Source organism: Mycolicibacterium nivoides, assembly GCF_003855255.1.
In the GTDB taxonomy this organism is placed as follows: Bacteria; Actinomycetota; Actinomycetes; order Mycobacteriales; family Mycobacteriaceae; genus Mycobacterium; species Mycobacterium nivoides.
Window position 1 is genome coordinate 6,590,068 of record NZ_CP034072.1, and the last position, 57,671, is coordinate 6,647,738.

Below are 57,671 nucleotides of genomic sequence, written 5' to 3' on the forward strand. Positions count from 1 at the left end.
TGATCGGCGCCTGGTGTTTCGCCGACCACTACGGTCCCCACGATGTCCGAACCGCCGGCAGAGGCATGGATGTGCCGCCCCATCCCCACACCGGATTACAAACGGTGAGTTGGCTTTTCGAAGGCCTGATCGAACACCGGGACAGCGCCGGGGTCCATGCCATGATCCGGCCGGGTGAGCTCAACCTGATGACCGCCGGTGCCGGGATCTGCCACTCGGAGGTCTCGACGGCGGAAACGACGATCCTGCACGGCGTGCAACTGTGGGTGGCCCTGCCCGACGCCGCCCGCGACACCGGCCGCGACTTCGCGCACTACGCGCCGCCGCCCCGGATCCTCGACGGCGCCACACTGCGGGTGTTCCTCGGTCAGCTGGCCGGCTCGAAGTCCCCGGTGCCCACCTTCACGCCGCTGCTGGGCGCGCAGATCGACCTGGATCCGGGTGCGGCGCTGACATTGGATGTCGACCCGGGCTTCGAACACGGGGTCCTGCTCGACCAGGGTGTGATCGAGGTATGCGGCACCACTCTGGCAGTCGCCGACCTGGCCTACCAGGCGCCGGGGTCCGCACAACTGCGGTTGGTCAACCGCGGCGACGGGCCGGCCCGGGTGATCCTGCTCGGCGGGCCGCCGTTCACCGAGGAACTGGTGATGTGGTGGAACTTCGTCGGTCGCAGCCACGACGACATCGCGACCTACCGCGAACTGTGGCAGGCAGGCGATGTCCGGTTCGGCGATGTGCAGGGTTACACCGGCCGCGTCGCGCGGTTGCCTGCGCCGCCCTTGCCCAATGGCCGGCTCAAGCCGCGCCCGCGCCCGTCGAGCTAGGCGTTCAAATACTCTGCGGTGCTGCCGCCCACCGGCATCTCGGGAAGCCCGAGCTTGCGGTGGTCCCAGCTGCGCTGACGGCTGGGCACCACCCGCACGGCGATGCGGTTGTTCATCATCTGATCGACGAACGGGCGCATCTCCTCGGTGTAGGGCCCGGTGTAGCGCTCCCACACGCTGATGCCCACGCGCAGAATCGTTTCCGGGTCGTCGACGATCTCGGCGGTGCCGTCGATCGACACGCCGCGCAGGGTGTTGTACGTGTCGCCGTCCTCGATCATCACAGTGATCGTGGGGTCGCGGCGCAGGTTGACCGCCTTCTGCGACTTGGCCTTGGTCTCGAACCAGATCTCACCGTCGAGCACCGCGTACCACATCGCGACCAGGTGAGGTCGGCCGCTGGGCAGCACCGTGGCCATCGTCGCGGTCCGACTGCGTTCGATGAATTCGGCGATCTCATCGTCGTTCATGACGATCTTCGTGCGCTCGTTCTTGCCCACCTGTCACCTCTCCACTCGGTCAGCCCACCATAGCCACGGGGTCACCGGTCCCTGCGAACCCGGTCGGTAACCCGATCGGCCGGTTACAGCACGCCGAACTGCGAAGTCACCCAGCGCACCGGATCCACACACCGGAATGGGGCAATACCCCTGGCGTGCAGACGATTTCCGTTGGGCGGATGTCCGAGCGCGGACACCGCGAAATACCGGCTGGCCAATCGCGCGCCCAGAGACGGGTTCTCCACGCCCGCGACGATCGACCCGCCGTGCAGACGGACCAACAAGCTGCGCACCTCCTGGTCGAGCAGCTGACCGTCGACGTCGTCGTACTGCTTGCCGTCGGAGGTGTCTCGCAGGAAGGCCGCTCCCCCGTTCGACATGACCAGTGCCCATTCCGAACCCTGCACGTCCCGCAGCGCACGCAGCACGTCGAACTTCGACAGGATCACCGCCAGCTTGGGCTGGCCCGGGTTGACCGCCAACAGCAGATTGCCCAGTACCGAACGCGGTTCCCCACCGCTGAACGGCTGGGGCGGCAGCAGATCCTGCAGTTGATCGCGGATGGCCTTGACCCGCAACGGGTCGAACATGAAGAACACCCCGTCGGCGTGGCCGAAGAACTGGAAGGGCGGCGCCCGCAGGTCACCGTTCTCCAGGTCCTCGCCCGCCACGTCGCGCAGCACCAGGAACCGGCGTACCCCGTGCCAGACACCGATCGAGAACACCAGTGGCTCACGCTGATTCGGGGCCTGGGTGTGCACCGTCGGAGTGGGCGGCAACAGTCCCCGATGGACGTACAACGGCCCCTCGTAGTTGGTGGCGTAGTTCTGTGCGGTGGCCCGGGTGACCGGTTCCATCACCACGCCGAAACGCTCACACAGCAATTCCAGCTGCTTGACGAGCACCGCGATGTACAGGCTCTTGCCCGTCGCACGTGCCCCGGCCAGCGCGATGCAGATGGCGTGCCCCTCGCGGAAGCCGTCGGGAAGGGTGAAGTGGCAGACCGGGCAGACCTCCACCGCAGGTCCCTGCAGCGCCCGGCTGGCCTCAGACGTCGGCGGCGGCGGGCCGTTGTAGCCGGGTGTGCGGGTCCACGTATAGAGCGGACCGCAATCGGCGGGCGCACCGACGTAGGCCGAAGCGACGTCGTCGCGGTATCGCGTGCCGCCGGCCTGGGCGGGCAGCGTCCACAGGTGGTTGTTCGGGCTCAACAGGGTGAAGCAACGCGGGCACTTGCTCATGTCAGCCCCGGCTCCCCCTCAGTCGCTCCGCCAGCGACGGGTGCTCGCCCCGCCGCGTCAGCAGCCTGTTCACCATTTTGCGGTATCCGCGCATCGTCCCCTCAGAGGAATCGCCCGACAACTGCGCCATCAACACCACCACGGATTCCGCGTCGGCGCCCACCATGGTGGCGGCCACCTGTCCGGCCAGCACACCCGCGAGCCGATCCACCGGGTCGAGGGCATGTCCGGCGGCTTCGGCCGCCGCGGTGCGGAGCAGGCTGATCGCCACCACCGTCACGGGTGCCAGCTGGCCACCGTCGACAAGCGGCAGCACCCTGGCGACCGCCTGTGTGCCGTAACCGCTTTCGGCGGCCAACGCGTTGCAGGCCTGCGGATACGGCTGGCCGGCGAGCACGCCCAACAGCGCGAACGCCAGCAGCCGCACCGCGAAATCCGGGTGCACGGACCGCGGCTCGAGCCCGGCCAGCACCTGATCCCACAGCGGTACATACGAACTCTGGTGGGTGTGCAGATACTGCTGATGCAGCCACTCCCGCGGCTCGATGTGACGGACGGCCGCACAGGAGACCGCCACGTTGTCGCCGTTGTCCTCGATGACCTTGCCCGCCAACAGGTGCAACGCGGCCGAGTCCGCGGCCCCCACCAGGGTGCGCAGCGCAGCCATCCTGGGCAGCGGATCGGCACCGATGGCCAGCAGCAGATCCGACGGATCCCAGACCGACGCCACTGCGGCGGCTGCGAAGCTCGCCGGGTCGGTGGTGCGCAGCCACCACAGCTGCGCACCGAGGTCACCCGCGCCTTGCGGTCCACGCCGCCGTGACCGTAGGCCGCGCAGCGCGGCGCGGATCCACACCGGATCCCCGGGCCGGGCCGCCGCGAGCTCAGCCGGCTCCGGGACCGGAGCCGCCTCGGCCAGCCAGTCCAGGACGTCGTCGTCGATGGCGCTGCCCTCCGGGTCGACGTCGTGCAGCAACCACGCCGCCAGCGACAGCCGGTCCGCGGCACCGATGCGCGTGCGTACCCCTGGATCCGCCAGACCGGGCAGCACACCGTCGGCCAGGGCCACCTGCAGCCGGTCGTCGGCGACCCCGGCCCGCAACAGCAGGTCAACGACCCGCAGCAACCGGTCAGGACCTTGCCTGCGGCTGTGTTCCAGGGCGGGACCGATGGCCACCCGCAGCGACGAAGGTATTGGTTTCCCGTGAAACGTTCTCGGCCCCAACGGGATTGGTCCGCTTTGGGTCATCCAGGCGTCGTCGGCGATGGCCCGGGAGAAGTACGTGGCATCGGCGAGTGCGGCTCCCGCCCCATCCCGCAACTCGTGCACCACCCGCCACGCATCGGCTGTCGTGGCACCGACCGCGGCCGAGAGCACATCGGCGATGATGTGCGCGGCTTCGGACCCGACCAGGGCACCCGACGGGGAATGCGCGGCGATCACCTCATGGGCCTCCACCTGCGCGTCGGCGAATTCCGGCTGCCCGGCCACCGCCATGGCCATCGGCCAGGCCGGGTGCAGACCGTCATCGCGCACCTGGCTGGACAGCGTGTCGATGTCGTCGAGCACCCGCCGGGCCGAGGCCACGTCGAGCAACACCACCTGTGCCATCACCGACCACCGGGTCACCTCGATGCGGTGTCCGCCCGCGGTGCGGTGCGGATCGCCACCGAGCTCACCCAGCGACACCGTCTCGGATTCGCTGATCACGACCATGCCGGGTTCGACCGCGGCGAGGTCCTCGATCGGAACCGCGCTGAGCACCTGGCCGTTGTGCGGCGCGACCTGCTCCGCGCGATCGAAGGTGGAGAAGCTCAGTGCCGCCGCGGTGCCCGGCGACATCAGGAAACTCACCAGGCCGATCCACTGCGCCGCCGCATCCGGGGACCGCACCCCCAGCACCACCGGCGGACCGCCGGCGAGCGCCGCGGCCACGGCATCCAGCAGCGCGAACAACGTCGCCAACCGCCAGGTGACGGCATCCAGCGCGAAGGCCACCACACTGTCCTTGGTGACCGCGTTGCCGAGCTCCGGCAGGGTCCCGGGAAGCGCGGCACGGGCCACCGCTGCCGCGCCGAAAGGCTGCAGCCAGTGCGACGACCGCCACCGTTGGATGGCCCGGTAGCGGGGATGGGTGTCGGGCGCACGGTCCAACAGCGCGTGGGCGAACACGTTGCCCGGCCGGCCCGTACTGTCCGACCCGGCCGGGAAGGTGTGCCAATAGCCGGCGCCATCGCCGAGATGGCGGTAGGCCAGCCGGCGCGGGCCGTGCTCGAGCTGCTCGGGGGTCGGGAAATCGGGCATCTCGCCCACCGGACGGAACACCGTGCGTACCCCGGCGATCAACGCCTGCGTCTCAGCCGGCGTCAGACCTCCGCTGGTTTCCTTGACCTGCCAGCCGCCGACAGTCCCGACGGCATCGAACGACGTATAGGCGAGCTGGCCGTAGCGCGACGTCATAGCACCGTCGCGGTGAGCTGCAAGGTCTGCACCGGCGGGTCCAGCAGTGCGAGGGTTCGCAGCTGGGCCGGATCGGGGATGTTGAGGAACAGCCGGATCCAGCCGTGCAGGCCGCTGACGTTGGCGGCCCACAGTTCGCCGCTGCCCGACGCCGTCAACGCCGTCCAGCGCAACTGCTTCGACGGCTGGTCTGCCAACTGCCCCTGCGCGTCCAGCGGCGCCACATCGACCGGCTGGCCGTCGTGCACGCTCAACGGCATCCGCTGCGGGTTGTTGACCAACACGAACGACGGCGAGCCCGGAATGTCGTATTCCGAACGCACGGCGACGGTGGCTGTGTTGGGGAAACCGTTGGGATCACGCCCGATTCGCACCGCGTATTGCAGCCGCAGCATGCCCGGGTACTCGATGCTGGCCACCGGCCCGGTCACCCGTCGCCCACCGGAGAACGCCACCGGCGCCAGGTGCAGTGAGCATCCACCCACCGGCAGTGCGCCGGTCAGGTGCATGCCGCCGTATTTCTCGTAGTCTTCGAGCGAGATCTCGAAGGACCTGCCGGTCAAGCCGGCGCGGGGGTCGTAGCCCTTGGCCGCCAGGGTCACCACCACGCCTGCCGCTCCGTCGGGCCACTCGAACGTCAGCACCTGTTTGTTGCAGTACTCGACGAGTTCGATTTCGCGGATCGTGCCGGTGCGCACCGCCGATACGGTGCGGCCCAGCACGGCCCGCCCGGCGAGGATCGTCACCGGAGTGAGGTAGGCCCGGCTCCAGCCCCGGGGCCAGGGCACCCCGGCCATCAGCGTGCGGTGGCTGCCGTCGGGTAGTGCCCGATCGGTGACCGATTGCCGCAATCGCAGGTCCGGGGTCAGCCCGACCTGCTCGAGCGCGTTCTCGGGTAGCTCGGTCGAGACCCCGCCTGCGCTCGGACCGGTCTGGCTGAGGTAGACGGCCACCTCTGCTCCGGGAGCGGCCCACGACACGTCGAACGACTCACCGTCGAGACTGGTGTCGACCGAGATGTCGGTGACGGCGGCGAGCACCGCCGATACCTCGACGTCGACATCGGCGGGTTCCGAGAACAGCACGGCGTCGTCGACGGTGACCGCGCAGCGCACCCGGTAGCGGTAGCGCATGCCCCGGGCCGCGCCGGAATCGACGAAACCGGTGCGGTGCTCGCCTTCGGCCAGGATCCGGTAGGGCGACTCGTCGATCCCGGTTTCATCGGCGGCGTCGTGCGGGATGCGGTAGACGTGCACCGAACTCGTCGCGGGTGGTTCCGTCCACTTGCCGATCACCAGGCCGTTGTCCTCCCGAATGGACACGTCACCGGGTGGCGCGACGAATACCCCACTGGCATGCAACACGGGCCGAGTGCTCAGGGCATCCGCGCGCGACGTCCCGGTGATGACCCAAACCTGGTAGTAACGCACCGGGCCGGTCAAGGGCCGGTCGTCGCTGGCGGCCGACAACGGCGTCGCCGCGACGAGGTCGGCGTTCTCCGGGGACTTGGGCGCCCGGTCTTCGCCACTGACCACCCGGTACAGGACCACTCCCCCGTTGGCCTGGTAGTCGGGCCAACTCAGGTCCACGACGTCGGGACGGGATTCGCCGTGGCGGAACGCGATGGCGTGCACGTCGGCGACTGCGGGTGGCGCCGGCTCCGATGGGCTGTCCGGTGCCCGGGTTTCCAGCTCGGCCAGCACCCGCGCCATCGCCTCAGCGTGTTCGGCCACCGAACCCGGCAGCATCTCGCGGATCTGCTCGACATCGGTACGGCCGGACTTGAGGACGAGACGCAGATGCGCCTCTTTGAAACTGCGGGCCGCGACCGCGCCGGAGTCGACCAGTTGCTGACGCCAGGCCAGCAGCGGCGCCAAGCGGGGATCCGCGTCGTCGGGATCGTCGACGGGATACAGATCGGGCATCAGAACACCAAATCCCCGCCGGACGTGATTACTTTGCATCACTTGCTCCGGCAGCTCGAACAGCGCGAACTCCTGAGGTGCCAGGCCGACACTGGCCTGCACACCCGGAAACGCTACCGCAGCAGCCGCTGGGTGACCGCCACATGGTGAGCCGGGTCGACGCGCTGGGGTTGTGTGCCACCTCATGTGTCCGGCACATTCGGATGGACCGCGATCCGAGGGGGGACATGTCTTCTGCCAGCAACGACGTGTGGGAAGTGATGTCGACGTCGCGGACCATCCGGCGGTTCACCGATGAACCGGTCGACGACGCCACCCTGACCCGCTGCCTGCAGGCCGCGGCGTGGGCGCCGTCGGGGGCGAACGCGCAGGCTTGGCGGTTCGTGGTGCTGCGCTCCGCGGAGCAGCGCGCGGTAGTGGCGAAGGCCGCCGCGCAGGCACTGGCCGTCATCGAACCCGTTTACGGCATGACCCGCCCGGCCGAGGACGACGCCAGCCGGCGTGCCAGGACCGACCGCGCCACCTATGAATTGCACGACCGGGCAGGCGAGTTCACCTCGGTGCTGTTCACCCAGCAGCGGTTCCCCACCGCCTCGGAACTGCTGCTCGGCGGATCGATCTTTCCTGCCATGCAGAACTTCCTGCTCGCGGCCCGGGCCCAGGGCCTGGGCGCCTGCCTGACCAGCTGGGCCTCCTACGGCGGGGAACAGCTGCTGCGCGAGGCCGTCGGGGTGCCGCAGGAGTGGATGCTGGCCGGCCACGTCGTGGTGGGCTGGCCCCGCGGATCCCACGGCCCGGTGCGCCGGCGCCCCGTCGGCGAACTGGTCTGCATGGACCATTGGGACAACCCGGCGTCCTAGGCTCGATTCATGGATCCGGCACCTGCACTGATGCCCGCGGCATTCATCGGCCACGGCAGCCCGATGAACGCGCTCGAGTCCAATCGCTTCACCGCGGCCTGGCGCGGTTTCGGGCAGGCGGTGCCCCGGCCCCGCGCGATCCTGGTGATCAGTGCGCACTGGTACATCAACGCCACCGCGGTGACGGCGATGCCGCGCCCGCGCACCATCCACGACTTCTACGGATTCCCGCGCGAGCTGTTCGACGTCGAGTACCCGGCGCCGGGGTTGCCGGAGTTGGCCGAGGAGGTCAGCGACGTCGTGCACCCGACCTGGGTGGGTGCCGACGTGGACAGCTGGGGTATCGACCACGGCACCTGGTCGGTGCTGGTGCACGCCTTTCCCGACGCGTCCATCCCCGTTGTGCAACTGGCGATCAACGCCAACGAACCGGCCGAGTACCACCTGCGACTCGGTGCGAAGCTGGCGCCGTTGCGCGAGCGCGGCGTGCTGGTGGTGGGAAGCGGCAACATCGTGCACAACCTCGCCGGTATGGACCCCACCAAGCCCGAGGGTGGCTTCGCCTGGGCTGAACGCTTCGACGATGCCGCCCACGAACAACTCATCCACTCCCCCGCCGATGTCCTCACCCTCGAGGCGCACCCCGACTATGCGGCCGCCGTTCCCACCCCGGACCACTTCATCCCGATGCTGTACTTCGCCGGGCTCGCCGGTGCCGCAGCGGATTCCACCCGCTCGGTCGACGCCATGGTCAGCGGCTACACCTACGGGTCGCTGTCGATGACGTCTTACCTGCTGAGTTGAGGAGATTCATTCCGGCGAGGCGGCCGGCACCGGCACGATAAGGTGTCGGCGTGTTGTGCCATGACAAGCCGGCAGACGGCGTCGGGGCGTAGGCACGCGTGCGCGGAATTCTTCTGGCCGGTGGGTCCGGCACCCGCCTGCATCCGATCACCACGGGTGTCAGCAAGCAGCTGCTGCCGGTGTACGACAAGCCGCTCGTCTACTACCCGCTGTCCACCCTGATCATGGCCGGCATCCGCGACATCCTGGTGATCACCACCCCTGTCGATGCGCCGGCGTTCCAGCGCTTGTTGGGTGACGGCTCGGCCTTCGGGGTGAACCTGAGCTATGCCGCCCAGCCCCAGCCCGAAGGCCTGGCCCAGGCGTTCGTGATCGGCGCCGAGCACATCGGGACAGATTCGGTGGCACTTGTGCTGGGCGACAACGTTTTCTACGGCCCGGGATTGGGTACGAACCTGCGCCGGTTCCAGAATGTCAGCGGTGGAGCGATTTTCGCGTACTGGGTGGCCAACCCGGCCGCCTACGGTGTCATCGAGTTCGGCGCGGACGGCACAGCGCTGTCCCTCGAGGAGAAACCCGCCGTCCCCAAATCGCAGTACGCCGTGCCGGGGCTGTACTTCTACGACAACGACGTCATAGATATAGCGCGCTCACTCCGGAAATCCGCGCGCGGAGAGTATGAGATCACCGAGATCAACCAGATCTACCTGAACCAGGGCCGGCTCTCGGTCGAGGTGCTGGCCCGCGGAACGGCCTGGTTGGACACCGGCACCTTCGACTCACTCCTGGACGCCAGTGACTTCGTCCGCACCATAGAACGCCGCCAAGGGCTGAAGATCGGTGTGCCCGAGGAGATCGCGTGGCGCGCCGGCTACATCGACGACGATCAACTGGTTGCCCGTGCCAAGGAACTGCCCAAATCCGGGTACGGCGACTATCTGTTGCAGCTGTTGCAGCGCAGGTAGTCACACCGTGGCAAAGAACTCCTGAAGAGCCTCGGCGACGCGCTCGGGCGCCATGGCTGTCGCGAAGTGCGACTGATCGGGCCAGACCACTCGCTGGGCGTGTGGGAGCACCTGCGCCAGGCGGTCCATGCCTTCTGGCAGAGGTGGCCAACTCTGACCGCCCTGCATCAACAACACCGGCAACGTGATCGTCGCCCACCGGTCGACGTCCTGTCCGTCACCGGCCATCGCCTCCAGATCCGCTCCCGCGGAGACCGTGATGGTGCGGCCGGTCTCCTCATCAGGGAGCGTGATCGGAGTCGCCGAAATCACCTCGGCAGGAACGCATGCGACATCGCGGGCGAAGACTTCGAGTGCCTCTGGATATCGGCGTTCGGCGCAGAACTGCCGGAAGCGATCGAGGACCGGCAACAGGTGTGCGCCCGACAACAGCAATGGCGGCTCGAACAACGCCAGTGACGCGATTCGATCGGCGTCGGCCGCGGCCGCATAAAGGGCGACCGTCGCTCCATAGGAGCCGCCGACGATATGTGCCGTAGAACCAAAGGATTCAGCCACTGAATTCAGCACGCACCGCAGATCGGCGGCCTCCGCGTCGAAACTATTGGGTGAGTTGCCGATGGCACTCGGTGGGTGGTTTCGCCGCGCGTACCGCACGATCCGGTAGCCGGCGAGATGCTGACCGACCGCGGCCCACGAATCCAGGCCGCCATTGGACCCGTGCACGAAAACCACCGGCGGCCCGTCACCCGTCACTTCCAGAACCAGCTTGGTGTCGTCCGCCGCTCGCAGTTCTGAATGCACAACGTGAGTATTGCCCTAGCCACGGCGCTCGGCCCCAAATACGAAGGCCGTGAACTCAGTTGAGTTCACGGCCTTCGTCGCAGTTCATCAGAACCGCTCTCTGTGGGCGAAGGGGGACTTGAACCCCCACGTCCCGAAGGACACTGGCACCTGAAGCCAGCGCGTCTGCCATTCCGCCACTCGCCCGAATGACCGAGGCAGCGTAACACTGCGAGCGCGCCGTTCCCAAACCGGCCGATCAGCAGGCCGATCAGGCGCCCGCCGGATTGTCAGAAAACCCTTAAGCTCATCTAGATCAGGTCACTGACCTGCAACGATCGGATTCTCAGAGTTCTGTTGGTCCCGCTTTACGGCACTAGGCCGATACCATGCTTGTGAGCAGTGTGGCCAGAGCGACACGCGGTAGCACGGGTGCCGTGTCGAGGCGACGAACGACAACGAGAAAAGGCGGGCGGTGACATGGGTCTGGTCGACCGCATCGAACGCAAACTCGAGTCGACCGTCGGCGATGCGTTCGCCCGGGTCTTCGGCGGCTCGATAGTGCCTCAAGAAGTAGAGACGGCGTTGTGCCGGGAAGCCGAGTCCCGAGCCCGTACCGTGGCCGGTGGACAAGTTTTGGCACCGAACGACTACGTAATTACGCTCAGTGGCACTGACTATCAGAGAGTAAGCGCCGATACTGACCTGACCTCGACCGCGTTCGCCAAACATCTGGGGGGATTCATTCGTGATCAGGGGTGGCAAACGTATGGTGATGTGGTCGTTAGATTCGAGCAATCACCGAACCTGCACACCGGACAGTTCCGCGCCCACGGCGCGGTTAACCCCGATTCGACCGCTGGCGAATCCGCGCGAGCCCAAGGCGACCATGCGTTCACCGCAGAATCAGGAGAACCACCTATGACCGATAACCCGAATTACCGCGGCGGCCAGGGACAAGGGCGGCCCGGCGACGAGTATTACGACGACCGCTACGGCCACCCGCAGGACGATCCCCGCGGCGGGCAGTACCCGCCGGAGCAGGGCGGCTACCCGCCCCAGGAGCAGGGCGGCGGCTATCCCCCGCAGCAGCGCGGCGGCTACGGCGGCGAGCGGGGCGGATACCCCGATCAGGGCGGCTACCCGGACCAGGGTGGGTACCCGGATCAAGGCGGTTACCCCGACCAGGCCGGCTACCCCCCGCAGTCCTACGAGCAGCAGCGTCCGCCCGCCGGCTACGGCGGTCAGCCGGGCGGCGGTTATGACCGCGGCTACGGCGGCCAGCCGGGCGGCGGCTACGGCCAGCCCGCGCCGGGCGGTCAACCCGGTTACGGCGGCGGCGAGTACGACTACGGACGTCAGGACCCGCGCCAGGGCGGCGGCTACCCCGAGCAGGGTGGCGGGTACGCCGGCGGTGGCCAGCCCTACGGGCGCCAGGAGTACGGCCAGCAGCAGGATTATGGCCGCGGCTACGCCGAGCCTCAGCAGGGCGGTTACCCCGAACAGGGCGGCTACGGCGAGCCCGGTTATGGCGAGCAGGGCGGCTACCCGGACCAGGGTGGGTACGGCGCACCGGGGGCCGGCCAGCCCGGATACGGCGGCCAGCAGGGCGGGTACGGCGGCGGCGACTACGCCGCCGGAGGCGCTGCGGTCACCCTCCAGCTCGACGACGGCAGTGGCCGTACCTACCAGTTGCGCGAAGGCGCCAACGTGATCGGCCGCGGCCAGGACGCCCAGTTCCGTCTCCCCGACACCGGGGTGTCTCGCCGGCACCTGGAAATCCGGTGGGACGGACAGGTCGCGTTGCTGTCAGACCTCAACTCCACCAACGGCACCACGGTGAACAACGCACCGGTGCAGGAGTGGCAGCTGGCCGACGGCGACGTGATCCGGCTGGGCCATTCCGAGATCATCGTGCGCGTGCACTGAGCGTCTGAGACCGGACACACCTGAGTGGCAAGCACCCCGCTTCGCCCTCACGGCGATCGCCGTCCAAGTATCGTGACGTTGCCGACGGTAGCTGAGCGATACCAGTGGGGCGGATACGGAGAGGACGTCAGATGCAGGGGTTAGTGCTGCAGCTGACACGTGTCGGTTTCCTCCTGCTGCTGTGGTTGTTCATCTGGTCGGTGCTGCGCATCCTGCGGACGGACATCTATGCGCCCACGGGCGCGGTGATGGTGCGCCGGGGGCTGGCTCTCCGCGGTTCCCTGCTGCCGAGCCGGGACCGACGCCACATCGCGCGGCAATTGGTGGTCACCGAGGGCGCGCTGGCCGGTACCCGCATCACGTTGGGTGCTCAGCCGGTGTTGATCGGCCGTGCCGACGACTCCACTCTTGTGCTCACCGATGATTACGCTTCGACGCGCCACGCCCGGCTCTCACCACGAGGTTCGGAGTGGTACGTCGAGGACCTAGGATCGACCAACGGCACATACCTTGACAGGGCGAAGGTGACAACAGCGGTAAGGGTTTCAATCGGGACACCGGTTCGAATCGGTAAGACGGTAATCGAGTTGCGTCCGTGACGCCGCGCACGCGAGGAGCAGATCAGGCACCGCGCACGCGAGGAGCAGAATCGATACCGCGCATGCGAGGAGCGCTAGACACACTATGACCCTCGTACTCCGATACGCCGCGCGCAGTGATCGCGGGTTGGTTCGCGCCAACAATGAGGACTCGGTGTATGCCGGGGCGCGGCTGCTGGCGCTGGCCGACGGCATGGGCGGCCATGCCGCAGGCGAAGTGGCCTCACAGCTCGTCATCGCGGCGCTGGCGCATCTCGACGACGACGAGCCCGGCGGTGACCTGCTCAGCAAGCTCAACACCGCGGTCGGCCAGGGCAATGCCGCGATCGCGGCCCACGTGGAGGCCGACCCCGAACTCGACGGCATGGGCACCACGCTCACCGCGATCCTGTTCGCAGGCAACCGGCTGGGCCTCGTCCACATCGGCGACTCCCGCGGCTATCTGCTGCGCGACGGTGAGCTGACCCAGATCACCAAGGACGACACCTTCGTCCAGACGCTGGTCGACGAAGGGCGCATCACCGCCGAGGAGGCCCACAGCCATCCGCAGCGGTCGCTGATCATGCGGGCGCTGACCGGGCATGAGGTCGAGCCGACACTGATCATGCGTGAGGCCAAGGCCGGTGATCGCTACCTGCTGTGCTCGGACGGTCTGTCCGATCCGGTCAGCCACGAGACCATCCACGAGGCCCTGCAGATCGAGGACGTCGCCGAGAGCGCCGACCGGCTGATCGAGCTGGCCCTGCGCGGCGGCGGCCCGGACAACGTGACCGTGGTGGTCGCCGACGTCGTCGACTATGACTACGGGCAGACCCAGCCGATCCTGGCCGGCGCGGTGTCCGGGGACGACGATCAGACCGCGCCGCCGGACACGGCTGCCGGACGGGCCTCTGCGTTCAATCCCCGCCGCAATGAACCCAAACGCGTGGTGCCCCAGCCGGCCGAGCCGGCCCGCAAGCCACGATCGCGCCGCCGGTTCCTCATCGCCGCTGTGCTGCTGGTACTGGTGCTCATCGGCGGCCTGGCCATCGGCCGGGAGATCATCCGCAACAACTATTACGTCGCCGAGCACGACGGCACGGTGTCGATCATGCGTGGGGTGCAGGGCTCCTTTCTCGGTATCTCACTGCAGGAGCCATATCGCCTGGGCTGTCTCAACGCCCGCAACGAACTGTCGCTGATCAGCGCCGACGACACTCAGGACCAGCGCGAGTGCCGGTTGATGGCGATCGACGACTTGCGTCCCTCGGAACGGGCCTCGGTGAAGGCCGGTCTGATCGGCGGCACCCAGGACGAGGCCATCGAGCAGATCACCAAGCTGGCCCGGAGCTCCGTCCTGCCGGTGTGCGCCCCGCGCACCGCCACCACGACGTCGAAGCCCGCCCCGGCACCCAGCCCGGCGCCGTCTCCGTCACCTTCGGCGGCTCCGATGCCGGCGCCCGCGCCCAGCGCCGAGCCGCCTGCCCCCGAGACACCCGCGCCTGAGACACCCCCCGCGCCGGGAGCCCCGACCTCGGCTCCGCCGTCCCCTGCACCATCGCCGTCTCCGACCGTCACCGCGCTGCCTCCCCCACCACAAGAACCGGGGAAGAACTGCCGAGCCGTGTCATGACGACTCAACCCCAGTCGCCGGTTACCGTCACGCCGCCGCTACCCAATCGGCGCAACGCGGAACTGCTGCTTCTGGGGTTCGCGGCCTTCATCACCACGGTTGCACTGCTGATCGTCGAGGCCAATCAGGAACAAGGTCTGAGCTGGGATCTGGTCCGCTACGTCATGGCCTTCATCGTCCTGATGGGCGCCGCGCACCTGGCCGTGCGCCGGTTCGCCCCCTACGCCGACCCCCTTCTGTTACCGGTCGTGGCACTGCTCAACGGGCTGGGCCTGGTGATGATCCACCGGCTGGACCTGGCCAAGGGTGAGATGACCTCCGACGGGCTCGGCGGCACCGCCAACCAGCAGATGATGTGGACGCTGGTGGGTGTCATCGGGTTCTCCGTCGTGGTGGCGCTACTGACCGACCATCGCATGCTCGCCCGGTACGGGTACATCTGCGCGCTGACCGGCCTTGTGCTGCTTGTCATTCCGGCGTTGCTGCCGACGAAGTACTCCGAGCAGTACGGCGCCAAGATCTGGATCCAGTTCCCCGGCTTCTCGATTCAGCCCGCCGAGTTCTCCAAGATCCTGCTGTTGATCTTCTTCGCCGCGGTGCTGGTCGCCAAGCGGGACCTGTTCACCAGTGCGGGGAAACACTTCTTCGGACTCGACCTGCCGCGGCCCCGCGACCTGGCTCCCCTGCTGCTGGCCTGGGCCGCCTCGGTGGGCGTGATGGTCTTCGAAAAGGATTTGGGCACTTCACTTCTGCTGTATGCGTCGTTCCTGGTCCTGGTCTATGTGGCGACCGAGCGGCTGAGCTGGGTGGTCATCGGGCTGGCCCTGTTCGCCGCGGGAAGCGTTGTGGCATACCAGGTTTTCGGCCATGTCCGGGTGCGGGTGGAGACCTGGCTCGATCCGTTCGCCGATCCCGACGGCGCCGGCTACCAGATGGTGCAGTCCCTGTTCAGCTTCGCCACCGGCGGCATCTTCGGCACCGGCCTGGGCAACGGACAGCCCGGGACGGTGCCTGCCGCGGCCACCGATTTCATCATCGCCGCGATCGGCGAGGAGCTCGGATTGGTCGGGCTGGCAGGCGTTCTCATGCTTTACACGATCCTGATCATCCGCGGGATGCGTACGGCGATCGCGGTGCGCGACAGCTTCGGCAAGCTGCTGGCCGCCGGATTGGCCTCGACGCTGGCCATTCAGCTGTTCATCGTCGTCGGCGGCGTCACCAAGCTGATCCCGCTGACCGGCCTGACCACTCCGTGGATGTCCTACGGCGGCTCCTCGTTGCTGGCCAACTACATCCTGCTCGCCATCCTGGTGCGCATCTCGCACGCCGCCCGCCGGCCCATCAGCACCACCCCGTCGCCGAACCCCACCCCGATCGCCGCGGCCAACACCGAGGTGATCGAGAAGGTATGAACACCTCCCTGCGCCGGGTGGCAGTCACGATCATGGTGCTGATCGTGCTGCTGTTGGCCAATGCCACCATCACCCAGGTCTTCACGGCCGACGGGTTACGCGCCGACCCGCGCAACCAGCGGGTGCTGCTCGACGAGTACTCGCGCCAGCGGGGCCAGATCACCGCCGGCGGCCAGCTGCTGGCCTACTCGGTGGCCACCGACGGCCGGTTCCGCTTCCTGCGCACCTACCCCAACCCCGACGTCTACGCCCCGATCACCGGGTTCTACTCGCTGGGCTATTCCAGCACCGGGCTGGAGCGGGCCGAGGACAGCATTCTCAACGGCTCCGACGAGCGCCTCTTCGGCCGCCGGCTCGCCGATTTCTTCACCGGGCGCGACCCACGCGGCGGCAACGTCGACACCACCATCAACCCGCAGGTGCAGCAGGCCGCCTGGGACGCATTGCAGCACGGCTGCAGCGACGGCCCCTGCAAGGGCTCTGTGGTGGCCCTGGAGCCCTCGACGGGCAAGATCCTGGCCATGGCGTCGTCTCCCTCCTACGACCCCAACCAGCTGGCCACACACGACCTCAACGCCCAGAGCCAGGCCTGGCAGCAGCTGCGCGACGACGAACAGTCCCCGTTGCTCAACCGCGCCATCTCGGAGACCTACCCGCCGGGCTCGACGTTCAAGGTGATCACCACGGCTGCCGCCCTGCAGGCCGGCAGCACCCCCGACACCCAGCTCACCGCGGCGCCGCGGATCCCGCTGCCCGACAGCACGGCGACGCTGGAGAACTTCGGTGGGGCCTCGTGCGGACCCGGTCCCACGGCCACGCTGCGCGAGGCGTTCGCGAAATCGTGCAACACCGCCTTCGTCGAGCTGGGCCTCAAGACCGGGGCCGACAAGCTCAAGACGACCGCCCAGGCCTTCGGCCTCGACTCTCCCCCGCCGACCATCCCGCTGCAGGTGGCCGAATCGACCACCGGACCGATCGCGGACGGGGCCGCACTCGGCATGTCCAGCATCGGACAGCGCGATGTCGCGTTGACTCCGCTGCAGAACGCGCAGGTGGCCGCGACCATCGCTAATGACGGCATCGCGATGCGCCCGTATCTTGTGGATAGCCTAAAAGGACCCGACCTGGCCACCATCGCCACCACCGCACCTGCCCAAGAGCGCCGGGCAGTGTCACCCCAGGTCGCAGCTACACTTACGGACTTGATGGTCGCCGCCGAGCAGGTGACTCAGCAGAAGGGAGCCATCGCCGGCGTGCAGATCGCTTCGAAGACCGGTACGGCAGAGCACGGGACGGATCCCCGTAACACTCCGCCGCATGCCTGGTACATCGCATTCGCACCGGCTTCCGACCCTAAAGTTGCGGTCTCGGTGTTGATCGAGGACGGCGGGGACCGGTTGTCGGCCACCGGCGGCGCACTCGCCGCCCCGATCGGACGCGCCACGATAGCCGCGGCGCTGCGGGAGGGTTCATGAGTCCCCGGGTTGGAGTCACGCTGTCCGGGCGGTACCGGCTGCAGCGACTGATCGCCACGGGCGGCATGGGTCAGGTCTGGGAGGCCGTCGACTCGCGGCTGGGCCGACGTGTCGCGGTCAAGGTGCTCAAGGCCGAGTTCTCCACCGACGCGGAGTTCGTCGAACGGTTCCGCGCCGAGGCCCGCACCGTGGCCATGCTCAACCACCCTGGCATCGCCAGCGTGTACGACTACGGCGAGACCGATATCGACGGCGAAGGCCGCACGGCGTATCTGGTGATGGAGCTCGTCAACGGTGAGCCGTTGAACTCGGTGCTCAAGCGGACCGGACGGCTGTCGCTCCGGCACGCCCTCGACATGCTCGAGCAGACCGGACGCGCACTGCAGGTGGCCCACACCGCGGGTCTGGTGCACCGCGACGTCAAGCCGGGCAACATCCTCATCACCCCGACCGGCCAGGTGAAACTGACCGACTTCGGTATCGCCAAGGCCGTCGACGCCGCCCCGGTCACCCAGACCGGCATGGTGATGGGCACAGCCCAGTACATCGCGCCCGAGCAGGCCCTCGGCCACGACGCCACCGCGGCCAGCGACGTCTACGCGCTGGGAGTCGTTGGCTACGAATCGGTTTCGGGTAAGCGCCCGTTCACCGGCGACGGTGCGCTGACGGTGGCGATGAAACACATCAAGGAGACGCCGCCGCCGCTGCCCGCCGATCTGCCGCCCAATGTCCGCGAGCTGATCGAGATCACCCTGGTGAAGAACCCGGGGATGCGCTACAAGTCGGGCGGGCCGTTCGCCGACGCGGTCGCCGCCGTGCGCTCCGGCCGCCGCCCCCCGCGTCCCAACCAGGCCCCGACTCTGGGCCGGGCCGCTCCGGCCGCGGTTCCGTCGGCCGCCCAGGCCCGCGCCGCGGCCGAGCTCACCGGCCGCACGCCGGTGACCGCCACCCGGGCGAGGCCGACCACGGCCGCCCACCGGCCGGCACCGGCTCCGCGGCGCACGTTCTCGTCGGGTCAGAGGGCGCTGCTGTGGGCCGCCGGGGTACTCGGGGCGCTGGCTATCGTGATTGCCATCCTGATCGTGCTCAACGCGCAGGATCGCAAGGATCAGCAGCAGTCACCACCGCCCACGGTCACCGACACGGTGACCCAGACGACGCCTTACCAGACCCCGGCAGCGTTGCCGGACCTGGCATTCCACGTGATCGTGCCTAGGGAAGTCGGGGCTGACGCTCAGGCTGTACCGAAGGCACCGGAACAGATACTGCGATGACGACGCCTCAGCACCTCTCTGACCGATATGAACTCGGTGAAATTCTCGGCTTCGGCGGCATGTCCGAAGTCCACATCGCACGCGACACCCGGCTGCACCGCGACGTCGCGGTCAAGGTCCTGCGGGCCGACCTGGCTCGCGACCCGAGCTTCTACCTGCGCTTCCGCCGGGAGGCGCAGAACGCGGCCGCGCTGAACCATCCCGCCATCGTGGCGGTGTACGACACCGGCGAGGCCGAGACGCCCAACGGGCCGTTGCCCTACATCGTCATGGAGTACGTCGACGGTGTGACGCTGCGCGACATCGTGCACACCGAGGGTCCGATCCCGCCGAAGCGCGCGATCGAGATCATCGCCGATGCCTGCCAGGCGCTGAACTTCAGCCACCAGCACGGCATCGTGCACCGCGACGTCAAGCCGGCCAACATCATGATCAGCAAGAACAACGCTGTGAAGGTGATGGACTTCGGTATCGCGCGCGCCCTCGCCGATACCGGCAACAGCGTCACGCAGACCGCCGCGGTGATCGGCACCGCGCAGTACCTGTCGCCCGAGCAGGCCCGCGGTGAAACGGTCGACGCCCGCTCCGACGTCTACTCGCTGGGCTGCGTGCTTTACGAAATCCTCACTGGCGAACCACCTTTCATCGGTGATTCGCCAGTCGCGGTGGCCTATCAGCATGTCCGCGAGGATCCGGTCCCGCCGTCACAACGACACACCGGCATCTCCCCGGAACTCGACGCGGTGGTGCTCAAGGCCCTCGCCAAGAACCCCGACAACCGGTATCAGACCGCGGCCGAGATGCGCACCGACCTGATCCGGGTGCACAGCGGTGAGGCTCCCGAGGCCCCCAAGGTGTTCACCGAATCCGAGCGGACCTCGATGATGAACTCCGGGCCGATGCTGGCCCAGGGCGGCGCCGCACCCACGCAGAACCTGGTGGTGCCCCGTCCGGCCGACCGCAATGCCTCGGTCGCCCGGTGGTTGATCGCCGTCGCGGTCCTGGCGGTGCTGACCGTCGTGGTGACGGTCGCCATCAACATGTTCGACGGTAAGACCCGTGACGTGCAGGTGCCCGATGTCAGCGGTCAGCGTTCGGCCGACGCCGTCGCCGCACTGCAGAACCGGGGCTTCAAGACCCGCACGGAACCCATGCCGGACAACCAGGTTCGGCCGGAGTACGTGATCGGCACCGATCCCGCGGCCAACAGCATGGTGGCCGCCGGCGATGAGATCACCGTCAACGTGTCGACCGGGCCCAAGCAGGCCCAGATCCCCGATGTCGCCGGCTTGAGCCCGTCCCAGGCCCGGCAGAAGCTCAAGGACGCCGGGTTCGAGAAGGTCAAGGAGTCGTCGAGTCCGTCGACTCCCGAGCAGAAGGGCCGGGTGCTCGCGACCAACCCGCCCGCCAACCAGACCGCGGGGATCATCTACGAGGTCACGCTCGTGGTCGGGTCGGGCCCGGAGGACACCTCGGTTCCGTCATGCTCCGGCCAGTCAGTCGATGTGTGCAAGCAGATCCTGACCGCATCGGGCTTCACCAGCACGGTCGTGATCGACGTGGACAACACCGCACCCACGGGCCAGGTCGTCGACACGGCGCCGACATCCGGACAGTCGGTCCCGAAGGACACCCCGATTCAGATCCACGTGTCCAAGGGCAACCAGTTCGTCATGCCCAACCTGGTCGGCCAGGTCTGGGATGACGTCTACCCGCGGCTGACCGCGCTCGGATGGACGGGAGTCCTGGACAAGGGTCCGGACATCCGCGACAGCGGTCAGCGCACCAACGCGGTCGTGACTCAGAGCCCGCAGGCGGGCACCCCGGTCACCTTCGGCTCGAAGATCACGCTGAGCTTCGCGTCGTAACCGCCGCTACGGCGCGAGCCACCTCGGCTTCGAGCTCGGCCACCAGCCGTTCCTCCGGGGCGGCACCGCACACGCCCAGCCAGTTGGCCAGCATGCGGTGTCCGCCCTCGGTGAGGATCGACTCCGGGTGGAACTGCACGCCGTGAATCGGCAACTCGCGGTGCCTTACCGCCATGATCACGCCGCCGTCGGTCTGCCCGATGACCTCGAGCTCGTCGGGAACGGTCTCGGGCAGGATCGTCAGCGAGTGGTAGCGGGTCGCGGTGAACGGATCCGGGAGACCCTTCAGCACCCCGGCGTCGGCGTGGTGCACGACGCTCGTCTTACCGTGCAGCAGCTCGGGCGCGCGGTCGACAGTGCCGCCGAACGCCACCCCGATGGCCTGATGGCCGAGGCAGACGCCCAGTAGGGGAGTGCCGGCGGCCGCGCAGGCACGCACCAGCGGGATCGTTGCTCCGGCCCGCTCCGGGGTACCCGGGCCCGGGCTCAGCAGGACGCCGTCGAATTCGGCTGCCACCTTGGCTAGGTCGGCTTCGGTGGCCAGGCGTTCGTCGTCGTTGCGCCAGACCTGCGCGTCCACCCCGAGCTGACCCAGATACTGGACCAGGTTGAACACGAAGCTGTCATAGTTGTCGACGACCAAAACCTGCATCGGCCCAGGTTACCGGCTCAGTAGCCGACCGGGCCCGCGGGTTTCGCGTAGCGCATCCGCAGCGGCTCGGTATGGCCGGTCAGCTCGACCTCGGCGCGTGGCTCCTCCGTATAACCCAACCCGAAGCGCACCACGTACTGCTTGTAGAGGGTGACGTACGGAGCGGCGGCCAGGGCGGCCTGCATCGCCGTGGCATCGCCGATCGCGGTGATCACGTAGGGCGGGCTGTAGGTCCGGCCGTTGAGCAGCAGGGTATTGCCGACGCAGCGCGGTGCCGACGTCGCGATGATGCGTTGGTCCTGCATCTGGATGCCCTCGGCGCCCGCGCTCCACAATGCGTTCAGGACGGCCTGGATGTCCTGTTGGTGCACCACCAGGTCGTCGGGGGAGGCGTCGCGGGGAAAGCGGCCCTGGGCGTCGCGCTGGGCGTCGTTGAGGGTGACGACCAGTCCGGGTCCCCGCATGGGCACCGTGCCCGCATCGACGGCCAATTCGGCGGAACGCCGGGTGATGGCTGCCAGCGCCGCGTGTGATTCCGGGGATCCACCGTGATGGCTGTCGATCTCCGTGGACAGCGAGTCGCGCTGGACAGTGAGCCGGTCCACCGACTGCTGCGCCTCGCGCACCAGGTCGACCAGGCGGGGAGCATCGCTGCGGCGAATCTCGTCCCCACCGGAGACCCCGTGGGTGGCGGCCAGCAGCAGGCCCGCGGCCAGGCAGACTACCGGGACGCCGAAGCGCCACGGGGATCGATCCGGTTGGTCCATCGCAGTCTCTCCTGGACGTGCAGCTACGTTAGGCTCGTGAGGCATCCTGCCTCATCGTCGCACCGTGTGACGCCGACTGTCCGCGAAGGTACCCATGCCCAAGTCCAAAGTCCGTAAGAAGAACGATTTCACCATCAAGTCGGTGAGCCGGACCCCGGTCAAGGTGAAAGCCGGGCCGTCAAGTGTGTGGTTCGTCGCGCTGTTCATCGGCCTCATGCTGTTCGGTCTCATCTGGCTGCTGGTTTTCCAGCTGGCCGCAACCAATCCGGTGGACACTCCGTCCTTCCTTCAGTGGATGGCTGACCTGGGTCCGTGGAACTACGCCGTCGCCTTTGCCTTCATGATCAGTGGGCTGTTGCTCACGATGCGCTGGCGCTGACCCCGGGCGACGTCATAATGAATTCATCTTACGTTTTCAGCGTTACCGGTTCAGCAACCTTGGCGATGCTCAATCACATCGTTGTGATTCATCCCCATTGGGGATAGCACCTGTGGATAACTCCATTAGTCGCGGTAAGAGGGTGTGAAAAGCCCGTGCAGCAAACTCATTGGGGCCCACCTGCTGCCGGAGTCGCTGGTTGCGGCATAGCCGGACTTATGATGGCTATCGCAGCTGTGACCGTGATCACAGACCCGCCCGGACGTGTTCTTGCCGGCATAGCTGGGGTGGGATTGCTCACGTTCGCAACATTGTCGTGGCGGGCACGACCCAAACTGGCAATTAACCAAGACGGTCTCACCGTCGCCGGCTGGTGGAAGACCCGGACCTATCGCCGCGATGACATCCGCGCGATCCGCATCACCGAGTTCCGCCGGATCGCTCGCAAGGTCCGCCTGCTTGAGATCGACACGATCGACGACCACCTGGTGGTCCTCACGCGGTGGGACCTCGGAACAGACCCGCTCGACGTCTTGGACGTGCTCACCGAGGCCGGTTTCGCGCCGCGGTGAAAACAGACCCCACACAACACACGACGCCCCCGACTACGGGGGCGTCGCGCATATGTAGGTGCGGGGTTGGGCCCGTTATGACACGGTGACCGATTCGATGACAACCGGCTCGGCCGGACGGTCGGAACGATCGGTGGGGGTGGTCGCGATGGCGTCGACCACCTTCTTCGACTCGGGATCGACAACCTCACCGAAGATGGTGTGGCGCCGGTTCAGGTGCGGAGTCTGGCCGACCGTGATGAAGAACTGGGATCCGTTGGTGCCCGGGCCGGCGTTGGCCATGGCCAGCAGGTAGGGCTTGTCGAACTGCAGCTCGGGGTGGAACTCGTCGGCGAACTGGAAGCCCGGGCCACCGCGGCCGGTGCCGGTCGGATCGCCGCCCTGGATCATGAAGCCGTCGATCACCCGGTGGAAGATCGCGCCATCGTAGAACGGACCTGACGTGCCACCCGAGGCATTCTCGGTGCTGTAGTCCTTGGTGCCCTGCGCCAAGCCGACGAAGTTGGCCACGGTCTTGGGAGCGTGGTTTCCGAACAGTGCGATCTTGATATCGCCGCGGTTGGTGTGCAGTGTCGCCGTCGCGGTCTGAATGGGGCTCGTCACGGCTACTCAGTCTGCCATCCCGGCAACCGGCAACCGGCAGATACCCCACCAACACCCCGAGACTTGCGCAGAGATGGCAATGTGGATCTCAGCCGACACCCGGCCTAACTCACCTCCGCCGCCAGTGCCCAGAAAGGTGCCAGATGACCGCGAACGTCGATACCCGGTTGGCCCCCCGTCAGCGTCTAGCCCGCGGTTTGAAATACAGCACTGTCGGTCCGGTCGACGTGACCCGCGGCGTGGTGGGTCTGACCGCCGACACGGTGTCCGCTACGGCAGCCGGTCTGCGCAAGCGCTACGAGTCGGGCAAGCTGCGCCGTCAGATTGCCGCGGCCGCGGCAACGGTGGCCGCGCTGCCCGAGGTCCTTCAGGAGGCCGCCGCAGCGCCACAGCCCAAGCGGCGCCGGCGCCGGCTGGTGATCGCCGGGGTCGCCGTGGCGGTCCTGGCCGGCGGGGCCGTGACGTTCTCGATCTTGCGGCGGTCCGCCCGGCCCGAGCCCTCACCGCTGCCGCCGAGCGTCGAGGTCAGCCCGAAGCCCTAGCGACCGTCAACCGGCACCGTTGGGGTTCGGCATCTCCGCGCCACCGTTCTCCTCCGGATTGTCACCAGCGCCGTGATTGGGATTGGTGCAGATGGTGCCCTCACACGGCACCATCGAGCCGTCTCCGTTCGGATTGGGCATCATCGGCGCCGTCGTGACGGCGGGCACCCCCGGAGTCTGTGGGGCCGCCGGTGCCGTGGGAGCCTCACTCGACGAGGTCACCGGAGTCTGGGTGTCGGTCGGGGCTTGTCGGCTGCTGTCGGTACCGCACGCAGCACCGCTGAGTACGAGTGCCGCCGCGACAGGAATCATCTTGTGCCAACACCTCATGCGGGCCGACGCTATCAACGGATGTCGGAGTTTCTCGGGACATTGCCGAAGTCCCGCTGGAACCAACGGTCTCACAACGTGATTCACCGAAAACGCGCCCCGGGTCACGAACAAGAAAGCGGCCCCGGCATCTGACACCGGAACCGCTCGTGACTGTTTTGACTTGTGGAGCCTAGGAGATTCGAACTCCTGACATCTGCCTTGCAAAGGCAGCGCTCTACCAACTGAGCTAAGGCCCCTCATTTGGCCGCGGGGTCTCCGCGTGGTGCCAAACCTCTTCACCGCGTCGTGATCGCCAGACGATCACCGCGACGGCTGCGACGCCGGCCAGAAGCAGATACCGCATGGGCGCAACCTCTCGGTGATCACCGGTTACACCGGGTGTCGTGGGCCTAGGAGGACTCGAACCTCCGACCTCTTCGTTATCAGCGAAGCGCTCTAACCGCCTGAGCTATAGGCCCGAAAATTGGGATCGACCGAGCGCAGAGATTACCGCACCGAGGCGCAGACTCCCAAATCAATCCCTGTCGGCCAGCGTGACCTCGACCCCGCCGACCAGATCGGTGGTCAGGTTGTAGATGAAGGCGCCGATGGTCGCCATCGCACACAGCACCACGATGTTCACCAGGCCGACGAGCGCCGCGCCGCCGAAGATCGTTCCGCTGGACACCAATTCGCCTCCCGAGGAGCCGCTGGCGCTGGTCAGAAGGTCGCCGACATTGCTGTTGAGCTTGCTCCACACGCCCATGGCGCCGAGCACCAGGTAGAGGAACGCCACCGCGATCATCCACACGAAGAACAACACCACCGACAGCACCAGTGAGACCTTCAGCACAGTCCACGGGTCGACCCGGCGGATCTGCATGCTCGCCCGGACCGGCCCCTGATGCGTGGCGCGGTTGCCGACCTGGATCCGGGTGGTCGGGGTGTTGCTCGAGGATCTGGCGGCCGGGGTCTCGGCGGACGCCTTGCGTGGGGCCGGACGCGGCGACGGGCCGGACAGGTCCGGAATCTCACTCGCGTAGGCCTCGGCTCGCACCGGCTCGTTGCGCGCGGCAGCCGGGGCCGGGCGCGCCGGCCGAGGCTGCTGCTCGGTCTCCTGGTTCTCCGTACCGGCGACGAAGCGCTGCAACCGGGCTTCCACACCGGGGGAGTGGGAGCCCGGCGTACGGGCGCCTTCGTCGCGCGATTCCGTGGCCGGCGGCGGTGTGCTCATCGCTGTCCCGCGCTGCCACGGCGGCACCTCACCGGTTTCGGTGATCTGACCGCCGGCAGGCCGGGCCTGGACCCCGCCGGTCTTGCTCGTGGACCCGGCGCCCTCGGCCCCGGCGGTCGTCCCGGAACCCGAGCCGTTGGAGCTGCCGGGCCGGTCGCCCGCTCGCGGGTACCCCGGCTCGCTCGGTGAACTCACCTAACAGCTCCTTAGCTCGGGCCGAGGTCCGCGGCGGGCCCCGGCGACAGCGTCACGCCTCGTCGGACTCTTCACCATCCGCATCCGAGTCCTCCTCGGCGTTGCGCGCAATCGCAATCAGTGTGTCGCCCTCGCCCAGGTTCATCAAGCGGACACCCTTGGTCTGGCGCCCAGCCTTGCGAACCTGACGTGCGGCGGTCCGGATGACACCGCCACCGGAAGTGATGGCGTACAGCTCCGTCTCGTCATCGACGATCAGCGCTCCGACCAGACTGCCACGTTTGCGGTCGTACTGGATCGTCAGGATCCCCTTGCCGCCACGGCCCTGAACCGTGTATTCCTCGATCGCGGTGCGCTTTGCGTAGCCGCCGGCGGTCGCGACCAGCAGATATGTGTCCGGTTGGACCACATTGAGGGACAGCAGCCGGTCGTCCTCGTTGAACCGCATGCCCTGCACGCCCGAGGTGGCCCGCCCCATCGGGCGCAGCGCCTCATCGGTCGCGGAGAACCGGATCGACTGGCCGTTTGCACTGACCAGCAGGAGGTCGTCGTCGGCCGAGCACAGCACCGCACCGACCAGTTCGTCACCGTCACGCAAGTTGATCGCCACGATGCCGCCGGAACGGTTCGAATCGAAGTCGACCAGCCTGGACTTCTTCACCAGGCCGTTGCGGGTGGCGAGCACCAGATACGGCGCGTCCTCGTAGCTCTTGATCTGGATGACCTGGGCGATCCGCTCTTCCGGCTGGAAGGCCAGCAGGTTCGCGACGTGCTGACCGCGCGCGGTGCGTGAGGTCTCCGGCAGCTCATAGGCCTTCGCCCGGTAGACGCGGCCCTGCGTGGTGAAGAACAGGATCCAGTCGTGGGTCGAGCAGACGAAGAAGTGGTTGACGATGTCGTCCTGCTTGAGCCCGGCTCCCTGCACGCCCTTGCCGCCGCGTTTCTGGCTGCGGTAGAGGTCGGTCTTGGTGCGCTTGGCGTACCCGGTCTCGGTGATCGTGACGACCACATCCTCGCGGGCGATCAGGTCTTCGTCGCTGACCTCGCCGTCGGCCGGCATGATGCGGGTCCGGCGGTCGTCACCGTGCTTCTCGACGATCTCGGCCAGCTCATCGCGGACGATCGCGCGCTGCCGTTCCGGCTTGGCCAGAATGTCCTCGAGGTCGGCGATCTCGGCTTCTATCTTGGCCAGATCGTCGACGATCTTCTGCCGTTCCAGGGCAGCCAACCGGCGCAGCTGCATGTCCAGGATGGCCTGGGCCTGGATCTCGTCGATGTCGAGGAGCTCGATCAGGCCGGCCCGGGCGATCTCGACGGTCTGCGACGCCCGGATCAGGGCGATCACCTCGTCGAGTGCGTCGAGGGCCTTGACCAGTCCGCGCAGGATGTGGGCCCGCTCGTTCGCCTTGCGCAACCGGTACCGGGTGCGCCGGATGATGACGTCGAGTTGATGCGCGACGTAATGCCGGATCATCTGGTCCAGGCGCAGTGTGCGCGGCACCCCGTCGACGATCGACAGCATGTTGGCGCCGAAGCTGGTCTGCAGCTGGGTGTGCTTGTAGAGGTTGTTCAGCACGACCTTCGCGACGGCATCGCGCTTGAGCTCCACCACGATTCGTAGACCGACGCGGTCGCTGGACTGGTCCTCGATGTTGGAGATGCCGGCCAGCTTGCCGTCGCGCACCTGCTCGGCGATCGAGGTGATGAAGTTGTCGTGGTTGACCTGGTACGGCAATTCGGTGATGACGATGCCGGTGCGGCCACGGCTGTCCTCTTCGATTTCCACCACACCGCGCATCCGGATGGAGCCGCGGCCGGTGGTGTAGGCGTCATGGATACCCTGGGATCCGACGATCAAGCCCGAGGTGGGGAAGTCCGGCCCCTTGACCCGCTCACATACCGCGGCGAGGGTGGCCTCTTCGTCGGCCTCATGGTTCTCGAGGCACCAGTACACGGCCTCGGCCAACTCCCGCAGGTTGTGCGGAGGGATGTTGGTGGCCATACCGACGGCGATGCCGCCCGAACCATTCGCCAGGAGGTTCGGGAACCGGCTGGGCAGCACCGTGGGTTCCTGCACCCGGCCGTCGTAGTTGGGGATGAATTCGACTGTCTCCTCGTCGATTTCCCGCAACATCTCCATGGCCAGCGGCGTCAGCCGGGCCTCGGTGTAACGCATGGCGGCAGCGGGATCGTTACCCGGCGAGCCGAAGTTGCCCTGACCGTCGACCAATGGGTAGCGCAACGACCAGGGCTGAGCCATCCGGACCAGGGTGTCGTAGATCGACGAGTCACCGTGCGGGTGATAGTTACCCATCGTCTCGGCCACCGAGCGCGCTGATTTCGCGTGGCTGCGGTCGGGGCGGAACCCGGAGTCGTACATCGCATAAAGCACGCGGCGGTGCACGGGCTTGAGACCGTCACGCACCTCGGGAAGGGCGCGGCCGACGATCACGCTCATGGCGTAGTCGATGTAGCTGCGCTGCATCTCGTGCTGGATGTCGACCGGTTCGATGCGGTCAGAGGTTCCGTCGCCGGGTGGCAACGTGGTGTCAGTCATGAGTTCCTCGCTCGTTGGCTCGGCGTGATGCGGTCAAAGGCCATCTGGACGCGACGCGAATTACGGTGGCGCGCATGGCAGGTGGGTCCTCGGGTTCACAGCGCCGCCGTGTGGTTGTGCTCCCACTTTTCGATCGGCGGTCCCAGCTCCGTCAGGAAAGTTGCGGCGTGCGGAAACGACGGGTCCTCGAGATCCCGATAGAACTCGTAGGGGCCGCAGCCCGGCTCGGCCATGGTGGGTTCGACCAGAGTGCGCATGGCGTCCGCGGCGCGGTCTGCGGCATCTGGGGCGACCTTGACCCGGATGAATGCTGTGTGCATCGGTTGTCTGCCTAAACGTCCAGGAAACGAACATCTTTGGCGTTACGCGTGATGAAGCTGCGGCGTGCTTCGACGTCCTCGCCCATCAGGATGGAGAACAGCTCGTCGGCAGCAGCGGCATCGTCAAGCGTCACCTGACGCAATACCCGCACCGACGGATCCATGGTGGTCTCCCACAACTCCTTGGCGTCCATCTCGCCGAGACCCTTGTAGCGCTGGATACCGTCGTCGACATTGATCCGCTTACCCGCTGCCTTACCGGCCTCGAGCAGGCCGTCCCGCTCACGGTCTGAGTAGGCGAACTCCGGTTCCTGCCGCTGCCATTTGAGCTTGTACAGCGGCGGCTGTGCCAGGAAGATGTGGCCGTGCTCCACCAGCGGTTTCATGAACCGGAAAAGCAGGGTCAGCAGCAGGGTTGAGATGTGCTGGCCATCGACGTCGGCGTCGGCCATCAACACGATCTTGTGATAGCGCAGCTTGCTGATGTCGAACTCGTCATGGATACCGGTGCCCAGTGCGGTGATGATGGCCTGGACTTCGGTGTTCTTCAAAACCCGGTCGATACGGGCCTTTTCGACGTTGATGATCTTGCCGCGCAGCGGCAGGATGGCCTGGAACATCGAGTCCCGGCCGCTCTTGGCCGAGCCGCCGGCCGAATCACCCTCCACCACATACAGTTCGGACTTCGACGGATCGGTCGAGCGGCAGTCAGCCAGCTTGCCCGGCAGGCCGCCGATGTCGGTCGCACTCTTGCGGCGGACCAGTTCGCGCGCCTTACGTGCGGCGATACGCGCCTGGGCTGACGAAACCGCCTTGTTCACCACGGTTTTCGCCTCGGCGGGATTCGCCTCGAACCAGTGGGTCAGCTGTTCGTTGCAGATCTTCTGAACGAACGACTTGACCTCGGTGTTACCGAGCTTGGTCTTGGTCTGGCCCTCGAACTGCGGCTGAGCCACCTTGACCGAGATGACCGCTGCCAACCCCTCGCGAATGTCGTCGCCGGTGAGGTTCGGATCCTTGTCCTTGAGCAGCTTCTTGTCTTTGGCGTACTTGTTCACCACGGTTGTCAGCGCCGAGCGGAAACCCTCTTCGTGGGTACCGCCCTCATGCGTGTTGATGGTGTTGGCGAACGTGTGCACCGACTCGGAGTATCCGGCGTTCCACTGCATCGCGATCTCGACCTCGTGGCCGGTGCCCTTGCCGTCGAAATCGATGACGCTGGGCTGGATCGCGGTCTTGGTGCGGTTGATGTGCTTGACGAAGTCGACCAGACCGCCGGGGTAATGGAAGGTCCGGTGCTTCACCTTGTGCGGTGCGGCGGCCTCGGCCGCCGTCTCCTCAGCCGACTTGGGTGCGGCGGCGGTGTCGGCGACCACCTCGTCGGTGATCTCGTCTTGGGTGACCCGTTCATCGGTGAGCTCGATGGTCAGGCCCTTGTTGAGGAAGGCCATCTCCTGCAGACGCCGGGCGATGGTCTCGAAGTCGTACACCGTGGTTTCGAAGACATTCGGATCCGCCCAGAACCGGATGGTGGTGCCGGTCTCCTTGGTCTTCTCACCCTGTCGCAGGGTGCCGGGGACCGAATTGTCGTAGGTCTGGAACCACTCGTATCCGTCGGTACGGACATCGGCTTCCAGCCGCGTGGACAGCGCGTTGACCACCGAGACGCCGACGCCGTGCAAACCGCCGGACACCTGGTAGGCACCCTCTTCGAACTTGCCGCCGGCGTGCAGGACGGTCATCACGACATCGATCGTCGGGATACCGGTGGCGTGCATGGCGACCGGAATGCCTCGCCCGTCGTCGGTGACCTGCACACCGCCGTCCTCGAGAATGCGGACGTCGACCTTCGTCGCGAACCCGGCCATCGCCTCGTCTACCGCGTTGTCGACGACCTCCCACACAAGGTGATGCAGGCCGCGTTCCCCGGTGGAACCGATATACATGCCGGGGCGTTTACGTACAGCCTCGAGGCCTTCCAGCACTTTGATCGAGTCGGCACCGTACTGATTCTGGGCAGCCACGTCGGACGCGTCTCCTTGGGGTTCGCGGGAGGCGGCAGCGTCACCGCCCTGCAGATCTCGCCACAGTCTACCGGTCGACACGTATAGGGCCGACTCTGCAGCGGCGTTTCCACCTATCTAACTGCGCCGTGCGCGGAATTTCTCGGGTATCGGTGCCTCCGGACGCTTGAGGAGATCCATTTTGCGCGTCTCGGGGTTCTCAGCGCAGTCCTAGCCGTAGGTGTCGCGGGGACCGCGGCCGGACACGTGATACCGGCCCTTCCGCCACGACGGGCCGACCGGGCCCACGATTTTCAGCGAGGTCACCACGCCGTCGCCGACCGCGGCGGCGATCTTGGCCAGCAGCTGGGACTGCACCATCCGCAGCTGGGTGGCCCACGCGGTGGACTCCGCCGACACCGTCAACACGCCCTCGTTCAAGCCGGTCGGGTTCGCATGGTCGGCGATCTGGTCGCCGACCACGGTCCGCCACCGGCCGAACACCGAACCCTCGGCAACCCTCGAGCCCCACCCCCGCACCTTCGCCAGGTCCTGGGTCGCGGCACCGAGCGGCTGTGGATCACGGATATCTGGCCCCGGGCCCGACCAACTCCGGCGACGACCGGCATTGCCGGCGACGCGTCGGACCGGGGCCCTGCGACCACGGCCGACATCCTTGCCTTGGCTGCGGGCCGCGCCTCGAGCCTCCTCCAGGGTCCGCCGCACCAGGTCCATGCCGCGCATGCGGCTGAGATCTTCGGGCGACACCGCGGGGGTCGGGTCGGAGGATTCTGCGGGATCGTTCGTCATGACTGCACCACCGATATCCGTCCCTGGTCGCTTTCGGTCATCCTGATCTCGACGCGGTTGACCGCCCAGTCCTGCGGGATGTCCTCACCGACCGCCGCGGTGACCAGAACCTGTTCGGCTTCACCGGCCACCGCTGCCAGGGCCTGCCTCCTCGAGGTATCCAATTCGGCGAAGACATCGTCGAGCAGCAGCACCGGATCGACGCCGTCCGAGCGCAGCAATTCGTAGGCCCCTAACCTCAGGGCAAGCGCCATCGACCACGATTCACCGTGGCTGGCAAAGCCTTTGGCGGGTTGATCACCCAGCCACAGCTCGAGATCGTCGCGATGCGGACCCACCAGACAGACTCCACGATCCAGCTCGGCGTCGCGGCGCCGGGCCAGCCCGTCCAGCAGCGCCGCCTCGTAGAACTCCACGGATTCCGGGCCCGGAGCGTTCTCGATCGCCTCCACGCTGCTGCGGTACTTGATGGTCGCGGGCCTGCTGGACGGCGCCAACAATTGGTAGGCCTTCTGGACCTCCGGATGAAGCTGCTCGACCAGTGCGATGCGCGCGGCGATCAGCGCCGCACCATGCGTGGCGAGGTGCCCGTCCCACACGTCGAGGGTGTCCAGGACACTGCGGTCGCCCCGATAACGTGCTCCGGCAGCGGTTTTCAGCAGCGCGGTACGCTGGCGCACAACCTTGTCATAGTCAGCACGGATACCGGCGATGGTCGGCCGGCGGGTGGTGGCCAGCTCATCGAGGTAGCGCCTACGCTCTCCGGGATCCCCTCGGACCAGCGCAAGGTCCTCCGGGCTGAACAACACCGCGCGCAACACCCCGAGGATTTCGCGGGGCGAACGTACCGGCGAACGGTTCAGCCGGGCTTTGTTGGCACGGCCGCTGGTGATCTCGAGATCGACCGCCAGTTCCCGTCCCTCGTTGACCACGATGCTCGAGACGATCGCGCGCGGCGCACCGGCCCGGATCAGGGGCGCATCGGAGGCCACCCGGTGGGAACCCAACGTGGCGCAATACCACAGCGCCTCAACGAGATTCGTCTTGCCGAAACCGTTCGATCCGACGAACACCGTGCGGCCGGGCTCGAGCTCGAGCTCGACATGTGCCCAGGACCGGTAGTCGGTCAGTCCCAGGTGACGGACATACATCGGAATTACGCCTAACCGGACTCACTGATCCGGTGCACAGCATGTCCACCGAACTGGTTACGAAGGGCCGAGACGGCTTTCATGGTGGGGGAGTCCTCTTGCCTCGAGGCGAACCGCGCGAACAACGACGCCGCGATCACCGGCATCGGAACCCGGTGACTGATGGCCTCCTCCACGGTCCAGCGGCCTTCCCCGGAATCCTCGGTGTACCCGCTGATCGCGGAGAAACCTGGATCCTCCTTGAGCGCCTTGGCCAGTAGCTGCTGCAGCCACGAGCGCACCACGGTGCCGTTCGTCCAGGCCTGGATCACCGCTTGCGGATCGGTGATCAGTTCCTCGGCCGCCAGCAGTTCGTATCCCTCGGCGTAGGCGTGCATCAGGCCGTATTCGATGCCGTTGTGCACCATCTTGGCGTAGTGGCCCGCGCCCACCGGACCGGCATGAACGAATCCGTCGGCCACGTCACCCTCAGGACGCAACGTGTCGAAGATCGGCATGGCTCGAGCCACGTCGGCGTCACTGCCGCCGACCATCAGTCCGTAGCCCTCGTGCAGACCCCAGACACCGCCCGACACACCGGCATCGATGAAGTTGATTCCCTTGTCGCCCAACAACTTTGCGTGGGGACCATCTTCGGTGTATCGGGAGTTGCCGCCGTCGATCACCAAGTCACCGGGGCCCAGCACATCAGCGAGCTCGCCGATGGTCTCGTGCGTCACCGTGCCCGACGGCACCATCACCCAGACCACCCGCGGCGCCTCGAGCGCGCCGGCCAGATCCTCCAGGCTGGCCACGTCACTCACTTCGGGGCGAGGGTCATAGCCCACGACCTCATGGCCCCCGGCGCGCAGGCGCTCGCGCATGTTGAAGCCCATCTTGCCCAGGCCGACTAACCCCAGTTGCATGTGCGCCCTCTCTAGCCCGGGCCGGTCAGCCGGGAAGGCGTACCGGCATCAACAGATAGACGTAATCGGTCTTGGCGGCCGGGAACGGACCCGAACCACCTCCGCTACCACCATCCTCGCTCGTCGGCCGCAACACCGCGGGGCGACTCGGCGTGGTGAAACCGAAAGTAACGCGGTCGGAATGCAGCGAGCTCAGCCCATCGGTCAGGTAGGTCGGGTTGAACGCGATGGTCAACGGGTCGCCGGCGAACTCGACCGGCAAGTCTTCCTCGGCCCGGCCCACGTCATCGGCGCCGGCCGACAGCCTGAGCACGTCATCGCCGAATTCCATGCGGATCTGGGCACCCCGGTCGGCCACCAGCGCCACACGCTTGATCGCCTCGGTGAGCTCGGCGACCCCGATGGTGGCCACCGCGGTGTGCTCGCTCGGCAACAGCTGACGGAACTTCGGGAACTCCGCGTCGAGCAGGCGGGTGGTGCTGCGCTTGCCGTTACTGCGGATACCGAGCAGGCCGTCCTTGCCGACCGACGCACCGGAGCCCAGCGACAGATGGACCTGATTGCCGTCGGTGCCCGCCTTGGCCGCCTCGGCCAGCGTCTTCGCCGGCACCAGCACGGCGGCTTCGATGTCGCTGGCGCTGGTCTCCCAGGTCAGCTCACGCACGGCGAGCCGGAAGCGATCGGTCGCCGCCAAAACCACTGATTCACCGGAGATCTCGACCCGGATACCGGTAAGCATGGGCAGGGTGTCGTCACGGCCTGCCGCGACCGCGACCTGGCCGATGGCCTCTGCGAACAGATCCGACGACACCACGCCGGTTTCTTCGGGCAGGGTCGGCAGCGCGGGGTAATCCTCGACAGCCAGGGTCGGCAGCGAGAACCGGGCGCTTCCGCAGGTCAGTGCTACCCGGGTGCCCTCGACGCTGAGCTCGACCGGCTTGGCGGGCAGCGCCTTGGTGATGTCGGACAGCAGTCGCCCTGACACCAAAACGCTTCCGGGAGAAGCGATTTCGGCGCTGACACGTACCTCGGCGGAAACTTCGTAGTCGAAGCCGGAGATGGTCAGGCCGTCGTCGGTGCCGGTCAGCAGGACGCCGGCCAGCACCGGGATGGTGGGCCGGGTCGGCAGATTGCGGGCCACCCAGGCCACCGCATCCGCGAAGTCCTCACGCACCACGCGGAACTTCAAGTCGGTCAGCCCAGCCGTCGTCGTCGCCACGTGCTATGCGCCCCTTCGATGATCCCCATAACGAGCTCTACCAGCATCTTCCCAAAACCGCACCATGCAGCCTGACGCTGAATGACAAAGCTGGAAACCGCTGTCGATGAACCACCGTAGAGCTTTCCGCATCAACTTGAAAGCTAATCGATCGGGGTGACATCCCCGCTTCGCGAGCCCGATCGGACGGGAGGTCCGCTCGGTGTCCCCAAGCCCCTTCTTCTAGAAAGAACTCTTAGAAGATATTTGAGTAACAGTATTAGGGGCTGTGAAAACTGGGGATGAACGGGTGTTTGCCCAGCACCGTCGGTGTGTCGCAATGTTAGTCCGCTGTGGAGACCGGTGGATGGACCGGCGCTCGGGTGTGGACAGAACGGTGAGTGTGGATGATTTTGTCATTCATCCCGTGGTTTGCCCGCAGGTTGTGCACAGCCGTATCCACAGCGGTGAGCTGTGACTTGTGAGGCGCAATGAGGCGGAAGTTGTTACAAGATTTTTCGCCGGACGGGCCTGAAGAGACCACGATGTGAGACGGCGGAGGCATTACGACGGCGGCACGGCGGCACGACTGAGCCCCCTCGAGTGTCGTCTCGAGGGGGAGTCAGGCGAGATACAGCGGGGGATTCAGCGCTTGGCGCGCTGACGAATCCGGGTGGTGAGTTCCTTCACGTGGTCGAAAACCTCGCGTCGCTCGGCCATCTCGCCACGGATCTTCTTCTCCGCGTACATGACCGTGGTGTGATCGCGCCCGAATGCCTGGCCGATCTTGGGCAGGGACAGATCGGTGAGCTCACGGCACAGATACATGGCGATCTGCCGGGACTGAGCCAACGCGCGGGTCTTGCCGGGGCCGCGTAGTTCCTCGACGGTGGTCTCGAAGTACTCGGCGGTGGCCGCCATGATCGCGGCCGTACTGATCTGCATGGTCGTCGCGTCGGCGATCAGATCGCGCAACACGACTTCGGCCAGTGACTTGTCGATCCGGGTCTTGTTCAGCGAGGCGAAGGCGGTGACACGGATCAGCGCACCCTCGAGCTCACGGATGTTGCGTTCGATGCTGCTGGCGATGAGCTCGAGCACGTCATCAGGCACGTCCAGACGATCCATCTGCGCCTTCTTACGCAGGATCGCGATGCGCGTCTCGAGCTCAGGCGGCTGAACATCGGTGATCAGGCCCCACTCGAAGCGGGTCCGGAGCCGGTCCTCGAGCGTGGCCAGCTGCTTGGGCGGGCGATCCGAGGAGATGACGATCTGCTTGTTGGCGTTGTGCAGGGTGTTGAAGGTATGGAAGAACTCTTCCTGGATACCTTCCTTCCCCTCGATGAACTGGATGTCGTCGACGAGCAGGATGTCGATGTCGCGGTAACTGCGCTTGAACGAGGCTTTGCGGTCGTCGCGGAGCGAGTTGATGAAGTCGTTGGTGAATTCCTCTGTGGAGACGTACTTCACGCGCATGCCCGGGAAGAGACGTTGCGCATAGTTTCCGGCCGCGTGCAGCAGATGCGTCTTGCCGAGGCCGGATTCACCCCAGATGAACAACGGGTTGTAGGCCCGGGCGGGTGCCTCGGCGATGGCGAGGGTCGCGGCGTGGGCGAAGCGGTTGGACGCACCGATGACGAAGGTGTCGAAGGTGTAGCGCCGGTTGAGATTGACCGCGTTGTCATCGCTGACCGTCGAGTCCCGCTGCGGGCTGCTGAAGTAGGTCGGCCAACTCTCCTCGGCGCTGACCTTGGCGGCCCGGTCGTCGTCGATCTCGTCCGCGTCGGTGGCCGGCTGCGCCGAGGTGCTCTCCGGTGCCCCATCGCCGGCCGAGTCAGCCGTCTCGGCGGGGGAGTCCGCGGATTCCTCGGAGGGTGTGGCGATGCGCACACCGAGTTCGACGCGCTGGCCCAGTTTGCGACTGAGCGCGTTGATGATGGGCTCGCGGAGGTGGCGTTCGATCTCGTTCTGGACGAACGTGGTGGGAACCGAGAGCAGAGCAAACCCCTCGGCGATCACGAGCGGTTCCACCAGCTTGAGCCAGGCTCTTTGCTGCGGGGTCAGCTGGGGTGCGGCTGGATCACCTGCGGGACCGGACTGTGCACCGCGGTCGCCGTTGAGCTCGGCGACGACGCTGTTCCAGACGGCGACGAATGGTGGGTCGGGGTCCGCTGTCAACGACCGTTTCCCCCTTTGAGGTGCATCGAGGTCGATCCGGTGACGACCAAAAAGAACGATGACGAACTGTCCACATATTTATCCACAGCTTGTGGAGAAAGGACAGTCGTCGTCGCTCTGTGTCTGTTGTGAGAGCGTCGGGGCCGGGTTCGTCACGTGCTGTGAAGCTGCACCGCGGAGCGACGTCCTCATTTTATTGTCCGGAGCCGGTCCAGGCTCGGAACGGCATTGCCAGAAGCTAACAGTTTTCTCTCGATGTGCCAACAGTTCTGCAACATCGGAAGGAGTCCAAGTAAGCGGGTCCGCGCAGGTTTGACCGAGGGAAATCTCATCAGTACCCTCGAGCAGTCGCCCGCACGTGGCGGTACGGCTGCGCCCGGGAGGTTCCGGAGAATGCGCCGGTTAGTAAAGCACGACGGACGAGCTTAAATCGAGCTTGCACGGTAACCGCGTTTCGGCGGCACTTCGGTGTCGTCGGGTGCGGGTGCCAAATGGAACAAGGAGAGATTGCCGTGGCCAAGGGCAAGCGGACTTACCAGCCCAACAACCGCCGCCGTGCGCGTGTGCATGGGTTCCGGCTGCGGATGCGTACGCGCGCCGGCCGCGCCATCGTCGCCAACCGTCGTGGCAAGGGCCGTCGCGCACTTACTGCGTGATACGACGCAGGATCTAGCGCGGTGCTCCCGGCTCGATACCGGATGAGGCGGTCCGCGGAGTTCAGTGCCACCGTCAGTCGTGGCGCGCGTGCAGTCCAACCTGACGTTGTCGTACACGCGCTACACGAGGGAACGGACGCTACCGGCCCGCGGGTCGGTCTGATCGTGTCCAAAGCTGTCGGTAACGCCGTGGAACGTCATCGGGTGTCGCGGCGGCTGCGTCATGTCGCCCGCACCGTCATACCGCAACTGGACGCCACCGACCTGGTGGTGATCCGGGCTCGTGCGGGCAGTAGTGAAGCGCCGTCGTCGCGGCTGGAGCAGCAGTTGCAGCGCGCTCTCGAGCGCCTTGAGTCGCGGCGCAGGACGACCCCATGATTCGCAGGGCGGGTGTCGGTGCTGCCCGCGGTGCGATCTTCCTGATTCAGCTCTACCGTCACACCATCTCTCCGCTTCGACTGCCGTCGTGCCGGTTCATGCCGACCTGCAGTCAGTACGCGGTCGACGCCCTCACCGAATACGGCCTGTTCCGCGGCGGGTGGCTGACGTTGATCCGACTGCTGAAATGCGGACCTTGGCATCCAGGGGGATGGGACCCCATCCCGGACCGGTGCCCACACGATCACGAGTCCTTCACGTCTGATGAGACCGTGTCTGGCGAGATAGCCGCCGAAAACCTTGTCTGGGAGACCCCAGCGAAGCGAGGGGAGAGCAAGTCGCGTGTTTAATTGGTTCAGCCTGGACATCATCTATTACCCGGTGTCGGCGATCATGTGGGTTTGGTACAAGGCGTTCGCCTTCCTGCTCGGCCCCGAGAATTTCTTCGCCTGGGCGCTGTCGGTGATGTTCCTGGTGTTCACCCTGCGCGCGATCCTCTACAAACCCTTCGTCAAGCAGATCCGCACCACGCGGCAGATGCAGGAACTGCAGCCGCAGATCAAGGCCCTGCAGAAGAAGTACGGCAAGGACCGCCAGCGGATGGCACTGGAGATGCAGAAGCTGCAGCGCGAGCACGGGTTCAACCCGATCCTTGGCTGTCTGCCGATGCTGGCGCAGGTGCCGGTGTTCCTGGGCCTGTACCACGTGCTGATGTCCTTCAACCGGACGCAGACCGGCATCGGCCGGCTGGGGTTGTCGGTGGAGGAGAACCGCAGCCTGGCCAACTATGTCTTCAGCGCGACCGACGTCGGCCACTTCCTCGACGCGAACCTGTTCGGTGCACCGCTCGGCGCGACGATGGTGCAGCAGCACGGTCTCGAGGCATTCACCGAATTCAACCGGCTCTCTGTGGTCCTGGTCGGTGTGCCGATCATGATCCTGGCGGGCATCGCAACGCACTTCAACAGCCGCGCCTCGGTGGCTCGCCAGAGTGTGGAGGCCGCCGCCAACCCGCAGACCGCGATGATGAACAAGCTCGCGCTCTACGTCTTCCCGCTCGGTGTGGTGGTCGGTGGACCGTTCCTGCCGCTGGCCGTGATCATCTACTGGCTGTCCAACAACATCTGGACCTACGGTCAGCAGCACTACGTGTTCGGGATGATCGAGAAGGAAGAAGAGGCCAAGAAGGCCGAGGCGTTGGAACGCCGCTCTGCGAACGCACCCGCCCCTGGCGCCAAGCCCAACAAGGCCCGTAAGACCGACGCCGCGAGCGCGGCGGTGACCGGTGATGTGGCGGGCGCCGAAGCAGACGCGAAGGCGACGCAGAGCGAGGATCAGAGCGACACGGCGGGTGGATCGGCAGGGCCGAGCGTGAGCCGCACGCCCAAGCCCGGTGCACGCCCCAAGAAGCGGAAACGGTGACCAGTTCTCACACTGGCTACAAGTAGGGAGAAGACGGATATGACGGACGCACAGACGACCGAGACCGAGCCCGGCGCAGAGCTGGAGGAGGCCGCCCAGTCCGCGCCGAAGAGCGAGGACGATCTGGAGGAGCGACTGGTCGCGGAAGGCGAGATCGCCGGCGACTACCTCGAGGAGCTGCTCGACCTCCTGGACTTCGACGGCGATATCGACCTCGATGTCGAAGGGGACCGGGCAGTCGTGAGCATCGACGGCGGTGGCGATCTGAGCAAGCTGGTCGGGCGTAAGGGAGAGGTGCTCGACGCTCTCCAGGAGCTGACCCGGCTGGCCGTGCATCAGAAGACCGGCGAACGCAGCCGGCTGATGCTGGACATCGCGCGGTGGCGGCGCCGTCGTCGCGATGAGCTCGCGGCATTGGGCGACAAGGTGGCCCGCCGGGTGCTGGAGTCGGGCGAGCGCGAAGAGCTGGCTCCCATGACGCCGTTCGAGCGCAAGATCGTTCACGACGCGGTGGCTGCGGTCGAGGGCGTCCGCAGCGAGAGCGAAGGCGTTGAGCCGTCGCGACGCGTCGTCGTTCTGCTTGGCTGAGTTTTAGTTACAAAGGTGTAGTTCGTTTGCGGCGACGGTGCCGTAGGGAGTGCGGAGGATGTTTCACGTGAAACATGGACCGGTCCCCGCGGCACCGGACGCCGCGGCGGGGGTCTTCGGAGATCGTCTGGAGACCGCCGAACGGTACGCGGCGATTCTGGCCGGTGCCGGTGTCGAGTGGGGTCTGATCGGTCCGCGAGAAGTGGACAGGCTCTGGGATCGACACATTCTCAATAGCTCCGCTCTCGGAGAGCTCCTGGCTCCCGATGAGCGCATCGGCGATATCGGCAGCGGCGCCGGCCTCCCGGGAATCCCCGTGGCTCTGGCGCGCCCCGATGTGCATGTCACGTTGATCGAGCCGCTGCTGCGTCGCAGCGAGTTCCTGCGCGAGGTGGTCGATGAATTGGGGCTCGATGTGACGGTGGTCCGCGGTCGGGCCGAAGATGCCGAGGTTCGCCAGTCGGTGGGCGAGTTGGATGTGGTGACGTCGCGTGCGGTCGCCTCGCTCGACAAGTTGACGCGCTGGAGCATGCCGCTGCTTCGCGTCGACGGAAGGATGCTCGCCCTGAAAGGCGAGCGCGCTGAGGCTGAGATTGAAGAGCATCGGCGTGTGATGGCTTCCCTGGGTGCAGTCGATGCCAGGGTGGTGAAATGTGGCGTGAACTATTTGAACCCGCCCGTAACCGTCGTCGCCGTGCGGCGAGAAGCGGTGAGACCGGGCAACCGGTCAACGGGCAGAGCCTCCGGTTCGCGGGGGAGATCGGGCAGGAGATGAGGATGGGTTCTGATCGGCAGGCAGCCGTTGGTGCGGCTGCTACGCCCGCCGTTTCACGTGAAACGGTTTCACGTGAAACATGGAACAACAATGCCGGCACCCCGTGGTCCACGGACGCCAGCATGGACACCCCGATAGCGGCGGAGGCGGAGCAGGCGACACGTGTGCTCCACACCTCGCACGGCCAACTTCCGCGGCCGTCGCGTCAGCGCGTGTTCACGATCGCGAATCAGAAGGGCGGCGTCGGTAAGACGACGACGGCGGTGAACGTCGCCGCGGCCCTTGCGCTGCAGGGGTTGCGGACGTTGGTGATCGACCTCGATCCGCAGGGCAATGCCAGCACGGCCCTCGGCATCGAGCATCGCCCCGGGACCCCGTCCTCGTACGAGGTCCTCATCGGCGACATCCCGGTGGAGGAGGCTCTCCAGCAGAGCCCGCACAGCGACCGGTTGTTCTGCATTCCCGCGACGATTGATCTGGCCGGGGCCGAGATCGAATTGGTCAGCATGGTGGCGCGCGAGGGACGGCTGCGGGGAGCGCTTGCGGCCTTGGCCAACCACAATTTCGACTACGTGTTCATCGACTGCCCGCCGTCCCTCGGGTTGTTGACCATCAATGCTCTGGTGGCCGCGCCCGAGGTGCTGATCCCGATCCAGTGCGAGTACTACGCGCTGGAAGGTGTGGGGCAGCTGCTGCGCAACATCGAGATGGTGAAGGCGCATCTGAACCCGGAGCTGTCGGTGTCCACCGTGATACTGACGATGTACGACGGGCGGACCAAGCTGGCGGATCAGGTTGCCGAAGACGTACGAGAGCACTTCGGCGACAAAGTGTTGCGCACGGTCATCCCGCGGAGCGTGAAGGTATCGGAAGCGCCCGGATATGGGATGACGATCCTCGATTACGATCCGGGTTCCCGTGGCGCGTTGAGCTATCTCGACGCGAGCCGGGAGATCGCAGAGCGTGGGGCACCGCCCCGCGGGCAGTAGACGCTAGTAACCGACAGCCAGCAGACAGACAGCGGACGGCAGCAATGAGCAGGAGACGACCATGAATCAGCCGGTACGGAAGCGGAGTGGCCTCGGCAGGGGACTGGCAGCCCTCATTCCGACCGGTCCTGCTGAGGACGGCACCGACGCCCTGAGCCCCAGGATCGGTGCGACCGCAGCTGACGTTCTGCTCGGTGGCCCGCCGTCCGTGACGGGGGATTCGGGGACGCCGCCCACTGCCACGACGTCCGTCGTACCCGATGATGCTGACCCAGTCCTCAGCAGCGATGTCGGCGCGACCTACCGCGAGATCGACCCGAGCCTGATTCAGCCGAACCCGCGTCAGCCCCGCCAGGTGTTCGACGAAGAAGCGCTGAACGAGCTGGTGCACTCCATCCGTGAGTTCGGATTGATGCAGCCGATCGTGGTCCGCGCGGTCGAGGAGAACGGCCAGTCCCACTACCAGCTGGTGATGGGGGAACGGCGCTGGCGGGCCGCCCAGCAGGCCGGCCTCGAGACAATCCCGGCGATCGTCCGCGAGACCGGTGACGACAACATGCTGCGCGACGCGCTGCTGGAGAACATCCACCGGGTCCAGCTCAACCCGCTGGAGGAGGCCGCCGCCTACCAACAGCTACTCGACGAGTTCGAAGTCACCCACGACGAACTTGCCGTCCGGATCGGCCGGTCGCGGCCGCTCATCTCCAACATGATCCGTCTGCTGCGTCTGCCGATCCCCGTGCAGCGTCGAGTCGCAGCCGGCGTGCTCTCCGCGGGCCACGCACGGGCACTGCTCGCCCTGGAAGGAGGAGCGGAGAAGCAGGAGGAGCTTGCCGCCCGGATCATCGCGGAAGGGATGTCGGTGCGGGCCACCGAGGAGGCCGTGACACTGGCCAACCGCGATGGGAACACCGCACCACCGGCTCCGCGGCGCAAGCCGATTCAGATGCCGGGACTGCAGGACGTTGCTGAGCGGCTCTCGTCAGCCTTCGACACCCGCGTCACGGTCAGTCTCGGCAAACGAAAAGGCAAGATCGTGGTGGAGTTCGGATCCGTGGACGACCTTCAGCGCATTGTCGACATTATGAGCGCCGAAGAGCACTGAGAGCCCACGACCAACGACACCAGGTTGTTCCGTCACTGTGACACATCAGTGATCAGCATATGCAGTCGCGAACGCCGCATAGCGCAAAGCTTCTGTGCGGCATAGCATTTCACTTCGGAGGCGGAACTCGATGAGATTTGCAGGGCGCAGTGCACCGGCTCCGGCGGACTCTCCTATCCTTGAGGGGCAGCCACGCACACAGTGTGAAAGCCAGGGACCTCAGTGACAGCACGAATCACGCCGCTACGGCTCGAGGGCTTCGAGCAGCTTCCCAAGCATGCGCGGCGATGTGTGTTCTGGGAAGTCGATCCGTCCACCGTCGGAGATGACCACCTGACGGATCCCGAATTCGAAAAAGAAGCCTGGCTCTCGATGGTCATGCTCGAGTGGGGATCGTGTGGTCAGCTCGCGGTCACGGTCCGTCCGGATGCGGTCCCGGATCTCGGTCCTGACATCGAGGATGCAGGCGAGCTCGCGTTGGATGAACCCTGCCTGGGCTTTGCGTTCTATGCACCTCCGGGCGCGGTGCCCCGGGCCCGGCTCTTTCCCACCGCCCCGGTGAGTGCCGATGCGATCCTGTTGACGGCGGTCGGCGTCGAATGCGCCGACGACACCGAACGGTTGTCGCAGAGTCTGCTCGCTGCCGTGGTGAACGACCTCGTGCGCCGAGGCGTTCGTGCACTGGAAGCCTTCGGTTACACCTCGGCATTCACGGAGCTGGCGGACGGCGGAAAGCTGCCCGCGGAGTTGGCCCCGGTTGTCGAGGTGCTGGGGGACTGCGCCGTCGACCAGTGCATGCTCGGATCAGACTTTCTCGAGGACGTCGGTTTCACCGTGGTGGCCCCACATCCGTACTTCCCGCGGTTGCGCCTGGAACTCGACAAGGGACTCGGCTGGAAGGCCGAAGTGGAAGCCGCACTCGAGCGTCTGCTGGAGAACGCGCGGATCGAGTTGCCGGTCGGTGCCGGGATGTCCGGGGCCGGGGTTGGGGTGAAAAGCGTTGCGCCTCAGTAGAAATTGACGTGGGACCGAGCACGTCGATGTGCCGGCCACCGGCAGGATCCGGCGATCGATAACGAAACCCGCTGCGGGACAACATATCTAGCTCTTGACGGGCACAGATGGCGGGATTTCTCAGTCGCCGGCGTCCGACAGTGCGACCCCACCTGCGATCCGCGAGAGCACGTCGGCAAGCATGCGGGGTCGGGAGAGGAACGGCGAGTGTCCGCCCGGTAGCTCGAGTACGTTGGCGCCGAGCCTTTCGTGTGAGACGCGCCGCGACCAGTCTGGCCGTACCATCTGATCGCCGGAGCAAATGATCGACGTCGCGGCGACAGCGGGGAACTGTTTCAGAGGGAATCGTTCATGGTACGGTGTCCACGCTTGGCGCCGAAGTCGCGAAACCGAGGCCTCGGCGACGCGATCGGGGCAGTCCTGGTAGAAGGCGCGTCGCGCTAGACCGTGATCGGTCCAGGATCGGCAACCCTCGGAATCCAAGCCGCTCAGCCCGGATAAGCAAGTGCCGTTCACCAGGTCGCCGCCTTTGATCTGCTCGGTGAGGCTGCGCCCGGGTTCCGGAATCAACGCGCACAGATAGACCAGTCGACGAACAGGGATGTGGTGGGCCACCAATGGAATCGTGCTGCCGCCCAGGGAATGACCGACCAGGATGACATCGTCACCACCGACTCCGCCGAGGGCCGTGCCGACGATCTCGGCATAGGTTTCCAGGGTGGCGGACGGTTGATCGGCCGGTAGATCCGGTGCGACGACGCGATGGCCGCGCCCGATCAGCTCGGGAGTGAGAAGCTCCCAGCACCATGCCCCGTGCCAGGCCCCGTGCACCAGAGCGAAGGTCGCCACGATTTGAGAGTAGAACCAGCGGGCCTGAAACGGCGCCGAAGCGCTCACGCGCTCGAGTTCAATCGGCGCTCACGCGCTCCAGTTGAATTGGCGCTCACGCGCCGCGGCTGGCCTGTTCGACCGAAAGCTCATGCGCCAACAACTCCGCGAACGTGAAAGTCCCTGTGGGCCGGTCGTTCTTGCCCAGCAGGTACAAGCGCTTGACGGCGGCCAGGATGCCCTCGGCGATCGCGTCCCGGGTGTGGGTCGACAGCAGCAGGCCCCGATCGTGGGGATTGGTGATGTAGCCGATGTCGACCTGAACGGTGGGCATCCGGGTCAGCCGCAGCAGATCCCAGGTCCGGCCGTGGGATCGGCAGTCGCGTAACCCGGTGCGGGCCACCACTTCCCGCTGGATGAAGTCGGCAAGGTTGCGGCCGATGGTCGACACCGAACCGTGCGAATTCCCGAAGTGGAACGAAGCCACTCCGTTGGCGGAGGGGGAGCGCTGGCTCTCACACCGCAGGCTGATCATCAGATCGGCGCCGACCCGGTTCGCGGTGGCGGCACGCTCGGGATCCAGTGGGCTGCGATTGGCCGGCCTCGAGATGAACGTCTCCATGCCGATCGCTGTCATCCGGCCTTCCAGCCGACTTGCCAAGTCCCACAGGATGTCTGCTTCGCTGATCGGGCCGTCGGGCCCGTGCATGATCATGCCGTGGTCTGCTCCGCCGCGGCCCGGATCGATGATCACGTGCTTACCCGACAGCTGCGGGCCGGAGCGGCGTACCAGCTCCTCTTCCCGGATCGCGTGCGGCGACCCACCGGTCACGCGCGAACCCAGGAAGTACAACGAGCGCAACGTTTCCGGTCCACAGATACCGTCCGGGTACAGCCCGTACTCACGCTGGTAAGAGGACAGCGCATTGTGGGTCTGCAGGCCGAAATGCCCGTCGACCATGCCGGTATAGAAACCGAGGTCCTGCAGGCGGGCCTGCAGGGTGGCAACGTCGTCGCCGTACATGGGCGCGCCGAACTGATGGGTCAGCGTGCGTGCACCGAGCCGGTAGGAGGCCTCGCGCAGGGCGCGATACGTGGCCTCCCCGACGATTCCGTCCACCAGCAGGCCACGATGCTGCTGAAATGCCCGGACGGCGCTGTCGAGCTCGTCGTCGAACGCGTCGAGCGCAACATGCCTACCGGTGCTCAGGTCGGCGTCAGGGTTGTCCATCAGACCTAACGCGGCCAACGCTGCCCGGATCTCGGTGACTGCTCCGCCACGGTCACCGCGACGCAGACTCGACATTCGGCCCCTCCATGCTGGTTTCCGGCCGTCTGCCGGACTAGCTGCCCAGCATTGTCTCAGATTTCGGCCACATACCGGAAAACGCCAGGCGTATCCGGGGTGTGCGTGATGTCAGAGTGCGTCGGCGAGTTCCCGCAGCAGCGCGGCCTTGCCCTTGGCGCCGACGATGCGCTTGACCGGTGCGCCGTCCTTGAAAAGGATCAGCGTCGGGATCGACACCACCTGGAAATCACGGGCGGTGGCCGGGTTGGCGTCGACGTCGATCTTGGCGACACGCAACTCGCCCGCCTTCTCGCCGGCGATCTCCTCGAGCACCGGGGCCACCATCTTGCACGGCCCGCACCAGGTGGCCCAGAAATCCACCAGCACCGGTGTGCTGCTGGTCAGGACGTCGTCGGAGAACGAATCGTCTGTAACCGTTACTGTTGCGCTGTCCGCACTCATGGAGCTCTCCTGTCGGGTCGAAATCTATTGGGGGTCAGTCGTTCTCGGCGAGCCAACGCTCGGTGTCGATGGCCGCCGAACAGCCGCTGCCCGCAGCGGTGATGGCCTGGCGGTAGGTGTGGTCGACAAGGTCGCCTGCGGCGAACACGCCGTCGAGCGTGGTGGCGGTGGTACGGCCGACGACCTCTACGTAACCCTCGTCGTCGAGATCGATCTGGCCGCGCACCAGTTCCGAGCGGGGGTCGTGGCCGATCGCCACGAACACACCGGTGACGTCGAGCTTGGACTCTTCGCCGGTGACGGTGTCACGCAGCCGCACGCCCGTCACCTTCGGATCGCCCTCGATCTGGGTGATCTCGGTGTTGGTCAGGAAGGTGATCTTCTCGTTGGCGCGGGCCCGCTCCAGCATGATCTTGGAGGCGCGGAACTCGTCGCGGCGATGGATCAGAGTGACCGAGCGGGCGAATCGGGTGAGGAACGTCGCTTCCTCCATCGCCGAATCGCCACCGCCGACCACGATGATGTCCTCGTCGCGGAAGAAGAAGCCGTCGCAGGTGGCACAGGTGCTCACACCCATACCGGTCAACGCTTCCTCGCCGGGCACGCCCAGATGGCGCGCGGCGGCACCCATCGCCAGGATCACCGACCGGGCCTGGTGGGTCTCGTCGCCGACAGTGACCGATTTCACCGGGCCGGTGAGGTCGACGGCGTCGACGTCCTCCATGCGCAGATCCGCACCGAAGCGCAGGGCCTGCTCCCGCATCTCGTCCATCAATTCGGGGCCGGTGATGCCTTCGCGGAATCCTGGGTAGTTCTCCACTTCGGTGGTGGTCATCAACGCGCCGCCGAACTGCGTGCCCTCGAACACCAGCGGCTTGAGCTGGGCGCGGGCAGCGTAGATGGCTGCGGTGTATCCGGCGGGGCCGGAACCGATGATGATGACGTCGTGAACCGTCGCTGAGGTGGACATGTAGGCCTTTCTGCCGTACTCGGCACGGGTTGCAACGTCAGCCTAGGCCGGATGTGTTCCCAGGTGAGTTCGTAGGACAGACTACGGACGTCTCACCGGGCGTTTCACCACGGTCTGGGCCAACGTCGCGGCGTGTTCAGCGTCGCAGTTCGCCGGGAGCACCAGGGCGACGACGGCGTCGGTCGTGTCGGGTGGTCTGGGAGGCACCAGGACCAGCACACCGGGCTGACCGGCCACCTCCAGGGGCCGGGCACCGAGGACCGCCACGCCGGAGGGATAGCCCAGCGCGGTCAGGCAGGCGGTCCGGCGCTGCGGGTCGGTCAGCGGCCCCAGGTCGGCCGGTGTCGACAGAAGGCCCAGGATCTGGGATTCGGACAAACCGATCCCGCTGCGCGGCGGTGACACGGTGATCTTGCCGAGGCTGGTCATGGTCGAGGGTGCCTGACCGGCCGGGCGCGTCAGTACGGCTCCGCCCACCACGGCGGCCAGCACGGCCGCACCTGCTCCGGTGACGGCGGCGATCAGCTTCCAGCGACTCGCTGAGGGTTTCGGCGGGGCCGGCTCGGTCCGCAGCGCCTCGGACAGCCGGGCGCTGACCTCGGCGGGCACCGGGGCAGCGGACTCGGAATCCGCACCGAGTTCGCGTAGATCGCGGCGCACCCGATCGAGGGCGGCCAGGGTGTTCCTGGCCTCGGGGCCGGCCAGGGGGTCGCTGCGCACGCGCCTGCGGATGTCCGCGGCGGTGGCGTCATCGAGCAGCCCGGCCTGCAGATCAGCCAGCAGCTCAGCAGGAATCGGGCCGTCCGACGGCACTCGGGGCGTGCTGCCGTTCATCGGCTTCAAAATACTGGAGCAGGCGGGCCAGCTTGTGTCTGGCGCGGGCGCACCGGCTCTTCACGGTGCCCTCCGCGACCCCGAGCAGCAGCGCCGTCTCGGCCACCGAGTAGCCCTGCATGTCGACCGCGACCACCGCGGCGCGCTGCTCGACCGGCAGCTGCATCAGGGCCCGCTCCACCACGATCGCGGTGGCCACCCGGGGAGCCGGGTCGCCCGCGGGGTCGCGGAGGTGAACCAGGTGGCCGAGTTCGTACTGAGACGCGGTGGGCTGGTTGCGTGATCGGCGGACCCGGTCCAGGCAGGCGTTGACCACGATCCGATACAGCCAGCTGCTGACCGCCGAGTCGTGGCGGAACGAGGCGGCCGTGCGATGCGCCGACAACAGCGCGTCCTGCACGGCGTCGTCGGCGTCCTCGTGGTGACGGCTGGTCAGGAAGGCCAAGCGGCGCAACTGGCTGTGGTGCCGGTGGACCAGTTCCTCGAATGCGTAGCGGTCCCCGGCGACATGGGCGGCCAGCAGTTCGGCGTCCGAGCGCACGGCCGCGCCGTGCCCCCGCGGCTGCTCTGTGCCCGGCTTGCCGGTCCCCCCGAACCTTCCCACACGCTGAACTTAAACGCTGTCCGGCAGTGCCCTGGACACTTGTTTGCCGGGCTGGCTATAACGCCAGGTCAACGTCCTATCCGGGCTGGGGATGACGATTCAGGAGGCCGCTTTGATGGTGATTTCGGAGATGTCGGTGCGGCTCTTGCCGTCCACGGTGCCCAGCGTCGAGATCCACACGAGAACGTAGGAGGTCGATGACGCCTTGTTCACCGAGATGGTGTTGGAGCCGGGCTTCAGCGGTGTCGCCGGGCTCAGTTCGGTGGTGTCCGACAGTGACGACGGCGTGGCGGACTGGGCCGAGCGGATCTGCACCGAGGTGCCGGTGCTCGTCACGTTGAGGGTGACCGAACCGACGACGGTCGGCTGCGGCAACTGCAGCATCAGGCCGACACCGTTCTTGAACCCGGGGAACGGGGCGGGATCGGAATACGTGTCGGTGGACCAGGCCGTGCTGGTGTTGCCGTCGATGGCCTGCCCGGCCGTAGCCGGTGAATCGGCCTCGCCCTCGGGCGAGAACACGGTGGCCCGAACGGGTTTGACCGTGCTGCCGGTGGCCGCCGATGAGTTGCCCTGGTTGTCCTCGCTGTTCGACGACGGCGCGTTCAGGCCGAGCTCGTCCCGGTTGAGGCCGCCGCCCACGTCGCCGAAGATGCTGTTGAGGACGGACGCCATCACGATCAGGGCCACCAGGATGATGCCGGCGGCCACGCTGATCCCGATGATCAGGCCCTTGCGGCGCCGGGCTTCGGCGGCTTGGTGTTCCTCGGGCGTCTCGTGTGCCCGGACCGGAGCAGCGGCCGGAGCGGGGGTCTCCTCGACCGACCCCAACAGCTCGGTCCGATCGGCGATCGCGGTGGCCTGCTGCAGCAGGTTCAAAAGGGTTGGAGCACTGCGGATCCCACCACCGGGCTGGACGGCACGAGCGGCTGCCGCAGAGATCTGGAACGGGATGTCGCGGTCGATGGCGCGCGGTTCGACCGGCTGTCCGGCCTGGTCCAGTGCGGCGGGCTCCAGGCCGCTGCGGGCCCCGGACTCCGGCAGCGGCCAGCGGTTGACCAGCAGCGCGTAGAGCGCGGCCCCGATGCCGCGGATGTCGTCGTCGGGGGTGGCGTCGGGCATGGTGGCCGGGAAGGCCAGGGCCACATCGCCTTCGATGCTGACGCGCACCCGGCTCGGGTGATCGATCGAGAGGGCGACCCCGGCGCGGTGGGCAGCCTCGGCGGCAGCGGCCAGCGACTGGATGGCCCGGGCCCCACCGATCGGGGACGGCGAGGTGTCGGCCACCTCGGCCAGCGAACCGCCGCGAATCCACTCGGAGACGATCAGGCCGCCTGATCCGCTGTGGGCCACGTCGAGCACCCGGGCGATACCGGGAACATCGATGCGGCTGAGTTTGAGTGTGCGCGAAAGGATTTCCTGCACCTGAGCGTCGGACATGGTGGCGTCCGGGTCGACGAACGTCAGCGCGACCTGGCGGTCCAGCGCGGTGTCCAGTGCCTGCCAGAACTGCAGGTGCGGCGGTCCGCCGTGGAACACCAGCAGTCGGTAGCGGCCTTCGGCGATGGTCGCGCCGGGGATGAGGTGCACATCGTCGTCGGCCGATTCCAGGGCGGCATCGTGCGGCGGGGCGAACGAGATCGGCTCACGGGTCGGGTCACCGCCATAGTCGGTGACGGGCCGCGTCGTCCCGTTGGTCCGGCTGCCGGCGGAGTCGCTGGACCCGGTGCCCTCGGCCGACTGGGTGGCTGCTGCCGGGCCGGTCGGGGGGACGTCCGGCTGGAACTCGTCGGCGGCCGGACGCGGCAACTTCGTCGTATCGGTGGTCATCCCAGAACTCGACGCGGAGTTCGGTGCCGGGCCGTCCGCAGATTCGTCGGTCACCGGTGATCCTTTCCACATCCCCGCCCCGGCAACACCTGCCGGAGTCCCGCCTCCGGCGGCTGCCGGGCTTGACGGCCACCCGCTGGGAGAAGAATTCCTCTGATCAGGGTACGTGACGGGCGCTGCAGGATGAGGCCCGACGGGCGGCGCAATTGTTTGCACGGCTACCTGTCCGGTCTCGGGCAGCGACGCGACATGCCCTCGCCCGAGTCGTCGGCGGACCATGTTCAGCGCCGCATGGGCCTCGGGCACCCGGGCCGCGAGCATCACGCCGGCGATGATCGGGACCATGATCAGACCGAGTGCGACCAGGCGCAGCAACGAACCCGCGGCACCGGCATGCTCGGTCAGCGAGTCCAGCCCCAGCAGCCGGTCGGCGGCGTGGGCCACCAGGCTTGCGACCAACGACGCCGCGATGGTCACCAGAATCGTGCGGATCACCGCGTCGCGCAGCAGCCGTCCGCCCCGCGGTCGCAGGTTGGCCTTCAGCAGTAGATAGCCGACCAGGGCCCCGGCCACGAAGCCGAGGCCGTTGGCCAGGCCCAGGTAGCCGGCCACCATGTTGGGGTTGTCGGTCAGGTGGGGCGCGGCGATCGAGGCGACGATCTTGACGGTCGTGATCACCACGATGATGACGATCGGTGTCCAAGGCCGCTCCCGCGCGTAGAACACCCGCAGCTGCAGCAGGACCAGCGCGTAGGGGACCAGCGTGAAGGCCGACAGCGTGATCGCCATGCCGAGATACCCGGCGTCGCTGGCGCTGAAGTTGCCGTAGGAGAACAGTGCGCTGCCGATGGCTGGCCCGCCGACGGTCATCATCGCCACGATGGGGATGAGCGTCACCATCGTCAGCCGGGTGGCCAGGGACAGATCGTCGAGGACGGCGGGGACGTCGTCGGCCGCGGCGTTGCGGCTCAGGCGCGGCATCACCACCGTCAGCACCGTGACGCCGATCATGCCGAACGGCAGCATCAGCACCAGCCACGTGTAGTTGTAGATGGCCGGGCCCGAGGCGGCCGCGGTGCTGGCGATCTGGTTCCCGACGATCAGGCCGATCTGGCTGATCAGAACGTAGAGCACCATCGCGGCGGCCATGGTGCCGAACTTCTTGAGCCGGTCGTCGATGCCCCACAGCGGCCGCAGGCTGACCCGTTCGGCCCGGATCGCCGCGAACAACACCGCGGCCTGCGCCACCACACCCAGCGTGGTGCCGATGCCCAGCACCAGCAGCTTGGCCGTGCCCATCTCGACCGGGTCGCTGGAGAGCTCACCGGGCACCAGGACGAAGACGCCCAGGGTCACGATCGCCACCACGTTGTTGACCACGGGAGCCCACGCCGGGGGACCGAACACGTTGCGGGTGTTGAGGATTGCCATGAACACCGACGACAGGCCGTAGAACAGCACCTGGGGTAGCAGCAGGTAGGCGAAGGCTGTGGTCAGCGGGTTGTTGACCTGGGGATCGCTGCCGAGCATGAGCCGCACCAGCAGGGGCGCGCACAGTACCGAGAGCACGGTGGTGACCAGCAGCAGCGTGGTGGCCAGGGTCACCAGCCGCCGGACGAAGTCGGTGCCGCCGTCGGCGTCGTCGCGTTCGGCCCGGGCCAGCACCGGGACGAAGATCGCGGTGAAGGTGGCTTCCAGCACCAGCGCCGCGACCATGTTGGGCAGCTGGTTGGCCACCGAGAACGCACTCGTCAGGGGTCCGCCGAGCAGCGCCATCAGCAGCACGAACCGGAGGAACCCGGTGATGCGCGAGATCAGTGTGGCGAATGCCATGCCCCACGACCGGGACACCACCGCGGCGTCGGACAGCTCGGCGCGCCCGGCCGGCCGGGACGGGCCCGTCGCATGCGGAATCCTCGGCGGGCCAGGCGGGCGCGCCGTGTGCTGGATGGGCGGGACCGGTGGCCGGGTCCCGGGTTGGTCGGGCGGGATCATCAGGGTCGATCCGGACTGGGTTCGGGCGCCGGTGGGGAAGCCGGTGCCGAAGAAGTGCGCGCAGAGGGTGCCGCGACGCCCTCAGCGGTATCGGCATCGTTGTTGAACGCCATGGCGACGTCGAGCGGGTCGGGATGTTCGCCCGGCGGGATCAGGTCCGCGCGGTCCGGCTGACCCCGGAATCGGTGCCACAACCGGCGGCCGGCCAGTGTCACGAGTACCGCACCGGCCGACAGCGTGATGAAGAACAGCACCTTGCCGTAGGCGTTGGAATGCACCGACAACCGGACCGGCTCACCGAGGGTCAGGCCATCGGTGGTCTGCAAGCTCACGTCGACGGCCACCCGCTGGGTGAAGTGCACCTCGATCGGCACCCGCAGCGGCAGATAACCGGGCGGCAGCTCGATCTCGCCCATGTCGGTGACGGTCATGCCAGGCGGTGCGTCGACGTGCAGCCGCACCCGCACCGGCACCGGGAGGTCGTTACGCAGCGCCAGCGGCAGCGGGCTGCGCTCGGTGGCCAGGGTGTACGCGCCACCGGGGTTGACGATTCTCACCGCACCGAACATGTCGTTCACGCTGCGGCTGACGGACTGCAACCGCTGTTCGGCCAGCCCCTCGCGGGCCTCCGGTGGCACGGACTGGCTCAGCGCCCGCAGCATGTCCTCCCGCAGCGGCGCGGTGTACTGCATGCCGGTCAGCCCGGTGCGCTCGTCGGTGGTCAGCGCCGCGGTCAGCCCCCACAGCCGGCTGATCACCGCCGCGATGCCGGTGTCGATGTTCTCGTCGATGCCGCTGCGCGGGTTGCCGAGAGAATCCGGCGGTGCGGGCGCCACGGGTTCTGGCGGCAGGGCGTTGCCCTCGGCGATCACCGCGGATAGCGGGCGCGGAACGGCCAGCCCTGCGTGGATCGTGGTGGCCACCGTCGTCAGGATGGCCTGTGCGTCGTCGGCGTCCAGTGACCACACCAGCGGCGGCATCAGGATCTGGGTCCGGGGCTGCTCGCCCGGGGTGAGCCCGCGCCACAGGAGGGCACCCAGCGCGTCCTGGCGCCGCGCGGTCTGCGAGTCGTGCCGTACCGGGATCTCCAGCGACGGGTCCAGGTAGGACGGCACGACGGGATCGGTGCCCGCACCGGCCAGCGCGGCTCCGACGGCCGGATCGAATCCGGCGGCCACGACCTCCGGCCGGTAGCGCAGCGGCGTGACGTCGGCGGTCTCGGGTGCGCCGGTTACCGAATCCTGGGCGGTGATGTGGGCGGCCGAGATGGCGACGGTCTGGCCCTGGGCGGCCAGCAGGTCCAGGGCGGGACGGGTGAGCGGACCGTCGCCCATGATGCTGGCACCCCGGATCGATGCGACGCCCAGAATCTGGTCGACGATGTCACCGGCACCGTTGGTGGCGATTCCGCTCAATCCGGGATCGCCGACCCGCTGCAGGGCGGTCAGATCGGCCTGGGCGTAGTTGGTGGGCGCCACGCAGAGCCGCCCGGCCAGGCCGCGCAGTCGATTCAGCCAGCCGACGGCGGCCTCCTGTCCGGCTCCAGGGCGGGTCGGGGTGCCGGGACCGGCGTCGGGTCCGTCGTTGACGACGTAGCCGGCGGTCATCGCGTTGACGGTGACCAGCAGATCGGGGTCGACGGCAAGGCACAGCGTGGCCCGCATCTGGCCGCCGGAGTCGACGGTCGGTCCGGTGGCGAAGTCGGCGGCAGAGAGCAACGTGTCGAGCCGTCCGCCGGGAGCCAGCGAGGCGGCGAGGCTGTCGTCGACCAACCGCACCGGGGTGGTGCCACCCGGGGCGCCCGGGGCCAGCCGCGGCCGGTCGGCCAGGGGCCAGAGCATGGTCATCCGCACCGGCTGGGACGTGTCCGGCGGCACCACCGAATTGAGGGTGTCGGCGGCCGACATCGAGTCGGAGCCGTTGTCCGCGGGCCTGTCCGGGGGCACGCCGAGGACCGGCAGCAGGAAGCGCGCGTCGTCGAGTTTGGCGGGGGCGCCGTAATCGGGCGTGCCGTTGACGTTGATCAGTACGGGGTAGACGCCGGGTTCGGTGATGTGCAGCGACCCGGCACCTTCGGAGCGCAGGGGGTAGGACAGCGTGAACGGCACCGACTGGCCGCGCTGCATCTCCGGGGCCAATGTGACGAAGTCGGCCACCGGCTCGAACCGGTCGACGTCCCCGGTGAGATCGGTGCGCAGCTGGCTCGAGGAGGTCACCGCCTGGGCGTGCTCCATGCGGATGTCGACGTCGCGGACCGGCCGGTCACCGACGTTGAGCACGGCCCCGCTGACCGTCATCACCGATTCACTCGTGGTGGTGACGACGTTGGGGGTGACCCGGTCGATGCGGATCTGCAGGAACGGCAGGGCGCCGGGTTCGCTCGCGCCCGCCCGGGGCAGGAGCACGGGCAATGCGGCGGTGGACCACACCGAGAACAACAACACCACCGCCACAAGCACCACTGTGTGCGCCAGGAGGGAGACCCCTCGGCGCACCGCCGGGGCGGCGGTCACGGTCCCTGTCCGCATCCGTTCGTGCGCCGGCGGGGCTGGGGTTGCGCAGGGTCGTCGCGGCGGTGATTGCGGGCGTGCGAATGGGTCTGGGGGCGTCGCCGGGGGGCGCTGCGGGGCAGTGGCGGCAAGGAGCCCGGACCGTCGGTGTGCAGCTTGTCGATGAGTTCACCGGCCACCTCGGCGAGCTTGCGCTCGTCGGCGTAGGCCAGCCGGGCCGGCAGATCCCGTAGCGGAACCCAGGCGACCTCGGTGACCTCGACGTCGTCGTCGGACAACTCGCCGCCCTGGAAGCGCAGGAGGTAGTGGTGCACGGTCTTGTGGACCCGGCGCCCTTCGGTGACGAACCAGTAGTCGATGCTGCCGAGTGCGGCCAGCACGTCGCCGCGGATCCCTGTCTCTTCGGCGACCTCGCGGATCGCGGTCTGCTCGGCCGTCTCACCGAGTTCGATGTGGCCCTTGGGCAGTGACCACAGCATCCGGCCGCGCCGATCGACCCGGCCGATCAACGCTGCCACCTGGGTGTCCTTGGGGCCGTCGATGCCGTCGATGACCAGGCCGCCGGCCGAGGTCTCGTGAACGGTGCGGAGCCGTTCCGGAGGACGGCGTGGCCTCGACTTGTGTTGCTTGGACTGGTCACGCGGGGTCGGGGCGGGATTTGCGGTGCCGACGGGAGCTTCGGCGGGACCATCGGTGTGACGGGCGTCATCATTACCCTGGTCGCCGGCGGGTGGGCCTGCCGCCCTTTGTGCACGACGACGACCACGACGCCGACTGCGGCGCCGTCGTGGTTTGGCCTGTTCGCCGTCCGACACCCAAGCGATAGTAGCTGCCATGGGGTTGGCCTCCTGCCGCACTCGCCGGTTGTGACCACACCGCGAGCATTAGGCTCATCGAACGTGTCCGACGCTGTTGTTACTGACGCCGAATTGCTGGCCGGCGCACTGGTCTCGTTGAACCACCGCGCCGAGGTGCTGCGCGGGCTCGGTGCGGTGTTCGCTGCGGCGGGTCATGAGCTGTATCTCGTCGGAGGCAGCGTGCGCGACGCATTGCTGGGCCGCCTGACCGAGCACAGCGATCTCGATTTCACCACGGATGCCCGCCCCGAGGAGATGTTGAAGTTCCTCCGCCCGTGGGCCGACGCGCTGTGGGATACCGGAATCGATTTCGGCACCGTCGGTATCGGCAAGGGCGAGCACCGGCTGGAGATCACCACGTTCCGGGCGGACAGCTATGACCAGGTGTCGCGGAATCCGACCGTCGAGTTCGGCGACAACCTCGATGACGATCTGGTGCGCCGCGACTTCACCGCGAACGCCATGGCGGTACGCATCACGGCCGATGGCCCGGCCGAATTCCATGATCCCCTGGGCGGTTTGGCCGCCATCCAGGCCAAGGTGCTCGACACCCCGTCGGCCCCGCAGGTGTCGTTCGGGGACGATCCGCTGCGGATGCTGCGGGCGGCCCGCTTCGTGTCGCAGCTCGGGTTCGGTGTGGCGCCGCGCGTGCTCGAGGCACTGCTGGAGATGGCCCCGCAGTTGGAGCGCATCACCGTCGAGCGGGTCGCCGCGGAACTGGACAAGTTGCTGCTGGGCAAGGACCCAGTGGCCGGTGTCGACCTGATGGTGCAGACCGGGCTCGGTGACGTGGTGCTGCCCGAGGTCGGCGAGATGCGGATGGCCATCGACGAACACCACCAGCACAAGGACGTCTACTGGCATTCGCTGACGGTGCTCCGCCAGGCCGTCGATCTCGAGGACGAGGGTCCGGACCTGGTGTTGCGCTGGGCGGCGCTGCTGCACGACATCGGCAAGCCCGCGACCCGCAAGCACGAATCCGACGGCGGGGTGAGCTTCCACCACCACGAGGTGGTCGGCGCCAAGATGACCCGCAAGCGGATGCGTGCGCTCAAGTACTCCAAGCAGATGGTCGACGACGTATCGCAGCTCGTGTACCTGCATCTGCGGTTCCACGGCTACGCCGACGACAAGGGCACCGGCAAGTGGACCGACTCGGCGGTGCGCCGCTACGTCACCGACGCCGGTCCGCTGCTCGGCCGGCTGCACAAGCTCGTTCGCGCCGACTGCACCACCCGCAACAAGCGCCGTGCCGCACGGCTGCAGGCCAATTACGACGATCTCGAGAACCGGATCACCGAGCTGGCCGCCAAGGAAGATCTGCAGCGGGTCCGGCCGGACCTCGACGGCAACGAGATCATGGAGATCCTCGGTATCCCGGCGGGCCCGCAGATCGGCGAGGCCTGGCGCTACCTCAAGGAGCTGCGGCTCGACCACGGGCCGCTGTCCCGCGAGCAGGCCATCGACGAATTGTTGAAATGGTGGAACGCCAGGGGCTGACCGTGCGTCTGATCAGTCATGGACTACTGCCTGGGTGATCCCGACGGAACCGCGACCATCGTCACCGGTGTGCCCGATGTGGATGTGGACGGCAACGGCAGCCCCGACGGTATCGGCCTGGATTTCGACGGGGACGGCCGTATCGATGATGTG

At 67.1% G+C, this 57,671-nt stretch carries 52 protein-coding genes and 3 tRNA genes (2 of these 55 only partly in view); 25 read left to right on the forward strand and 30 right to left on the reverse strand.

Going from position 1 to position 57,671, the window contains the following annotated elements:
- Positions 1 to 827, forward strand: partial view of a pirin family protein gene (locus EH231_RS32120; RefSeq protein ID WP_090429374.1) — the 3' portion only. It extends 142 nt beyond the left edge of the window; only the last 827 of its 969 coding nucleotides appear in the window; its start codon lies off the left edge, out of view; its stop codon occupies positions 825 to 827.
- Here the strand turns inward: EH231_RS32120 and EH231_RS32125 are convergent.
- The 4 genes from EH231_RS32125 to EH231_RS32140 form a co-directional block, all read right to left on the reverse strand.
- A complete protein-coding gene (locus EH231_RS32125) occupies positions 824 to 1,327 on the reverse strand; it encodes a pyridoxamine 5'-phosphate oxidase family protein (RefSeq protein WP_090429376.1) in 504 nt (167 codons plus the stop codon). The genes EH231_RS32120 and EH231_RS32125 overlap by 4 nt on opposite strands.
- Positions 1,328 to 1,410: 83 nt before the next feature.
- A complete protein-coding gene (locus EH231_RS32130) occupies positions 1,411 to 2,568 on the reverse strand; it encodes a hypothetical protein (protein ID WP_090429378.1) in 1,158 nt (385 codons plus the stop codon).
- A 1-nt stretch (position 2,569) separates the two neighbouring features.
- Entirely contained in the window at positions 2,570 to 5,029 is a 2,460-nt protein-coding gene (locus EH231_RS32135) for a GAP1-N2 domain-containing protein (protein ID WP_090429383.1), read from the reverse strand.
- A complete protein-coding gene (locus tag EH231_RS32140) occupies positions 5,026 to 7,056 on the reverse strand; it encodes a SaeA-related protein (RefSeq protein WP_478354271.1) in 2,031 nt (676 codons plus the stop codon). Before EH231_RS32140 ends, EH231_RS32135 begins: the two co-directional genes overlap by 4 nt.
- A 125-nt stretch (positions 7,057 to 7,181) precedes the next feature.
- Here EH231_RS32140 and EH231_RS32145 point away from each other — a divergent pair, with 125 nt between their 5' ends.
- The 3 genes from EH231_RS32145 (at position 7,182) to rfbA (ending at position 9,583) form a co-directional block, all read left to right on the forward strand.
- Positions 7,182 to 7,814, forward strand: a complete 633-nt coding sequence (locus EH231_RS32145; protein ID WP_090429385.1) for a nitroreductase family protein — start codon at positions 7,182 to 7,184, stop codon at positions 7,812 to 7,814.
- A 30-nt stretch (positions 7,815 to 7,844) separates the two neighbouring features.
- Positions 7,845 to 8,618 (forward strand): 4,5-DOPA-extradiol-dioxygenase, encoded by a 774-nt coding sequence (gene ygiD / locus EH231_RS32150; RefSeq protein WP_090430682.1) that lies wholly within the window; start codon positions 7,845 to 7,847, stop codon positions 8,616 to 8,618.
- Positions 8,619 to 8,716: 98 nt separating this feature from the next.
- Positions 8,717 to 9,583: a glucose-1-phosphate thymidylyltransferase RfbA gene (gene rfbA / locus EH231_RS32155; RefSeq protein ID WP_090429387.1), complete on the forward strand. Its 867-nt coding sequence runs from the start codon at positions 8,717 to 8,719 to the stop codon at positions 9,581 to 9,583.
- Here the strand turns inward: rfbA and EH231_RS32160 are convergent, their stop codons facing one another.
- Positions 9,584 to 10,387, reverse strand: coding sequence for an alpha/beta fold hydrolase (locus EH231_RS32160; protein WP_090429389.1), 804 nt, complete (start codon positions 10,385 to 10,387; stop codon positions 9,584 to 9,586).
- 103 nt (positions 10,388 to 10,490) lie between these two features.
- Positions 10,491 to 10,573: transfer RNA gene (locus EH231_RS32165), tRNA-Leu, on the reverse strand.
- A 273-nt stretch (positions 10,574 to 10,846) separates the two neighbouring features.
- Between EH231_RS32165 and EH231_RS32170 the strand changes: the two genes are divergently transcribed.
- The 7 genes from EH231_RS32170 (at position 10,847) to pknB (ending at position 20,535) form a co-directional block, all read left to right on the forward strand.
- Positions 10,847 to 12,295 (forward strand): FHA domain-containing protein, encoded by a 1,449-nt coding sequence (locus EH231_RS32170; protein WP_090429391.1) that lies wholly within the window; start codon positions 10,847 to 10,849, stop codon positions 12,293 to 12,295.
- Positions 12,296 to 12,426: 131 nt separating this feature from the next.
- Positions 12,427 to 12,894, forward strand: coding sequence for an FHA domain-containing protein FhaB/FipA (locus tag EH231_RS32175; protein ID WP_029110475.1), 468 nt, complete (start codon positions 12,427 to 12,429; stop codon positions 12,892 to 12,894).
- 85 nt (positions 12,895 to 12,979) lie between these two features.
- Positions 12,980 to 14,506: a PP2C family protein-serine/threonine phosphatase gene (locus EH231_RS32180; protein ID WP_124714045.1), complete on the forward strand. Its 1,527-nt coding sequence runs from the start codon at positions 12,980 to 12,982 to the stop codon at positions 14,504 to 14,506.
- Positions 14,503 to 15,918, forward strand: coding sequence for a peptidoglycan glycosyltransferase RodA (locus tag EH231_RS32185; RefSeq protein ID WP_090429395.1), 1,416 nt, complete (start codon positions 14,503 to 14,505; stop codon positions 15,916 to 15,918). The genes EH231_RS32180 and EH231_RS32185 overlap by 4 nt, the downstream gene beginning before the upstream one ends.
- Positions 15,915 to 17,393, forward strand: a complete 1,479-nt coding sequence (pbpA, locus tag EH231_RS32190; RefSeq protein WP_090429397.1) for a D,D-transpeptidase PbpA — start codon at positions 15,915 to 15,917, stop codon at positions 17,391 to 17,393. Before EH231_RS32185 ends, pbpA begins: the two co-directional genes overlap by 4 nt.
- A complete protein-coding gene (locus EH231_RS32195) occupies positions 17,390 to 18,667 on the forward strand; it encodes a protein kinase domain-containing protein (RefSeq protein ID WP_090429400.1) in 1,278 nt (425 codons plus the stop codon). Before pbpA ends, EH231_RS32195 begins: the two co-directional genes overlap by 4 nt.
- On the forward strand, positions 18,664 to 20,535 hold the full coding sequence (gene pknB, locus EH231_RS32200) for a Stk1 family PASTA domain-containing Ser/Thr kinase (protein ID WP_090429402.1): 1,872 nt from the start codon (positions 18,664 to 18,666) through the stop codon (positions 20,533 to 20,535). Before EH231_RS32195 ends, pknB begins: the two co-directional genes overlap by 4 nt.
- Here pknB and EH231_RS32205 read toward each other — a convergent pair.
- Together EH231_RS32205 and EH231_RS32210 are read right to left on the reverse strand one after the other, a co-directional pair.
- Positions 20,513 to 21,187 carry an aminodeoxychorismate/anthranilate synthase component II gene (locus EH231_RS32205; RefSeq protein ID WP_124714046.1) on the reverse strand — a complete coding sequence of 225 codons (675 nt, stop codon included), beginning with the start codon at positions 21,185 to 21,187 and terminating at the stop codon, positions 20,513 to 20,515. The two genes, pknB and EH231_RS32205, sit on opposite strands and share 23 nt — an antisense overlap.
- 17 nt (positions 21,188 to 21,204) lie before the next feature.
- Positions 21,205 to 21,954, reverse strand: a complete 750-nt coding sequence (locus EH231_RS32210; protein ID WP_090429405.1) for a DUF881 domain-containing protein — start codon at positions 21,952 to 21,954, stop codon at positions 21,205 to 21,207.
- Positions 21,955 to 22,048: 94 nt separating this feature from the next.
- Between EH231_RS32210 and crgA the strand changes: the two genes are divergently transcribed.
- The gene (crgA, locus tag EH231_RS32215) at positions 22,049 to 22,333 is read left to right on the forward strand and encodes a cell division protein CrgA (RefSeq protein WP_044514345.1); all 285 of its coding nucleotides are present in this window, start codon (positions 22,049 to 22,051) and stop codon (positions 22,331 to 22,333) included.
- Positions 22,334 to 22,488: 155 nt separating this feature from the next.
- Entirely contained in the window at positions 22,489 to 22,905 is a 417-nt protein-coding gene (locus tag EH231_RS32220) for a PH domain-containing protein (protein ID WP_124714047.1), read from the forward strand.
- A 75-nt stretch (positions 22,906 to 22,980) separates the two neighbouring features.
- On the opposite strand, the gene EH231_RS32225 is transcribed toward EH231_RS32220, so the two are convergent.
- Complete coding sequence (locus tag EH231_RS32225) at positions 22,981 to 23,508, reverse strand: peptidylprolyl isomerase (protein WP_090429410.1); 528 nt, start codon at positions 23,506 to 23,508, stop codon at positions 22,981 to 22,983.
- Between the two features lie 143 nt (positions 23,509 to 23,651).
- Between EH231_RS32225 and cwsA the strand changes: the two genes are divergently transcribed.
- Entirely contained in the window at positions 23,652 to 24,050 is a 399-nt protein-coding gene (gene cwsA / locus EH231_RS32230; protein WP_090429411.1) for a cell wall synthesis protein CwsA, read from the forward strand.
- A 6-nt stretch (positions 24,051 to 24,056) separates the two neighbouring features.
- On the opposite strand, the gene EH231_RS32235 is transcribed toward cwsA, so the two are convergent.
- From EH231_RS32235 to dnaA, 12 genes are all read right to left on the reverse strand, one after another.
- Positions 24,057 to 24,362: a hypothetical protein gene (locus EH231_RS32235; protein ID WP_090429413.1), complete on the reverse strand. Its 306-nt coding sequence runs from the start codon at positions 24,360 to 24,362 to the stop codon at positions 24,057 to 24,059.
- Positions 24,363 to 24,546: 184 nt separating this feature from the next.
- Positions 24,547 to 24,619: transfer RNA gene (locus EH231_RS32240), tRNA-Ala, on the reverse strand.
- Positions 24,620 to 24,767: 148 nt separating this feature from the next.
- A tRNA-Ile gene (locus EH231_RS32250) sits at positions 24,768 to 24,841 on the reverse strand.
- A 56-nt stretch (positions 24,842 to 24,897) separates the two neighbouring features.
- Entirely contained in the window at positions 24,898 to 25,791 is an 894-nt protein-coding gene (locus tag EH231_RS32255; protein WP_124714048.1) for a DUF3566 domain-containing protein, read from the reverse strand.
- 52 nt (positions 25,792 to 25,843) lie between these two features.
- The gene (gene gyrA, locus EH231_RS32260; protein ID WP_090429417.1) at positions 25,844 to 28,348 is read right to left on the reverse strand and encodes a DNA gyrase subunit A; all 2,505 of its coding nucleotides are present in this window, start codon (positions 28,346 to 28,348) and stop codon (positions 25,844 to 25,846) included.
- Between the two features lie 95 nt (positions 28,349 to 28,443).
- Positions 28,444 to 28,668, reverse strand: a complete 225-nt coding sequence (locus EH231_RS32265) for an antibiotic biosynthesis monooxygenase (RefSeq protein WP_124714049.1) — start codon at positions 28,666 to 28,668, stop codon at positions 28,444 to 28,446.
- A gap of 11 nt (positions 28,669 to 28,679) precedes the next feature.
- The gene (gene gyrB / locus EH231_RS32270) at positions 28,680 to 30,692 is read right to left on the reverse strand and encodes a DNA topoisomerase (ATP-hydrolyzing) subunit B (RefSeq protein WP_090429421.1); all 2,013 of its coding nucleotides are present in this window, start codon (positions 30,690 to 30,692) and stop codon (positions 28,680 to 28,682) included.
- Positions 30,693 to 30,902: 210 nt separating this feature from the next.
- Complete coding sequence (locus tag EH231_RS32275) at positions 30,903 to 31,481, reverse strand: DUF721 family protein (protein ID WP_124714050.1); 579 nt, start codon at positions 31,479 to 31,481, stop codon at positions 30,903 to 30,905.
- Positions 31,478 to 32,632, reverse strand: coding sequence for a DNA replication/repair protein RecF (gene recF / locus EH231_RS32280; protein WP_090429425.1), 1,155 nt, complete (start codon positions 32,630 to 32,632; stop codon positions 31,478 to 31,480). Before recF ends, EH231_RS32275 begins: the two co-directional genes overlap by 4 nt.
- Before the next feature lie 11 nt (positions 32,633 to 32,643).
- Positions 32,644 to 33,537 (reverse strand): phosphogluconate dehydrogenase (NAD(+)-dependent, decarboxylating), encoded by an 894-nt coding sequence (gnd, locus tag EH231_RS32285; protein ID WP_090429427.1) that lies wholly within the window; start codon positions 33,535 to 33,537, stop codon positions 32,644 to 32,646.
- Positions 33,538 to 33,562: 25 nt separating this feature from the next.
- On the reverse strand, positions 33,563 to 34,756 hold the full coding sequence (dnaN, locus tag EH231_RS32290; protein WP_044514324.1) for a DNA polymerase III subunit beta: 1,194 nt from the start codon (positions 34,754 to 34,756) through the stop codon (positions 33,563 to 33,565).
- 624 nt (positions 34,757 to 35,380) lie between these two features.
- Positions 35,381 to 36,913 (reverse strand): chromosomal replication initiator protein DnaA, encoded by a 1,533-nt coding sequence (dnaA, locus tag EH231_RS32295; protein ID WP_090429429.1) that lies wholly within the window; start codon positions 36,911 to 36,913, stop codon positions 35,381 to 35,383.
- A gap of 512 nt (positions 36,914 to 37,425) precedes the next feature.
- Between dnaA and rpmH the strand changes: the two genes are divergently transcribed.
- The 9 genes from rpmH (at position 37,426) to EH231_RS32340 (ending at position 43,840) form a co-directional block, all read left to right on the forward strand.
- The gene (rpmH, locus tag EH231_RS32300) at positions 37,426 to 37,569 is read left to right on the forward strand and encodes a 50S ribosomal protein L34 (RefSeq protein ID WP_055119217.1); all 144 of its coding nucleotides are present in this window, start codon (positions 37,426 to 37,428) and stop codon (positions 37,567 to 37,569) included.
- A 21-nt stretch (positions 37,570 to 37,590) separates the two neighbouring features.
- Positions 37,591 to 37,947 (forward strand): ribonuclease P protein component, encoded by a 357-nt coding sequence (gene rnpA / locus EH231_RS32305; protein WP_090429431.1) that lies wholly within the window; start codon positions 37,591 to 37,593, stop codon positions 37,945 to 37,947.
- Positions 37,944 to 38,297 carry a membrane protein insertion efficiency factor YidD gene (yidD, locus tag EH231_RS32310; protein WP_090429432.1) on the forward strand — a complete coding sequence of 118 codons (354 nt, stop codon included), beginning with the start codon at positions 37,944 to 37,946 and terminating at the stop codon, positions 38,295 to 38,297. Before rnpA ends, yidD begins: the two co-directional genes overlap by 4 nt.
- Entirely contained in the window at positions 38,290 to 39,369 is a 1,080-nt protein-coding gene (gene yidC / locus EH231_RS32315) for a membrane protein insertase YidC (protein WP_090429434.1), read from the forward strand. Before yidD ends, yidC begins: the two co-directional genes overlap by 8 nt.
- Positions 39,370 to 39,408: 39 nt before the next feature.
- A complete protein-coding gene (locus EH231_RS32320; RefSeq protein WP_090429436.1) occupies positions 39,409 to 39,957 on the forward strand; it encodes a Jag family protein in 549 nt (182 codons plus the stop codon).
- A 58-nt stretch (positions 39,958 to 40,015) separates the two neighbouring features.
- Complete coding sequence (gene rsmG / locus EH231_RS32325) at positions 40,016 to 40,732, forward strand: 16S rRNA (guanine(527)-N(7))-methyltransferase RsmG (RefSeq protein WP_164481110.1); 717 nt, start codon at positions 40,016 to 40,018, stop codon at positions 40,730 to 40,732.
- A 2-nt stretch (positions 40,733 to 40,734) separates the two neighbouring features.
- Positions 40,735 to 41,721, forward strand: a complete 987-nt coding sequence (locus EH231_RS32330; RefSeq protein WP_090429438.1) for a ParA family protein — start codon at positions 40,735 to 40,737, stop codon at positions 41,719 to 41,721.
- A gap of 61 nt (positions 41,722 to 41,782) precedes the next feature.
- A complete protein-coding gene (locus EH231_RS32335; protein ID WP_124714051.1) occupies positions 41,783 to 42,826 on the forward strand; it encodes a ParB/RepB/Spo0J family partition protein in 1,044 nt (347 codons plus the stop codon).
- 222 nt (positions 42,827 to 43,048) lie between these two features.
- Positions 43,049 to 43,840 (forward strand): acetyltransferase, encoded by a 792-nt coding sequence (locus EH231_RS32340; RefSeq protein ID WP_090429444.1) that lies wholly within the window; start codon positions 43,049 to 43,051, stop codon positions 43,838 to 43,840.
- Positions 43,841 to 43,960: 120 nt separating this feature from the next.
- On the opposite strand, the gene EH231_RS32345 is transcribed toward EH231_RS32340, so the two are convergent.
- The 9 genes from EH231_RS32345 to EH231_RS32385 all read right to left on the reverse strand — a co-directional run bounded on the left by EH231_RS32345 (position 43,961) and on the right by EH231_RS32385 (position 55,976).
- Positions 43,961 to 44,689 carry an alpha/beta fold hydrolase gene (locus EH231_RS32345; protein WP_164481111.1) on the reverse strand — a complete coding sequence of 243 codons (729 nt, stop codon included), beginning with the start codon at positions 44,687 to 44,689 and terminating at the stop codon, positions 43,961 to 43,963.
- Between the two features lie 94 nt (positions 44,690 to 44,783).
- Positions 44,784 to 45,974: an N-acetylmuramoyl-L-alanine amidase gene (locus tag EH231_RS32350; protein ID WP_044514299.1), complete on the reverse strand. Its 1,191-nt coding sequence runs from the start codon at positions 45,972 to 45,974 to the stop codon at positions 44,784 to 44,786.
- Between the two features lie 111 nt (positions 45,975 to 46,085).
- Positions 46,086 to 46,418 (reverse strand): thioredoxin, encoded by a 333-nt coding sequence (gene trxA, locus EH231_RS32355; RefSeq protein WP_003883337.1) that lies wholly within the window; start codon positions 46,416 to 46,418, stop codon positions 46,086 to 46,088.
- Between the two features lie 34 nt (positions 46,419 to 46,452).
- Positions 46,453 to 47,388, reverse strand: coding sequence for a thioredoxin-disulfide reductase (trxB, locus tag EH231_RS32360; protein WP_044514295.1), 936 nt, complete (start codon positions 47,386 to 47,388; stop codon positions 46,453 to 46,455).
- Positions 47,389 to 47,469: 81 nt separating this feature from the next.
- The gene (locus EH231_RS32365; protein ID WP_164481112.1) at positions 47,470 to 48,222 is read right to left on the reverse strand and encodes an RsmA family anti-sigma factor; all 753 of its coding nucleotides are present in this window, start codon (positions 48,220 to 48,222) and stop codon (positions 47,470 to 47,472) included.
- On the reverse strand, positions 48,173 to 48,826 hold the full coding sequence (gene sigM / locus EH231_RS32370) for an RNA polymerase sigma factor SigM (RefSeq protein WP_090429449.1): 654 nt from the start codon (positions 48,824 to 48,826) through the stop codon (positions 48,173 to 48,175). Before sigM ends, EH231_RS32365 begins: the two co-directional genes overlap by 50 nt.
- 99 nt (positions 48,827 to 48,925) lie before the next feature.
- Entirely contained in the window at positions 48,926 to 52,651 is a 3,726-nt protein-coding gene (gene murJ, locus EH231_RS32375) for a murein biosynthesis integral membrane protein MurJ (protein ID WP_124714053.1), read from the reverse strand.
- Positions 52,651 to 55,164, reverse strand: coding sequence for a DUF6049 family protein (locus tag EH231_RS32380; RefSeq protein WP_090429453.1), 2,514 nt, complete (start codon positions 55,162 to 55,164; stop codon positions 52,651 to 52,653). Before EH231_RS32380 ends, murJ begins: the two co-directional genes overlap by 1 nt.
- Positions 55,161 to 55,976 (reverse strand): NUDIX hydrolase, encoded by an 816-nt coding sequence (locus EH231_RS32385; protein ID WP_090429455.1) that lies wholly within the window; start codon positions 55,974 to 55,976, stop codon positions 55,161 to 55,163. Before EH231_RS32385 ends, EH231_RS32380 begins: the two co-directional genes overlap by 4 nt.
- Positions 55,977 to 56,060: 84 nt before the next feature.
- Between EH231_RS32385 and EH231_RS32390 the strand changes: the two genes are divergently transcribed.
- Both EH231_RS32390 and EH231_RS32395 read left to right on the forward strand, forming a co-directional pair.
- On the forward strand, positions 56,061 to 57,518 hold the full coding sequence (locus EH231_RS32390) for a CCA tRNA nucleotidyltransferase (RefSeq protein WP_090429457.1): 1,458 nt from the start codon (positions 56,061 to 56,063) through the stop codon (positions 57,516 to 57,518).
- 18 nt (positions 57,519 to 57,536) lie between these two features.
- Positions 57,537 to 57,671: the 5' end (the start) of a pullulanase gene (locus EH231_RS32395; protein WP_124714054.1), read on the forward strand. 357 nt of this gene lie beyond the right edge of the window; the window shows 135 of its 492 coding nt (coding positions 1–135); its start codon is at positions 57,537 to 57,539; the stop codon falls past the right edge of the window.

Excerpts from the sequence above, each read along its gene's own strand:
- EH231_RS32130 (WP_090429378.1), bottom strand. The coding sequence starts at position 2,568 with ATGAGCAAGTGCCCGCGTTGCTTCACCCTGTTGAGCCCGAACAACCAC.
- EH231_RS32135 (WP_090429383.1), bottom strand. The coding sequence starts at position 5,029 with ATGACGTCGCGCTACGGCCAGCTCGCCTATACGTCGTTCGATGCCGTC.
- EH231_RS32145 (WP_090429385.1), top strand. The coding sequence starts at position 7,182 with ATGTCTTCTGCCAGCAACGACGTGTGGGAAGTGATGTCGACGTCGCGG.
- ygiD (WP_090430682.1), top strand. The coding sequence starts at position 7,845 with ATGCCCGCGGCATTCATCGGCCACGGCAGCCCGATGAACGCGCTCGAG.
- EH231_RS32170 (WP_090429391.1), top strand. The coding sequence starts at position 10,847 with ATGGGTCTGGTCGACCGCATCGAACGCAAACTCGAGTCGACCGTCGGC.
- EH231_RS32175 (WP_029110475.1), top strand. The coding sequence starts at position 12,427 with ATGCAGGGGTTAGTGCTGCAGCTGACACGTGTCGGTTTCCTCCTGCTG.
- EH231_RS32180 (WP_124714045.1), top strand. The coding sequence starts at position 12,980 with ATGACCCTCGTACTCCGATACGCCGCGCGCAGTGATCGCGGGTTGGTT.
- EH231_RS32185 (WP_090429395.1), top strand. The coding sequence starts at position 14,503 with ATGACGACTCAACCCCAGTCGCCGGTTACCGTCACGCCGCCGCTACCC.
- pbpA (WP_090429397.1), top strand. The coding sequence starts at position 15,915 with ATGAACACCTCCCTGCGCCGGGTGGCAGTCACGATCATGGTGCTGATC.
- EH231_RS32195 (WP_090429400.1), top strand. The coding sequence starts at position 17,390 with ATGAGTCCCCGGGTTGGAGTCACGCTGTCCGGGCGGTACCGGCTGCAG.
- pknB (WP_090429402.1), top strand. The coding sequence starts at position 18,664 with ATGACGACGCCTCAGCACCTCTCTGACCGATATGAACTCGGTGAAATT.
- EH231_RS32205 (WP_124714046.1), bottom strand. The coding sequence starts at position 21,187 with ATGCAGGTTTTGGTCGTCGACAACTATGACAGCTTCGTGTTCAACCTG.
- EH231_RS32210 (WP_090429405.1), bottom strand. The coding sequence starts at position 21,954 with ATGGACCAACCGGATCGATCCCCGTGGCGCTTCGGCGTCCCGGTAGTC.
- crgA (WP_044514345.1), top strand. The coding sequence starts at position 22,049 with ATGCCCAAGTCCAAAGTCCGTAAGAAGAACGATTTCACCATCAAGTCG.
- cwsA (WP_090429411.1), top strand. The coding sequence starts at position 23,652 with ATGACCGCGAACGTCGATACCCGGTTGGCCCCCCGTCAGCGTCTAGCC.
- EH231_RS32235 (WP_090429413.1), bottom strand. The coding sequence starts at position 24,362 with ATGATTCCTGTCGCGGCGGCACTCGTACTCAGCGGTGCTGCGTGCGGT.
- gyrA (WP_090429417.1), bottom strand. The coding sequence starts at position 28,348 with ATGACTGACACCACGTTGCCACCCGGCGACGGAACCTCTGACCGCATC.
- EH231_RS32265 (WP_124714049.1), bottom strand. The coding sequence starts at position 28,668 with ATGCACACAGCATTCATCCGGGTCAAGGTCGCCCCAGATGCCGCAGAC.
- EH231_RS32275 (WP_124714050.1), bottom strand. The coding sequence starts at position 31,481 with ATGACGAACGATCCCGCAGAATCCTCCGACCCGACCCCCGCGGTGTCG.
- recF (WP_090429425.1), bottom strand. The coding sequence starts at position 32,632 with ATGTATGTCCGTCACCTGGGACTGACCGACTACCGGTCCTGGGCACAT.
- gnd (WP_090429427.1), bottom strand. The coding sequence starts at position 33,537 with ATGCAACTGGGGTTAGTCGGCCTGGGCAAGATGGGCTTCAACATGCGC.
- yidD (WP_090429432.1), top strand. The coding sequence starts at position 37,944 with ATGATTCGCAGGGCGGGTGTCGGTGCTGCCCGCGGTGCGATCTTCCTG.
- EH231_RS32320 (WP_090429436.1), top strand. The coding sequence starts at position 39,409 with ATGACGGACGCACAGACGACCGAGACCGAGCCCGGCGCAGAGCTGGAG.
- rsmG (WP_164481110.1), top strand. The coding sequence starts at position 40,016 with ATGTTTCACGTGAAACATGGACCGGTCCCCGCGGCACCGGACGCCGCG.
- EH231_RS32330 (WP_090429438.1), top strand. The coding sequence starts at position 40,735 with ATGGGTTCTGATCGGCAGGCAGCCGTTGGTGCGGCTGCTACGCCCGCC.
- EH231_RS32335 (WP_124714051.1), top strand. The coding sequence starts at position 41,783 with ATGAATCAGCCGGTACGGAAGCGGAGTGGCCTCGGCAGGGGACTGGCA.
- EH231_RS32350 (WP_044514299.1), bottom strand. The coding sequence starts at position 45,974 with ATGTCGAGTCTGCGTCGCGGTGACCGTGGCGGAGCAGTCACCGAGATC.
- trxA (WP_003883337.1), bottom strand. The coding sequence starts at position 46,418 with ATGAGTGCGGACAGCGCAACAGTAACGGTTACAGACGATTCGTTCTCC.
- trxB (WP_044514295.1), bottom strand. The coding sequence starts at position 47,388 with ATGTCCACCTCAGCGACGGTTCACGACGTCATCATCATCGGTTCCGGC.
- EH231_RS32365 (WP_164481112.1), bottom strand. The coding sequence starts at position 48,222 with ATGAACGGCAGCACGCCCCGAGTGCCGTCGGACGGCCCGATTCCTGCT.
- murJ (WP_124714053.1), bottom strand. The coding sequence starts at position 52,651 with ATGATCCCGCCCGACCAACCCGGGACCCGGCCACCGGTCCCGCCCATC.